The organism is Paenibacillus sp. IITD108 (assembly GCF_036541265.1).
In the GTDB taxonomy this organism is placed as follows: domain Bacteria; phylum Bacillota; class Bacilli; order Paenibacillales; family Paenibacillaceae; genus Pristimantibacillus.
Genome location: NZ_JAZHCT010000030.1, coordinates 1 through 57,671, shown reverse-complemented (window position 1 = coordinate 57,671; position 57,671 = coordinate 1). Strand labels below are relative to the sequence as shown.

Genomic DNA, 57,671 nt, shown 5'->3' with positions numbered 1-57,671 from the left:
TGCAGCGGATGGAGCGAATGGCGGCAGGTGCGCCATACCTCGCCGTATTGTTTATCCATCCATTCCCGCCATACAAGGAGTTTATCGCTCTCCTCAGGTCTGCCGTCCCCAAAACCAATGAATGGGGCCTGTATAGCTTGATCCGAAATATCTCGATTAACAGAAATAGCCGCACTGGCCTTAGTCAAGCCCAGCAAACGAAAATAGGCTTGCTCAGCTGCCTTATGACCGCCTGCCTGCTCTGCAACAGCTTGAAAAAATACGGCGGCGATATGCTTGCACGTACCTTTAAAAGGACATGAGCAGCTGCTGTAGCGCAGCTCATCTAAATCAATAACAACTGCATATATGTCTGTACCTTCCGCATAAGCTGTTATCGTTTCATGTACGGTCAGCTCCATACGTTTAATTCGTTTTGATGTATAGTAAGACCATCCGCGCTTAATAATCACTTGGACCAAGCTGCTTTTCAAAAAGTTTTCTATCTTTTTCTGCTGCTCATCGGCGAGATATAACAAATCATTTCACCTGCCTTATCTGTATCCCTCTATTTTAACAAAAAAACACCAAACCGCGAAATAACTTTCCAACGGTTGATGTTTGATTGCTTTAAATCTGCCCTATTAAAACTTATATTGGGAGCTTTACTGTGAAAATCAAATAGTTTTCCGCGGCAGCCGCCGCGTTTACTTCACCCCGGTAGCGATCTACAATCCCTTTAACGATAGACAGACCTATGCCTTGATGATGGTCATGCTTGGTGGAATAGCCGCTTTTAAATAGCGGCGAAGCTGCAACTGCTTCCGCATCCAAGCATATATTTCCAACCTCAATGTCAATATGGCCGGCTTTTTGGCTGTAAATGAGATGCACCTGACGCTCGCTTTCCTCATACTTCATCACTTCATCAAAGGCGTTATCTATCAAATTGCCAAGAATACGGTTCACATCAAGCGTTTTGGCGCCCATCTCGGACATATTCAAATCATTGAAGGTGCAGGCAAATTGAATGCGATACGTCTCGGCTTGTGAAATTTTGGAACGAATAAGAGCAGCAATAGCAGGATTGCCGATATTAATAATATCGTTCATCACCCTTATTTCATCAGTAAGCTCCTTCGTATAGGCAAGAAGCTCTTTATGCTTGCTGAGACTGGCTAAGGAATGAATCGTCTGCACATGATTGAGAAAATCATGGCGCTGCGCTCTAATGGCAAGAAACAGTCCATTAATCTCTTCGACATATGTCTCCTGGGCTACACGAACAGCCTTGTCCTGTGATTGCTTGATCTGTCTCATCGCTGCAATTGCAATGAGGAAGCTTAAAGCAGTCAGCAATATAATAACGACGCCAAGATTGAAAAATTGCTTATTCAGCGCAAGATTGATCATATTGTAATCAGACACAATGGACAACACGTACTGATCCATCGGTGTGCCATTCGGATCCGTAATGCTGATCCCCTTGTCCTTCACCGAAACAGGAATAAACATTTTGTAGACATGACCGTACTTGCTTTTTTTCTCAATCGTTACAATTTCATTATTATAATAAGCCGACTGTACGGCTTGAATATCTTCATCAAGCTGAACCGTATATTGACCGTATATAATCGGCCGCTGGACGATATGATCCTTGTACTGTCCGTCATCCTGCTCGGTTTGAATGCCGTCAGGGAAAGTTAGCGGATTGACGGCCATAATTTCAATAAGCGACTGCTGAGCTTCCACCAAATCATCGAGCAGGCGTTCTACGCCTGTTATTTCATTAAATTCATTCAGCGTTTCATAGTGAACATAGGGATCAATAATATAATTGGTCGAGCCATCATAATAGTAGCCCCATTTGTAAATATTTTGCACATCGGTTGAAGATACTTCAAATGGACCGCTCCAAAAATGATTCAGCGTTTGACCCAGCCACTCGCCCTTAACATTATAGTTATCAAATAATTGATTAAAATAGCTAAACCACGGCACCCATGTTTTCGTGCTTTTGCCAATCTGGGTATCGTCGCTTGATCGATAGAGCACTATATCGTCTTGTATACGTTTAAGCAGGCTGATATGCTTAATATCCAGCTTCTGGCTGAGCTCCTTCAGCTGCTCATTTGTAACATTGTCAACGTCCGGATCCAATGCATACTGTGCTGCTATTGCGGAAGCCCGCAGTTCGCGGCCTATTTGCTCTTCGAATTTCTCAGAGCCCAGCCTTGTCTGCTCGATGGTGAGCTCAATTTGCTTGCCTAACGAGAGGAGCTCATGCTTTAATGCTTCTTCTAATGTTTTTTTAGTCATAAAGTAATACACAGTGTTGTTAATTAGAATAAGAATAATAATGATGCCAATTGCCATAAACCATACTTTGCGCTGCATTCTTCACATCTTGCCTCTCTTACTATCAATTTCCAGTTAAATTACATTAGCTTCTGTTACATCATAGCACAAAGTTAATCTAAGAGAACTATATTTATCTATTTTCAAGGTACTTCGTGTCCTGTATTAAAAGATTTGATCGATCGTTCGCGGGCTGGAATAACAATTTGAACGGTAGTGCCTATTCCTATTCGACTAATGATCGTAACACCATACCGCTCGCCATACTGCAGCTTTATGCGCTGATCGATATTGCGGATGCCATGCCCCGTCTCGCTGTCATTGCTTAAATCAAAAATTTCAGCTATACGCTGCGGGGACATGCCAATGCCGTCATCTATTATTTTATATTGGATACAATCCTTAACCTTATGGGCACAAATGCGCATATAAATGCGGTCTCCGCACCAAGCATGCTTGAGCACGTTTTCAATAAACGGCTGCAAAATAAGCTTAATCGTTTCATACGGCCAAATGGATACAGCGATATCAAATTCGACCTCCATACGCTTGCCGTACTTGACCTTCTGTATATCAAGATAAGCGTTGGATTGTTCAATTTCAGCGTACACAGGTATTAAGGTTTTTCCGGAATTAAGCGTCAGGCGATAAAACTTGGCAAGCTGGACGACCATGCGCTGCAGCTTGTCATTCTCGCCAAATTTAGCGAGCTGATTAATAGATGACAGCGTATTATACAAAAAATGCGGATTAATTTGCAATTGCAGCATTTCAAGCTCGGCTTCTTTTTTTTGCAGCTGCGTCAAATACACTTTGCGGATAAGCGCCTCTACATCCTCCCCCATGCCATTGAGCGCCGTTGCAATTTGTGAAAACTCGTCCTTGCCTCTGTAGGTAATCCGCTTGTGCAGATCGCCATGCCGAAAAGCATTGAGGATCGCTACGAATTTCGTAATCCTTTTTGCAAAATAACGTGATATAAAAACACCAGCAAAGGTGAACAAAATAAAGCAAAGCACACAAATGCCTATAATAAAGGACTTTATTTTTTGTGCTTCTTTATCGAGCAGCGTGAGCGGCACATTGGCGACGATCGTCCAATTCTGATCGGCCATTTGTTCTTCGATCGTTAAAAACTTAGTATCCTGTATTTCCTCATTATTTTCAAAACCTGAAGCAAATAAACGTTCTCCATTACTGTCATAAACAGCAATGTTGCTGCCTTCCCCCAAAACTGAATAATCGACGCTTTCAAATAAATCAGCTAAGCGGACGCTAAAGCGCATAATACCGATTTCACTTAAGCGCACCGGATTGCTCGTATCGATCATGCGGCGGATTAAAGAGATGCGGCTCTGCTGCTTTTCATCTTCAATTTGTTTCCATATAAAGGTTTCACCATAAATTTCATCTGGCAGCTCCTTATACCAGCTGCTATCCTTAATGCGCTTTAAATGATAAATATCATAGGTTTGTTGTTCTGGAGTCGCATCTGCCCCATCTGCCCGGAATTGATATACTTCGCGTATCGTTTCATTGCCGAAATAAATAAACAGACGCTGGCTAAATCCAATCGCCTTCACAACACTTTCCAGCTTTGGAATAACTACCTGCTCCATGCGCAAATACTGCTCGCCAAGCGACAAATTTTCTGCCTTTACATTTTGTACGAGAAAATAATCATTGTAAATAATAGAAGAGATCCGCATCAAGTCGCTCGTTTTATAATTAACATTGTCCCGAACCTGCTGCAAGGTTCCCTGCACGTTCATCTTGGTTTGCTTGCGTATAGAAGAATCATAGATAACATGGGATACATACCCGTTGATGGTAACCAGAACAATTATAAAAATCATATAGGACAGCATTAATTTATAGGCAATTGGAATATATGTAGTTTTTCTTTTTTGCTTATTTATTTGAATTTGAGCCATAGCTGCCCTGCTCCCTTGCACTAAGTCATCTTTTTGCGGTATTCAAGCGGCGTTACCCCGAATCTGTCTTTAAATTGCCTGCTAAAATAAGGCAAATAGCGATATCCAACTTGATCTGCGATTTCATAGATTTTTAATCCCGGCTCCTTGAGCAGCTCGCAAGCGCGTTCCATTCGCATATTAACCAGAAGCTCATTGAAGGTGCAGCCAGATTTCTCTTTAATTAAAAAACCTAAATAACTTGGCGAAAAGGAAAACACTTGTGCAATATCTTTCAAAGTAATATTTTCATGCATTTTTTGTTTAATGACTGATCGTACATTGCGGATAAATCTGCTGCTCTGGTTGTTATTTTTGGCGTTGAGCTGCTCCGATATTTCATAAATACGGTGCATCAGCCAAATTCGAATTTCCTGAACGGTTTCGAATTGCAGCAAAATATCCATTTGCTTGATGTCCATATTAATCAGATCAAATAAATCCTCTCCGAGAGAATTCAAATGCTGCTCCAGCTTTCCTATAAAATGATTGGTCAAATGGTGAACGGTAAATCTGGAACGCATCGTGCTTATTAATTGAAACAGCTTTTCAAGCTCATCATAGATTTCGACCAGGCGGTATTCTGTCATGGCTGTCAGCAGCGATGCAATACCAGCCTCCATCTTCCTGACATCGAGCATTTCGGGCTCACTGCTTACTTCCTCGAATTTGATGACAGCGCCCCTGCCCAAAAACATTTTGCTTTCAATGGCTTCAATTGCCTGCTGATAAGACTCCGGCATAAGCTCAAGCTGCATGACAGGCTGGCCCAGCCCAATCGTAATCGATGTGTTTACCGGCTCTTGAAGCAGTGTATAAAGCTGCTTTACCGTATTATCCAAGTCCCGCTCCTCAAGCAAGACAGCTACCCTCTGCGCATTAAGCTTGCAGTAAAAATGATGGCCGCACAGCTTCATCGCTTCAGTCGCCTGCTGCAAAAATACGCGCCGCTGCTTTTGCTGAGTAATCGGCAGCTCATGCTCCGTACGTTCTTTTCTTGACCATGCCAAGCTATCCATTTCGAGTACAGCCGCCCTCAGCGGCCAGCGGAGCTTATGAAAATCCTGACTGTCTGTGAACTGAGAGAGAGCCTCGTAATCCCCATTCATATCGCCTTCCAGCAAGCTGGTAAGCATTTCATTTTTGGCAATCGGAATTAAGCTTTGATAAGCCTCTTCCACTTCCTTCTGCTTAATTTCTTCATCCAAGTCCTGCTTAATTTTCAATAAAGATGTGATCAGTTCATTATCATCCATAGGCTTTAGCACGTAGCTGTAAGCTTTGAGGGAAAGTGCTTGCTGTACATAACTGAATTCCTGATAGCCGCTTACAAAAATAATTCTTATATTAGGCGAACGCTCTTGAGCGATTTTGGCTAGCTCTAAGCCGGACATATAGGGCATATTAATATCGCTGACCAATATATCTATCGATTCATTTTTTATAATATCGCAGGCAGACAAAGCATTATTAACCGTACCTTTCACAACCATGCCCAGCTTAGACCAAGGAATAAATTGATGCATCCCTCTTAAGTCCAGCTCTTCATCATCCACCAACAATACGTTGTACATGTTAATCTTCCTTTCATCAAAGCTTATTCTATTGCTCTGAATTCAGCAGCGTAACATTTTCATGCCATCTTTTTGTAATATAATCCAAGTACAGCTGAAAGCCAGCGTCCATAGAATCCTTATGCGCTTGGTCCAAAATATTCAGCACCTCTTGATCCGTTGTTCCAAACATCGCTCTCGCTCTTGCTTTTAACCAAATATTTTTAACCTTGCGGTAAATATCGCCTACCTCTGTATCCGGCATCGGATACAAATTAATAAAAGGTGTTGCATCCCCCTGAGATTTCCACGTTATTTTACTTTGCCAGTAGCTGGCCCAATTTCGCTTTTCCTCTGGCAAGGTCGCTTCAAATTCACTTTTCGTTTTATCAATAAAATACGTATTGCCCACCCAAATCATATCTCCAGAAATGGCTTGAATTTGTGCCAGCCCTTCAGGATCCTCACTATATTTTTCTGTAAAAATAGGAGTAATGCCATCCTCCTTAAAGCCATTCCAATAGCCGTCCTCTCCAGGCGGCCCCCACATTTGAATACTGGACCCTTCCGGTCCCGTCATCCAATCTAGCATGGCAAATATTGCTTCCGGGTCCTTGGCGCTTTTCGTAATTGTTGCTACATTCCAGCCGAGCAGATTGTAAGTTCCTGGGTATATTTTGCCCTTATCTAAGCCTTCCTTGTAAATCGGCGGAATAAAAAAATACCCATCCTCCGGATTTCGTGAAGCAAGCTCTGCTTGCGCAGGCATAACCATCTTCATAGGATCTGCGCTGGCATATACAGCGACAGCTCCATTCATCAGCTTCTCGCTAAGCTGATCCTCTGTTTGCGTAAGCGCATCGATCGTCATCAGCCCTTCCCGCATAAGCTTTGCAACAAATAGGGCAGATTCTCTGAAGCCCTCGTCTTCGTAAATGGATACCATTCTGTCTTCCTTCGTAACTGCGAAAATACGGGTAAAGCTATAATTGCTCTCTTTGAATGAAGAAAAAATTTGATCAATCCCGTGCCCTTCTTTCGCTAAGCCCGTTTCAAATGGAACAATATTCGGGTAAGCGGCTTTAACCATTTTTAAATATTTGTACAAATCATCGGTTGTTTCCAGCTTTGGCTCGCCCAGCTCGCGGTATATCTTTTTATTCACCACATAGCCGGCATTGCCGTTAGGCTCTCGAGTATAGTAATTCGGAAAATAATAAATATGTCCGTCAGAGGAACGAAGCAGATTCAACACTTTTTCGTCTGCCCATCGCTTTAAGTTCGGATATCTCTCTATGTAATCGTCAAGCGGCACTAACAATTTAGCTTCTCGTAGTCTCTCCAAATCAGCATCCCGATCTCCCCAAATAATATCTGGAAGCTGTTTGCTGGCGATCATATTTTGCAAGGTCATTGGCCCGTTTCCACCAGAGCTAATCGGCTTAACATGAATGTTCAAATTATCGCGTATCCATCTGGAAGACGGGTCTGCTCCCCAATTCGGCATGGAATAATAACCGTAATGAGCATAAAAAGTTACGTTAAGCGGCTCGGAGCCAAGCCTATATAACCCGTCAACCGTGTATGTCTGCTGCTGTATGCCTTCATCATCCATTTCCTTGCCCTTCGACAAATCTAGTTCGATTCCCTCCTGCTTTTTCTTTACAGAATCAACAGGTAGTATAGGTGAAACCTTCGTTGCAGAACAACTGGTGAGTACAGCTCCAAAAATCGTAAACGCTGTCATTCCAAACAGCCATGTTTTTATAAAACTCACAAACCGGTTCCTCCTTTTACCGAATATTATATAAATTAGGAAATACGTTCTATATTCTCACATTATATAACAAACGGCTTAAAAGCAAGCAGACTAGACGGATTTATCCCAAGCGATTTCAATCATCGCTTGGGATATCCACTAGCAGTATTCGTTACCTGACTCCAAGTATTTTCTTATTCTCATTCATGATCTGAGTACGCCATTCAAGCAGATCATCATACCCTAGCTTTTTAGCGTCTGCTTCAGCTTTGTCTAGGATTTTGTCAACTTCTTCATCGCTCTTGGCTGTTGAGGAATCTGCCAGCACCTGCATAAACAAGTCTAGCATCGATTGTCTAATATCTCCAAGAGTGCTGTCAGCCTCAGGATTCATTCTATTATTGAATACCGTAATATCGTTGGCGGACGGCCATGTAATTTCATTTTGATAACGAGCCTGCCAGTTTTGCTTCTCTACCGGCTGAGAATTTTCAAATTTCATTTTGGCCGGGTCAATATAATCGACGTTGCCTGCGATCGTAACGACATCATTTTTTGCTTGAATATCCGCTACATCCGCAATATCATATGCATCTGTAAAGTTAGGATAGCCGTTTTCATCAAAGCCGTTCCAATACTTGCCTTCTTCTCCAAAGAATTGAACGGTCATTCCTTCCGGACTCGTGCAATAATCAAGGAATGCAAAAATTTTCTCAGGGTCCTTGGCACTCGTCGTAATAACACTTACATTCCAGCCAAGCGTGTCATAACCGCCCGGATGAATTTTATTTTTGTCCAAACCTTCTTTACGGATCGGCCAAATCATAAAGTAGCCTGAATTTGGATCATCCTTCAGCAATTCATAATGAGCTTGTGATGCGTAAGCAGTAGGTGAGCTTCCTGCATAAACGGCTACACGGCCTGTCAAGAGCTTCTCCAGTACCATTCCTCTGTCTTGAGTGAACATTTCTTGAGAGATCAGCTTCTCGCGATAAAGCTTGGATACAAACTTCTGCGATTCGCGGAATGGCTCCGAAGTAAACAAGGAGGTCAGCTTATCTTCATCTACAACGCCAAGCACATCAGCGCTTAAAGATTTGTACATGAGATCTTCACCAAAAGCGGTATACAATACACCGATTCCTTGAGCATCCTGCGTGCGGTCCGGCTCGAAAGGCACTACTTCTGAACCATACTTTTCTTTTACTTTTACCAAATAGTTGTAAAGATCATCCGTCGTCTCCAATTTAGGTGAGCCCAGCTCTTCATATATTTTCTTATTCACAACATAACCTGCATTGCCAGTCGGTTTAGTGCTGTACCAGTTAGGGAATTTATAAAGCTTTCCGTCTGGAGAACGCAGAAGCTCCATATCTTGTGCATTCATCCACTTTTTCAAGTTAGGGTATTTGTCCAAATAATCGTCGAATGCTACGAGCTTCCCAGCATTATACATACGATCGAAGTCCGGATGATAACGGTCCATATAGATCAGATCCGGCAAAGTATTTGAACCCATCATCGTAGTCATTAGCTGAGCATGATTGCCTTGAGCTTGTATCGTTTTAATATTTACATTTTTATTTGCTTTCAAATACTTCCAAAAAGGGACCTCATCCATTTCCAGAGGGAAATCCAGCCAGCCGTAATGGGCATAGGCGGAAAACTCTAGCATCTCGGAGCCGAATACCCATGGCTCATCTTCCTTATTTTGATCCGTATTGCCAGGAGTTGCGGTATTTGTGCTTGTCGGTGGCGGTGAAGAAGTGTTGTTGCCGCCTTCCCCTTTTTTCCCGCTGCAGCCTGACAGCACTGTGGCCAGAACAAATACCGCCATAATGAACACAACAAGCGGCTTTCTTTTGTTTTGCATACTGTAATTACCCCTCTCACTCAATATATGTTCAATGCGCTGTGCGCTTCAAACCAGAATCATATTGCCTTTGCTATTCTTTTAAAGAGCCAACCATTACGCCCTTTACAAAAAAACGCTGAACAAACGGATAGACCATAATAATTGGCAATGTCACAACCATAATCGTTGCATTAATCAATGACTTTGATGTAATACTTTTCTTGGCCATTTTTTCAATCGTCATCGCATCCAGACTGCCCATCTGCTCCGTTATTAAATTTGCATTCAATATGCGGCGAAGCACCGTTTGAACCGGCCACAAATCGTAATTTGTAATATAAATGGAAGGCATAAACCAGTCATTCCAATGCGCTACTGCTGTAAACAAGCCAAGCGTTGCCAGAACCGGTCCAGACAGCGGCAATACGATGCGGAAGAATGTCCCCCAATTGCTGCAGCCATCAATCTGTGCCGACTCTTCAAGCCCAGCAGGCAGCCCCTTAAAGAACGTGCGCATAACAATCATGTTCCAAACACTTATTAACGATGGAATAATGAAAACAAGGAAGTTGTTCATCAGTCCTAACGACTTTACCAGCAAAAATGTCGGTACGAGTCCGCCGCCAAAATACATCGTGAATACAAAAATAAATGTATACAGTTTGCGCCCCATCAAGTTGGACTTCGTCATCCCATATGCTAACAGGGCAGTCATAAACAAGGCTGTAACCGTACCGACAATCGTCCTGCTAACGGAGATAAAAAAGGCATTGCCCAGTTTCTTATCCTCAAACACAATTTGATAGTTCTCAAAAGTGAATATTCTCGGCCAAAAGGTTACTCCCCCCTTGGCTGTATCCAAGCCTTCATTCAGCGAAACAACCAGCCCGTTCCAAAAAGGGTATAAGGCCGAAAATGAAAGCAGAGTAAGAAAGATATATATACAGACAACCATGACTTTGTCACTGGCACCCAAATGTTTAATTTTCAAGCTGTATTCACCTCTTTTGTATGTCGCTGCTTTACCATAAGCTGTTGCCCGATCTTCTCGCGATATAGTTGGCTGTAGTGAGAAGCCCTATACTGACAATCGCTTTGAATAAACCTACCGCGACTGCGTAGGAGTACTTCTGATTTTGCAGGCCGACGCGGTATACATAAGTATCGATAACATCAGACACCGGCCGGAGGAGCGGATTTTGTGCCAATATCAAAATATCCTCAAAGCCCGCATTCAGGAGACTGCCCATAGCTAGTATCATAAAAATGCTTATAACCGGCATAATTGTCGGAATCGTTATTAAATAAATTTGCTTGAATTTCGATGCGCCATCGATGTCTGCCGCCTCATACAAATGCGGGTCGACGCCTGCTATAGCAGCCAGGTAAATAATGGAGGAAAAACCAATTTCCTTCCATATATTGGTCGTAATAAGAATGGACCAGAAGTACTCCTTTATAGACATGAAATTGATAGGCTCATCAATCGTACCGGTCTTCTCGAGCAATATATTAATGCTCCCATTTTCGGTTGATAGAAGTGACATCACTAGCCCGCCTACAATGACCCAAGACATAAAATGCGGCAAATAGGTAATCGTTTGAACAATTCTCTTGAAAGCCATATGGCGTACTTCGTTCAGCATGAGAGCTAATATAATAGGAGCAGGAAATCCAATAACAAATTTCAATAAACTGATCACGATTGTATTTCGCAAAATGATATTAAAATCTGGAGCATTAAAAAATGCTTCAAAATGCTTAAATCCAACCCATGGATTCACAAAAATATTAGTTCCTGTAAAGAGGTTATAATCCATAAATGCCGTGATTACGCCATACATGGGGATATAGGAAAATACAAATACTAGCAGCAGCCCCGGCCATACCATTAACTGAATGTCAAGCTGCTTTATTAATCGTTTGAAATTGCTTTTTTTTACCGGCTTTTTCGGTATTGGAGCTGCCGTCTGCGAATGTTCCGTAGTTGCTTGCGACATGCTTATCCTCCCTATCTTCGTGCTAGCTTTCTCCTTTTTCTTGTACCGGACGTCTCACGGTCTAAACACATTAGCATGCTGCTTTGTTATAACTTCATTCTAGACGCTCCAACCCGTTATAACGATATAACAATCAATCGATTTTTTATACAATGGCATGGAGTTGTGAAACATGGAAAAGTGTAAAAAATCCGGAATAAGTATAAAAAATTGGCTGCTCTCCGTTCGTTGCCGGCTCTAACGAAGCTGAGACGCGCTATTTGCTCGAAAATAGCTGTTTCGAAAATGTAACGCATCCTGACGGCGCTATGTGTGAACAAACCATCGTTTTGGGCATCGAATTAAGCTAATAAGGCATCTGATCTTCGTTACAATTTGAAAAGGTGCTTTTTTCGCACAATAAGACAATAGGGATTCGTTACAGCGAGGTATTTGGCGATGTAGCTTACTGAGGAGCATTAATTTTGTGGTACGTTGGCGTAGTAGCTTACGGAGCAATAATTTTGTGGTACGTTGGCATAGTAGCTTACTGAGGAGCATTTAAGTTGTGGTACTTTGGTGCTTTTTTTCGTACAACAAGGACATATGGAAGGGGAACGAGGAGCATGATTGGGAATGGAGAAACGGTAGCGTCCGCCATAGTAGGCCGATTTTATCCATTACAGGGGTTATTTCATCTAAAAAATTGGACTACAACAGCGGTCGGAATCCCAAACTTGATCGCAGTAGCATCCCTTTCTACTGCTTATTGCCCTATCCACAATTCACCCATTCCAGTATTGCTAATATAATGTACTTTGATATATTGCATTTAACTTACTACGATTGCTTTTGAGCTAATAACTGTATACGCAAACGCCCAATTTGAATGGAGGCAGCACCATTATTATCACAGTTTCATATTATATTTTGACTGTATCCCTTAACCTTGTTGAAACTATAAATACCCGTGCAAGGAGGGGTGAAACAAATTGAGGGGAAACGACCATAAAAGCAAGTTCTTGTTAACTAACCGCGAGCGTGAAGTATTTGAACTCCTGGTTCAAGATAAAACGACTCGCGACATTGCGCAGCAGCTTTTTATAAGTGAAAAAACCGTTCGTAACCACATCTCGAATGTCATGCAGAAACTTAATGTTAAGGGTCGTTCACAAGCGGTTGTTGAGTTAATTAGGCTTGGGGAATTGCATATCTGATTCATCAGGTAATTTCTCTTAGCAATTGCTATATAAATGATGCGACATTAAAGGGCCTTTCAGCAGCATGGCTGCATGAAAAGCCCTTCCTTATTTATTCTGAAATTTTGGCATGCACGATTAAGCGATGAGTTGGATTTACGACAGGATCGCAAGTAATCAGCGTCAGCAGCTTATCAATTTTGTTGTAATTAAGTACGGAAACATCCGTTGGCTCCACGATCGATACCTTATATACCGTGTAATCAAACGTTTTGCCGCCTGCCGTTATTTTAATGCTGTCGCCTTCAGCTACTTCATTAAGGCGATTAAATAGCCTGCCTTTTGTTTTCATGCGGTGAGCAGCAATAGCAGCATTGCCGATTTGACCGAATTTTCCTGTTTCTGTAAGGTGAGCAGCTGCATACTTCATATTTTTTTGTGTTGCTCCCTCTAGGACAGGCAAGCTTAAATTAATGCTTGGAATTTTAATAGTTGCAATCGGATCAGGCAGAGCTTCTTTTTCCGGCTCTTTCGATGGTTCCGGATCTGGCTCTGGCGAAGTTTCTACTGCCGCTTCCACCTCTGAATTGCCGGGCTCCGAATCAAATAAAGCAGTAAGCGTATTAAATTGGTCCTGTGCCGTCAGCTCCGCGCTTTCCTCCAGCAGCTCCTGCTCCCACTCCTCGAGCATCTTTTCCTGAATACGATTATCATACCACTGAGCGCCTACCGGATAAACAACGATGAGCAAACCAACGACGATCAAAACATAGGCAATCCACTTCTTCATGCTTTTCCCTCTCCTTCCTCTGCAATTGGCTGTTTAATAAACACCCAGCGCTTATTGCCGTAAAAGTTAATAAAAAGCACTGATAGTGTAACGCCAATTTTGGCAATAGCCGCGTTCATATGAAGCCATTCAATAGCGATGGCCATTAGTACAACCGATAACAGCAGCATACTTAAATTCCAAATGATAAAACGAATACGGCGTGCGCCTTTATGCAGACTCGTCAAATGCTGGCTCTGCTGCTTGAACGTAAAGCGGCTATTAAGCAGATAGCTGTTAAGCATCCCTGCCATATAGCCGATAGCCTGAGCTGCGCTGGCATGAACGGAAAAAGCGAGCAGAAGTGAGAAAACGGCAACATCAATCGCTGTATTCAGAAGACCGACCATATTAAACAAAACGAATTGCAGCCCCGTCTTTCTCCATGCAGCCGGCTCGCTACTCATTGCGAAGCTTCTCCAGTTCCGCAGCAGGCTGCTGCTCTTGAGTTATGCTGCCATCAGCATGTCTAATAATATATAGCGGCCTGTTTTTGGATTCATCATAAATACGGCCGATATATTCCCCAATCACACCAAGAATCATTAAAATAATCCCATTGAATATAAGATTGATAGCAATGATGGATGCCCAGCCTGATTCGGTCGTCTCCGTAAACAGCCTTTGCCAGATGACAACCAGCAAATATATAAATCCGCCTAAAGAAAGCGCAAAGCCAACATAGCTGGCAATTTTGAGCGGCTTATAGGAAAACGAGGTAATGCCGTCAAGCGCAAACTTGATCATTTTTTTTAGCGGGTATTTTGTCTCGCCCGCAAAGCGCTCCTCACGCACGTATTCAACGCTTGTTTGTCTAAAGCCAATCCAGCTGATCAAGCCTCTGACGAACCGGTTTTTCTCCTTCAAGCCGCGCAATACATCGCATACCTTGCGATCAATCAAACGGAAATCGCCCGTATCAACAGGGATTTCCACATTGGTCATACTGCGCAGCAACCGATAAAACATCATCGCCGTCCATTTTTTAAACAGCGTCTCACCCTTGCGCTTTTGGCGTTTGCCGTATACAACCTCATAGCCTTCCTTCCACTTTTCGATCATCCGCAAAATGACTTCCGGCGGATCCTGCAGATCGGCATCAATAACGATGATCGCCTGCCCTTGCGCATAATCCATGCCTGCAGTTATCGCAATTTGATGACCGAAATTACGCGAGAAATCGATCAATCGGACGGTGGAATCATTTCGTTTAATTTTTTCTATAATTTGTACCGTTCTATCCTTGCTGCCATCATTCACAAAAATGAGCTCAAAGCCCGCTTTCGTTTGTTTCATCACTTCGCTAAGGCGAAGGTAAGTATGCTCAATTACTTCTTCTTCGTTATACATAGGTACAATTACGCTGTATGTTACAGCTGTAGAATTCATTGCTTTTCCTCCTGCAATTAGATTAGAATACCCAGCTTGGGAACCAGCGCAGTATATAATCCACATACCATTTAGGTACAGTCAGTCCCGATAAAGCTGGATAAAAGAGCAGGAATAGTCCGATTGCTGCTGCCAAATAAATATTGCGTATTGTAACAAACCTCGGATAACGCTCTTCTACTAGTTTAAACAAATAAACAATGCTTATGATCATAAAAGGCACCATCGCAAAATAATGGTACAAAAATGTTTCGCGGGTGACAAGCATCCAAGGTATGTATTGCGAGAAATACGCGACCCATACCGTATACATCGCTTTATCGCGGCGCTTTACACTTAACCATACTGTAGCAAGTATGGCAAATAAACCAGTCCACCATAGAATCGGATTTCCAAGCGCAACAATAGTTGCTTTCATGCCTTCGCCTAAATTATTGCCCGAGAAATACCAAACCGGCCGCTTCATAAAGGGCCATTCCCACCAAGAGGAGCTGAAGGGATGCGAGGAAACGAGATTGCTATGGTAGTTGAACATATTTTTTTGATATTCAATAAATGCTTTGAGCGTATAGCCGCCGTCCATTACTTTCAATACAGGGATGTACGACAACATATAGATAGCTAGCGGAACAGCAACATAAAAGATGAGACAAACCGCTAGTGTCGAGAAGAGATAACGCGGAAACTTCTTCTCGATTTGAGCAAGCTCAGCCAATTTCCATTGCTTTTCTTGCGCAGCAGCATCTGCTATATCCGCATCCTCTGATTTATCAGCAGTGTCTTTGCGCAAATATCGTTTAGCCGCAGCATATTCCTTATAGCGATCGATTAGCGACAGCGCCAGCATAACGGCAAGTCCCGCTCCGCCGTATACAGCAATCCACTTGGCTGCCACGCCCAAGCCGAACATAAGTCCCGCAAGACCAAGCGGGAGCAAGGTGCGCAAAAACCTGTCCTGATAAAAATTCATCTGCACATAGCGGTGCATAAAATAAAACATGAGTATAATAAAAAACACGCCATACACATCTATCGTTGCAATTCTCGTCTGCGAGAAATGCATAAAATCTACGGCAAATAAGGCAGCAGCCAGCGCTGCGTATATCGTTCTGCCAAAAATGCGATGTGCAAACAAATAAATGATAGGCAGCATAGCAATGCCCAGCACCGTACCCGCGATACGCCAGCCGAATGGATTAAGGCCGAACAGCTTGATTCCGATCGCCAAAATAAGCTTGCCTAACGGCGGATGAGTGCTCTCATAAGCAACGATGCCTTCAATATTTTCATAAGCGGTTCTCGCATGATAAATTTCATCAAAATAACTGCCATAATAGAAATGATTCGTTTTGATCATCAGCTGCTGCTCGTCAAACAGCTGCGAAACATTGCCTCTGCGCGCGTCTTGCGCGTCTGCATCTACTATTGACGCAATTGGCAGCGGCTTGGTTGCACCTGTTTCATAGATGCCCAGCTCATGCATAGAGAAGCCTGACCCCGTTACCGTCAGCTTCACATATCTTGCTTCTGTGTTGACTTCAACGCTATTCCAGGCGAAAACAGAAACATGCGTGCTTTCTACATCGATCTTATTGGTCCACTGATCCGGTTCAAGCGCAAACTCCAAGGCATACTTGCCCGAGCCTAAGCCGCCAAAGCTTGTTACACGCTCCAGCTGCTTCGTCTCGCCCAAATCAACATAGAAGCTTTGTCCGCTGCTCTTCGGCTGCCAAACAGTGACTGGTCCTTTTGTCGAGCCTAAATTAATAAGCGCTACAGCTGCATAAATCGCAGTAATAGCCAGCATAATGATTCGGTCCTTACGCAGGAATTTCGCTTTATCGGTCCCATTTAACGAGCCTTTGCCACTGCCTATAGCATCCAAAGTATTTTTGTCCTGCATTCCCTGATCTATCAATTGGCAGCTTTTTCGATTCCCGCGCACATACAGATCAAAGCCTGCATAAAGCATGTACAGAAGCAGAGCTATATTGACAATCGAGCATAAAACAGCTATGCCCTCAATCGGAATTTGTGCTGTCTGTTTGCTGTAAGCAAGCACAATGCTGGCATTAATAAAATTCGTCATGGAAAAGCCGAAAAATATGTGCAGCATTCTGCGGTCAAGCGATTGAATATATGCAAAAACAGACAACAAAACGATAGGGAACATATATCGCTCGTGCATTTTGGTTACAAAAATAAACACTACCGCAATGAGTATCATTGCTAAATAGTAGGAACGAGTAACTCTTTCGTCCTCTAAAGCCGCCGTTATTTTACCGGATTGCTTAGCTGTTACGGAATAATAAACGGCTAAAAGGACAGCTGCAAAAACCCCTAATAATCCCCATGCCGAATAGGGTATAAGTAAAAATTTTTCAGATAATCCGGCCCAGTTGCCGCCGGTTAAAATGTACACGTTAAATGAATTCAACGTTGCATATGGATAGGAAGATAGAGTCTCCTTGTACAAATCAATTAAAGCTTTTATTCCGCCATGTCCAGCGAAAAATGGCATTGCTAACAGCAAAAATGTAACAAAGCCGGCAAACGCACTCGTCAACAATTCCTTCCATTTCTTGCGATGCAGCAGCATAAGCAGCAGTACAGGCATAAATATAAAAGCCTGAGGCTTCACCAGCGCTGCCACAGCAAACCAGATTGAAGCTTTGACGATTCTTCGCTCGGCCATGCCCTGTACGGACAAAACCAAAAGCAGCGTAAAGATCGAATCAACCTGACCCCAAGCAGCTGAATCCGTTACAATAAGCGGATTAAAGGCGTATAGCAGAGCAAGCAGCAAAGAGCCTTTCTCGCTTAATTTGGCACGTGCTGTACGATAAATTAAATATACAGCAGCGCAGTCTGCCAGTATGGCTGGCAGCTTAATCAACAGAAGCGACAGCGCTGAATTATAATCGATCGACAGCCATTGATGAAGCTTGCCAACTAGAAATAAAACATACATATAGCCCGGCGGGTAATCTATAAAAATTTCGGTACTGTAAAATCCAAATATGCCGTTGTTGACCGCATGCTGTGCCCAATATTTAAATAAGGCAACGTCATTCGGATAACCATGATACATAACGGCAATAATAACCCGAATCGCCAGCGCCGCTAAAAGTAAGGCAGCTAATAAATTTAGTTTGCTTGTCTTTTCCGGCTTAAGCTGAACGCTTGCTTGATCCATTCTACGAATGGCAAATCCGTAAAAAAACAAGGAGAATACAGCTGCGATCAGCATAATCGGCCACATTGAAATCGGCCTAACCGCCTGCTCCGATGAGTCGGAAGCATTATTATTAACGCTGGGCTCAGCCGAGAACACTTCCACCCCGGTCGGCGCCTTGCTGACCTGCTGAATTTCGATTTGATCGAACCAGGCTTTCCCTGCATTTAAACGGCCATAACCGCCAGCGCTAAGCCCGATCGTAATCTCTTTCTGCTTCTTGCCTGTCTTCACATAAATTTCGAGCTGCTGCCATTGTCCGGCAGTATCGAGCAAGTGAGGATAAAAAAGCGCCGCATCCTCAATTTGAATATGTGCGCCAGCTGAGTCGCTTCTAAAGCCTTCAGCTTTTATAAATGCAGAAATTCGATAAGTCGTGCTGCTTTTCACTGGGACGGTTTGAGTAAACCGCGCATGGTTTTCAAGCTGGTTATGTATAAATAAACTGGAATGACCTTCGTAGCTTTCGGTCTGGTCGACCGTATAAATCGTTGTATCTGCGCCTTGATCCCAGGCTGCATGGCTCCAGCCGTCCGCCACGCCGTTTGTAACCTGTTCGATATTGCCATTGCGCAGCGCAATGGTGCTGTCCGCGGCAACCGGCATGACAAAATTCAGCATTAGTATTAAGCCGATAATCGTAAAAGAAAAAAATCGTTTAATAGGTCACTCACCTCGTTATTGTAAAATCGCCATACAATTACTTTATCCAATCCGGTCGGGCTGGTCAATGATTGTTAATAAATAGAAAATTACTTTTAACAAGGATATACGGCTCCGCCTTCCTTTGAAAGACGCTTTTACCGATAAATGATAAGAACTTATAGAAAAAACTTTTAGATTTTTATCATTCAAAATAAATTGTCCCAAAAGCTGCACGTCAGGCTTCTGGGACAATTTTTTCCTGCGCTATTCTAAAATACGGCCGCCTTTATTAGAAAAACCACGATTATTGCTGGCATCCGTACCTGATACTGCCGGAAACACACGGTCAACCATTGCGTTGAATTCAGTGATAAAGCCTTGAATTGGATGGCCTAATGAAACATCCGTCATATATCCTTTCATACGGCCTACAAAATCCGGATTAGCAGAAACGTATACGTGATCTGTTTGAGGGCTCATTTGCTTCACTGTATCCGCTACTTTATTTTTAATGTCACCCGTCAGTTTTTCATCACCTGTAGCCATTGTATTCATTTTTTTATGCATATCGACCGCTTGATTGCCCATCTGGCTTAGATTTGTGCGGCTCATCATTTTATTATTTTGCTGTGGAAGATTTTCATCCTCAAACGATACGGCAACATAAGCATTGTTGTTCGTAAGCATAACATAAGAAGATTTAATGCCTTCAATTTTTAATAAACGATCAGATATTTCCTTGCTCATTTCCATACGATAATTTTTATGATTGCCAATCAAATTGTTGCCATTTTGCTGAACGCCATTAATATGGTTCATTTCATTTTTCTGATCATCTGCGAATCGCTTATCTTTAATAATGGTTGTTCCATCGATAGTCATATCTCTTTGCCTGATTCCATCATTTTTAGTTGTCATTGCGCAACCGCCAAGAATAGCAACCATCATCACCGCAGAAGTAATAAGCAATAATAATTTACGCATTGTAAGCCTCCTGTATTTGTTGTAGTTATTGTTCGCACACGTTTAGACTGAGCTTTTATGATGCGATATATGCGCTATGTTTGATGCATCATATATGGGTGTAAGGGATACAATTGACAGGAAAGGCAGTTTGCATTTATATTGGTACTAGGTACTAATACCAGATACTAAGCGTTTGTTAAAGGAGGTTTTATTTATGTCAGCCACTCATTTGAAGTCGATCCAATCACATGCACGAATAACCGCTATCGGCACCTATGTGCCAAGCCGCATTCTCAGCAACGCTGATTTGGAACAACTGGTTGATACAAGCGACGAATGGATCGTGCAGCGAACAGGAATTCGGGAAAGACGAATAGCAGCTCCTGATGAATTTACAAGCGATATCATATTTGCTGCAGTTAGAAATATACTGGATCGTTTTCCAGTTACTTTATCGGATGTTGATTACATTATTGTAGCGACCAGTACGCCTGATACTTTTTTCCCAAGCATGGCAGCAAGGGTACAGGGCGAGTTCAAAATCGGCAGCTGTGGAACCGTTGATATAAGCGCAGCTTGTGCGGGCTTTACCGCTGGCATACAGCTTGGCAACAGCTTGCTGCTTACCGGCTTGTACCGTAAGGTGCTAGTTATTGGCGCCGACGCCATATCTAAAATAACCGATTATACCGATCGTACGACCTGTATTTTATTTGGAGACGGTGCAGGCGCTATAATTATGGAGAATACGGGAAATGAGAAGGGCTGTTTATTAGCTGCTTATTCCCATACAGACGGCGCATCCGGCCATCATGTTTATCGAAGCAGTCTGAGCTCATCCATTAATCAATTCGATATTGTGACAAACGGCATGCTCGTTCAAAATGGCAAGGAAGTATATCGCTGGGCAGTCACCCAAGTGTCAAAAGGCATCCAACGCATCCTGCAGGATTATGGGTTCTCAGCAGAAGACATCGATTGGTTCGTTCCGCATAGCGCGAATATGAGAATAGTCGAAGCTATTCAACAAAGAACGGGCATTGCGCCAGAAAAAACCTTAACCAGCATGGAGTACTATGGAAATACGTCAGCGGCCTCCATTCCGCTCGCTATAGATGAAGCGTTCAAAAAGGGTCATGTGCAGCCTAATCAAAAGCTGCTGCTGTATGGCTTTGGAGGAGGCTTGACGGAAGCTGCTGTCATTATTCGCTGGGAACTAACAGAGCCCTAATCAAACAAACAGGCTGTACAGCTTTTAGTAAGTAGCTGTACAGCCTGTTTGTGATTTATATGGCAGCTCTAGTAAATCTTGCTGGATGAAAGGGCGATATGCTGCTGCTCAAATAATTGTCTAACAAATCAGCTGCTATTAGCGCCGTAACAGGACTAAGCAAAATCCCATTGCGATAATGTCCTGCTGCTATTATGATGCGGCCCGTACGGTCTATCGGACCTATTAATGGCAACCCGTCCTTCGTCGCCGGGCGCAAGCCAGCCCAGCTGCTGAACAGCTTCTGCCTCTTTAGTGCCGGAAGCCAGTTTTCGCTTGCACGAACGAGCCGGCCAATACCTTGCTCCGTTGTTTCTGTATTATAACCGGCTACATCCTCCGATGCTCCGCATATTAATCTGCCGTCCGTTTTCATTACCCAATAGGCGTGAGCGCTGAATATTAAATGAGCCGGTGTTACTGCGTTGTTTTTATATGCACATATTTGTCCGCGAATAGGATGAACGGGAAGTGCAAGGTTAAAGGAGCTTTCATACAAAGAGGTCCACGCACCGGAGCAAACGATTAACCGCTCTGCACGAATACTCTTTAATTCAGCTGCATACTTCACAGTAATACCAGCATCAGTCTGCTCAACCGCTTCAATCGCGCCTGCTTGCTCAATGAGCCTTACCCTCAGCATTTGACAGCAGGCTATAAGAGCTCGGACAAGTTGCGGCGCGTCTACATGGCTTTCAGCCGGGCTGTATAGGCCAGCAACAATATCTTTGCTTAGCTGCGGCTCCAGCTGAAGCAGCTCCTCCCGCTCCAGCTGCTCCATACCTGCCTGCCACTCGTTTTGCCAAAGCAGCCTTGTCAGAAGCGGCTGTATATCCGCTTCATGCTTGCATACATATAAGCTGCCGCAATTTATTAAGCCTACGGAACGCTTGGACAGCTGCTCTATCTCCTGCGTCCACCGCTCATACATCAGCAAGCTTTGACGGCAAAGCTGAAAAAATGCATCCGGCTGCTCCAGCTGCTCAGAATATGGCGCAAGCATGCCTGCTGCTGCACCTGAGGCTTGCCCGCCAAGCAAGCCGGGCTCAATAAGCGTTACCTTGTAGTTTCTTTTTGCAGCCTCATATGCACAAGAAAGCCCTATAATGCCTCCGCCTAATATAATGACAGATTGACTCATAGCTTGAGGCCTGTCCTTTCCTGCATGAAGACGATATCGCCTTCTCTTCCTTGATCAAACAAGCTGCCTTCCAGCGAGCTGCTGGCAGAAGCGTACCGCTTGCGTTCAATTCTTCCAGCCGACCTTGCCAGCACCCCGGCTTCTATTGCCAGCCGGAATGCGCGTGCCATCGCTTCCGGGTCTTGCGCCTTTGCTATTGCAGTATTGATCAGCACGCCAGCTGCTCCCAGCTCCATTGCCGCAAGCGCATCTCTTGGAGAACCAATGCCGGCATCTACTATAATAGGCACCTTGGCGTCCTCTATTATTAATCCTATATTGTAAGGATTCAAAATACCGAGCCCTGTGCCGATAGGTGAGCCGCCAGGCATAACTGCCGCTGCTCCGGCTTCCTCAAGCCTGCGGCAAAGCATAGGATCATCCGTTGTGTAAGGCAGTACAACAAAATCTGATTGCACGAGCATTTCCGTTGCTTTCAAAGTTTCAACCGGATCAGGCAGCAAGGTTCGCGGATGTGCGCTTATTTCAACCTTCACCCAATCCCCTAATCCTGCGCTGCGAGAAAGCTGCGCTATTCTGACCGCTTCCTCCGCATTTCGCGCGCCCGATGTATTGGGCAAAAATTGAAGAGGGCGATCAATAATATGCTGCATAATCGAATCATCCTCAACAGCTTCCAAATCCATTCTGCGCACTGCAAAAGTTATAATCTCAGCTTCTGATGCCGTAAGAGCATCCTGCAGTACAGCTGGACTTGGAAACCTGCCGGTTCCAAACATTAATCGGGAGCGAAATGTTTTGCCCCCTATTTCAAGAGCTGCCATTTTACCGTTCATCACGTCTAGCCACCTCCCACGAATTGGATAAGCTCCACATGCGAATTGTTTTTCAACAGCCGCTCATTCCATGCAGTTCTCGGCAGTAGACAGCCGTCAAGCTCAACGATAAGATGCTTAATCTTATGCTGCTGCCCAAGCTGGTCAAGCAGCTCGCTCACAGAGGCAGCATATGTCTCTTTCAGCTTTCCGTTTAATAATATATTTATTGGAAAACTATTGATCTCTCGCAACTTTCTACTGGCATGGATCAGCTCGCAAAGTCGCCTGCAAGCCTGCTCCGGCTCAGCGCTGTCTGTTATTGCCCGTACTGCACATAGCCTTGCAGCCCCTGCTGCCAGCACCTCCGCGGCATTAGCCAGCGTAATCCCCCCGATTGCAACGAATGGAATTCTTATACTTGAAGCCACTTCCTCTATTAAACGAGTGGATACTGCCGGCCTCCCCGGCTTGGTAGGCGTTTCAAACACCGGGCCGACGCCTATATAATCTGCCCCCGCCTGCTCCGCAGCTAGCGCCTGCTGCAGCGAATGGGTGGAAATGCCGACTATAGCATCGCTTCCAAGCAGAACGCGTGCCTGATCAATTGGCATATCCTCCTGCCCGAGATGCACCCCATCGGCTTCAGCCAGCTTTGCCATATGAGGGTCATCGTTGACGATAAAAGGCACACGATACGATCTGGTCAGTGTCCGAAGCGCTTTCGCTTGCTGCAGGATCAGCTCTTTATCGCCGCTTTTATTCCGCAGCTGAACAATATCAGCACCTCCCTTGATCGCCTGCTCCATCACCTGCAGCATCGTTCTGCCGTCCTTGTGAGCTTCACCTGAGGTAATCGCATAAAGCTTAAAATCCAGTTTATCTTTATTCATAAGTGTCCGCTCCTTTCCGTATTGCCTATTACGTACTCCAAGCATAGCGAAATCGCTCTTTCCACCTTATCCGTTCCGTGAACCAGTACTCTTCCGTCCGCAAACAGCACCAGCTTTTCTTTATCTGGCAGCACCGCTTTTACTAAGTAACGGTTGCTTGTCACTTCACATCCCGCAGCATTCAGCCTGCGCTGCATTTGCCCTAGCTCCAGCTCAGCAGTCAGCGTCAGCTGAATCGTATCCCTTCCGCAAAGCAAGGCAGACTGCTCCCTGTCAATTGACAACGGCCTCGTCCGCTTGCCTGCCCCACTTCTCTCCAAAGCTTTGTCGGCATGGTGAGAAGTGCTGGCATGCTGTATGTTCCCGCAATAGAAGCAGTTTTGGATCGCCGCTGGCAAACGTGAACGCCGAAGCTGCAAATGCCATATATCAATCGAAACCAGGCTGCCATGAAGGGTATCCTTATTATCCGTCAGCCATTTGATCGCCTCCGCTGCCTGTAAGGAAACGACCATCTCTACTGCCGGCGATAACACCCCGACCGAATCGCATGTATCTGCCGCCGCCAACGCTTCCTCGCCGCCGATCAAGCAGCGCAAGCATGGCGTGCTTCCCTTCATCAGCAGGGCGCTCATCCCTTTCGAGCCTGCTACGCCTCCAAACACATAGGGAATGCTGCGCTCGAAGCAGCGATCGCTGAGCATCAGCCTTGCCGCTGCATTATCCGTTCCGTCCAGCACAAGCTGCATGCCATCCAACAGCCTGTCTATGTTACCTGAATGAGCATTTGCGACAATAGGCTCAACTGCAACCTGGCTATTTATTTTTTGCAATTTAGCAGCTGCAGCGATTGCCTTCGGCAAAGACTGCAGCGCATCCCGTTCATCAAATAGCGTTTGTCTTTGCAAATTGCTGGGCTCGACGTAATCGCGGTCGACGATGCGCAGCTCCTTTACGCCTGCTCTTGCCATATGCTGGGCCAGCGAGGCGCCGAGCGCACCGCAGCCGACAATGAGAACGGATGACTCGCTGAGCCGCTGCTGCCCGCCCGCACCGACCGGCGCAAACCGGATTTGCCTGGAATAGCGCTCCTCCCAAAGCTCGTGCCGGCTAACCATAAAGTTCATGCCCGGCCTTTCGAAATTGTCCCGCTTTCTCCTGCAAGCCCGCTTCGATCGCTTCTATTGAGTCAAGCCCTTTCTCTGCTGCATATTCTCTTATATCCTGGGTAATTCTCATGCTGCAAAATTTAGGGCCGCACATGGAGCAAAAATGAGCGGTTTTCGCCCCTTCCGCAGGCAAGGTTTCGTCGTGATACTCCATCGCGCGCAGAGGATCAAGGGACAAATGAAATTGATCCCGCCATCGAAACTCGAATCTTGCCTTGGACAGCGCATCGTCCCGCTGCTTCGCCCTTGGGTGTCCCTTTGCCAAATCCGCTGCATGCGCGGCAATTTTGTAAGTAATTACGCCTTCCTTCACATCCTCGCGATTTGGCAAGCCCAAGTGCTCTTTTGGCGTAACATAACAGAGCATCGCTGTGCCATACCAGCCGATCATCGCTGCCCCTATTGCGGAAGTGATATGGTCATAGCCTGGGGCGATATCCGTCGTCAGCGGGCCCAGCGTGTAAAATGGCGCTTCGTCGCACGCTGCGAGCTGACGGTCCATATTTTCCTTAATCAAATGGAGCGGTACATGGCCTGGCCCTTCTACCATGACCTGCACATCATGCTTCCAGGCAATTTTCGTCAGCTCGCCAAGCGTTTCCAGCTCCGCAAATTGCGCCTCGTCATTGGCATCTGCAATGGAGCCTGGACGAAGCCCATCCCCCAGCGAAAATGCTACATCATAGCTTTTCATTATTTCGCAAATTTCTTCGAAGTGCGTATACAAAAAATTTTCCTGATGATGCGCCAGACACCAGGCTGCCATAATCGAACCGCCACGGGACACGATCCCTGTCACTCGATTTGCTGTAAGCGGGATATACCGCAGCAGCACGCCAGCATGAATTGTAAAATAATCAACGCCTTGCTCAGCCTGCTCAATCAGCGTATCGCGAAACACTTCCCAGCTTAGGTCCTCCGCCTTGCCGTTTACCTTCTCCAAAGCCTGGTAAATCGGTACGGTGCCTACCGGCACTGGTGAATTGCGGATAATCCACTCGCGCGTCGTATGAATATTTTTACCTGTAGATAAATCCATAATCGTGTCCGCGCCCCAATACGCGGCCCATCTCATCTTCTCTACCTCCTCCTCAACCGAAGAGGCTACAGCAGAGTTCCCAATGTTCGCATTTATTTTTACATGAAAGCCCCGGCCAATAATCATAGGCTCGCTCTCAGGATGATTAATGTTTGCCGGTATGATCGCTCTGCCCGCCGCAACCTCGTCACGGACAAATTCCGGCTCCATGCCTTCTCGTATAGCAATAAACTCCATCTCGGGTGTTACTATGCCTTTGCGCGCATAATGGAGCTGAGTCACGTTTTTACCTGGCAGTGCGCGATAAGGCCGGGCATTAACTAGTGGAAATTGCTCGATTCCGCGCTTAAGCATCGAATCCTCGGAGGAAAAGCCATTATCCTCCGGCCTTATCGCTCTTGCCTCATAGCGCTCAACATCTCTGCGCTGCTCAATCCACTTTTTTCTCAATAGCGGCAAGCCTGCCCGGACATCCGCTATGTAGCTTTCATCCGTATAAGGCCCGCTGGAGTCATACACGCGAACCGGCTCGTTCGGATATTCGGTTCCGCTGCGATCAGTGCTGCTTGCCAATGCAATCTCTCTCATCGGGACCTGAATAGACGGATCACTTCCTGTAATAAACACTTTTTTGCTGCCTGGCAGCGGCTTATTGCTTGATGACATAACAAAAAACCTCCTGAATGGAATAGTTAAAATCCCACCTGGAGGCCAATACAGACATATGCGAAAGTTGAATGCATCATAAAGCGATCAATGCAGCCGACAACTCAACTTGCCTGCATGCACAAATAAACCTTATGAAGCTTTGGCAAAAGCAGCTTCCGCTACTTTTGACCTTCCACTTTCCTACGCTGGCATGACCCAGATCAGGTTCTAAGGGACAAAAGCATTCGCTTAATCTCAGCCTTGAAGGCGCCCCTAGTGGATTTCCTTATACGACTATAGCTCGTTTAAAAAGCTGCTGTCAACTCTTGCTATAGTTTTATTTTAGTTTGAAACAAGCCAGCCTGCCGTGCCGCCATATAAATAATGACGACTAGCGGTCCAAGAAATACGCCGACTACGCCGACCAGCTTAAAGCCGACATACAAGCTTATTAATGCCGATAGAGCGCCAATTCCTATCGAATCTCCCAATATTTTTGGCTCGACAATCCGGCGGAATACAGTAATGACCAGGAACAGCACCAGCAGCCCGATTCCCGTGTAATTGTCACCCGTCAGCAAAAGAAAAGCAGCCCATGGAACAAGTACAGAGCCGGTGCCAAGTATCGGCAAAATATCAACTACGATAATTAACAGCGCAATCGCCATTGGAAACTTAACGCCCAAAATCAGCAGTCCCACAAAAGAAATAATATAGGTCAAAGCGCTTAGTATAAATTGCGAGCGAATAAATCCGAATATCGATTTTTTCAAATTCGTTAAAACCTGATCCACCTGTGGACGGGATTTTTCTTCAAAAAAGGACAGAAACGATTGCTTCATCGTATTCAGACTAAAGCTGAACATGTATACTGCGACAAGAAATACGATAAAGAATATAAACATTCCTGGTAAAGTTGACGCAATCGATACTACAGATTTCGACAAGGAGCCGGCCATCTGTGTAATGGTTGACGTAAGGCTTGATACCCATTCCTCCAAAGCCGCTGCTGCGTCCGGAGGCAAGTTCTCATAGAGCAAATTTGCATTTTGCATGAGCTGGTCTACATAGGAACTGGCGTTATCGAAATAAAGCGGAACCTTTTGAAAAAATGCAATCAGCTCGGCAACAATTTTCACGCCCAGCAGCGCAATCGCTCCCAGCAGAATCAGCGTGAACAATGAGCTCGACAACGTAGCCGCGAACAGACGGTTCATCTTGAACTTTTGCATAAACAGCTTATTGAGCGGCTCTAGAAAAATCGCGATGACAAGCGCCAGTAAAAATGGAGCGCCTACTGTGAACATCAGGTATAACAAAAGCAATGCAACTGCAATCGACAGTATTGCTTTAACAGACAAGCCTTTTCACCCCTTTTTGTATGAATATACCTCGTCCTATTCATCTAAAATAGCGCTTCGCGTTAAAAAATCAACATCCTTATAGTACATATCCTTTACAAGCAAATTCGGTCCGCAGCAGGAGGCTGCAGGACAATGGCAGTTGACACCCGCTGCGAGCGGATGATCAAGCCAACGGCTGAACAGTTCATCCAGCTTTGAGTCAGCAATATTGCCAAACGCCGGCACATCAGCAAAATCAGTTACAAATACATCGCCTGTAAACAGGTTGACGTTAAGACGATTGCGCCCGTCTGGATCATTGCGGACGGTCACATTCGGCTCGGCTGCGAGCCTGTTCAGCAATGCCCGCTCTGCCTTCTGCTCACTGCAGGAATAAAAAGGAAGCGTGCCGAACAGCATCCATACGGAACGGTCCCGGCTGTCCAATAACCGTTCAATCGCTGCAAGCATTTGCTCGCGCGAGATCATCGGCAAATTTTTCGCAAAGGAGCTTGGATACATCGGATGCACTTCATGACGCTTGCAGCCCATTTCTACAATAAGCCGATGAATGTCTGCAATCTTGTCATGCGTGCGATAATTGATCATGGATTCCGCTGATACCAGCACATCGGTCTCGCTTAGCCTTTGCGCATTTTCAATCATACGCTCGTACATTTTGGCAGTTGCCTTGCTTGATACTTCATGGCCTGCATTGGCAAAGCCAATCTGATGGAAGTCCTCGGCAGACGTATAGTTAAACGAAATATGCATCACATCCAAATAAGGAGCCAGGATGTCGTATCTGCTGTATGGCAGCGTCACGTTGGAATTGATTTGTGAATGCAGCCCCCGATCACGCGCATACTTCAGCAAGGGCAGCATATATTCCTTTACTGTTTTTTCAGAAAAGGACGGCTCGCCGCCAGTAATGCTGATCGTCTCCAAAAATTGCGCTTCCTCGAGACGCTCCAGCATTTGTTTTAGCGGAAGCTTGTCCGGCTCGATATATACGAGCGTATCCCCTACTGCGCAATGCTCGCAGCGCATATTGCACAAATTCGTTACCGTCATTTCAACACTCGTTAGTCTATGAGAACCATATTGACGGATCGAACGAATTGGGTCCCACGGATCATAAGCTGGAGAAAGCTTCTGCTGGAATTTATGTTTGTCATTACCGGTTTGCACATCTACTATACTCATTATTTCAACACCTGACATCTAATATTATTATTCTATTGTAATATTCATGCTAGCTGGAAGCAAATACGGCTTTTCCGCTCCAGTGCAGCACTTAGACCGATACCAGCCTTATTATATATATATGAAAATGATAAGCTCATAGAATCTGAACAATAAGAAAAACGCCTGGCGGCGTCCTATGCGATCAAGTTTGGAATTTTTTAAAAAAGAGCCTCGCGGCTCCTTTCTATATACCTGACACCATCGATACATCTGGCTTGTGATCATTAACAGAGTCAATCATAACCGTCAGCTGCTTGGACAAATCAATTTCATAGGGAGATTTGAGCGCTTCGCCAGCCTCGTTGTAAAGTACTCTTACGATTGGCCGATGAGGATATGAATGATTTAAATCAACGACTACGCCGGTTTCACCCGTCTGCAAATGTACGGTTATACCGACTGGATAAATGGCTACCTTATCGCGGAATTGCTGGAGCATGCGCTGCTCATATAATGTGCCTGAACCTGCATACAAGCTTTCTACAGCAAGATGCGGCAGCATAGGAGCTCGATACACACGATTGGTCGTCATCGCATCATACGAATCGACAATACCGATCCACTTGGCAAATTCATGTATTTCATTTCCCTTAATGCCTCTTGGATAACCGCTTCCGTCAAGCCGCTCATGATGCTGAAATGCGCAATGCGCAACGATTAGCGGCAAATTCGGCTCGTCCTTGAGCAGCTCGAAACCAATGCTCGTATGCTGCTTCATAATTTCATACTCTTCAGCTGTCAGCTGATCGGGCTTTTTCAGCACATTCGTCGTAATCTGCGTCTTGCCGATATCATGCAATAACGCTCCCATGCCAAGCGTCATTGTCTTTTCCCGGTCATATCCGCTCGACAGGCCTAACAACGTCGTATATACACATACGTTGAGTGAATGCTGGAATAAATAATGATCTACAGAGCCCATATCCATCAGCATAATCATAGCATCCTTGTGGTTGGAAAGGTCATCTATAATCATGCTCATCATTTCTTTGAAGGGCTGAGCAATATAAGGATATGTAACGCCTTTTCTCTGCTTTGGACGATCCATCATACTTCGAAAATTAGTGCGAATTTCCTTTATTGCTACTCTAAACGTATCCTCGCTTATAAGTGTTGGCAACTGTATATCATCAGTTCGGGGATCTTCAATATATACATACTGAATTCCGCATTGCTCTAGGCGTGTAATCAGTCTGCTATTCAGCTCCATGTTCTCGCCAAGCAATACAATGCCTTCCTCTGAAAATATTTTTTTTGCCAGCTTCATACCAGGCACACACTTTGAAATCGGCAGCAAGCGCATACGATCGGTCCTTCCCACTAGTCTCCATTATGATGATTCTCATGATGTCTCCCTCCATAACCGGTCAAGCCTCAAGCTTGCCGCAGCTATGAAAAACAGAAAAATAGAACACATAAACGAACTGTCTTGTTATGCTTAAATGTACGTGAAAAAAGAAAAATTCGCAACCTTTTTCTATAAAATTCGACATTTCTCCACTAAATTCTTTCTTTTTGCCGCATCACAAAAAGTTTAACTTATCAATTATTATAATGTGAAGCAGCTGTCCAATGCTGCTTCTTACAGCTGCGCAGCGACTGCGGGCAGCCTAGCTCTTTTTCAATCACATTACGGATAAACTCCGGCATAAAAAACTGAAAGGAAGCAGCGTTGGCAATCGTCTCATAGCCTACCCTAAAGCTGAACATGTCGATTGTGCCTACTTTATAGCAGCGCGATTCCTGCAAAGGCTCGCCGTTAATGTCGATCTGCACAATTTGGCTGCCGGGTGCACGGCTTGCATCATATAGGATATGAATTCCCGCCACCGCAAGCGTTCCAAGACGTTCTCCGCGAAAGCCAAAGCCTTTAATCGGCTTATATATAAACTCCTCCTGCAAGGCCTGCTCCAGCGCAGTACGCAGATCCTTGCCTTCCAGCACAGCAAGGCAAGGATTAATAGGCGACGGACAAAGCGCATGCAGTTCGCCCGCCGTTACTTCTCCTATAGCTAACCCGCCCAGCAGCTGTCCTGTATTTACTAGACCAATCTCCGCATCAGTCCAATTCTTCAGCCCTATTGCAAGCAAATTTGGCAGCTCGGACTCCCGCTCCAGTCGTGCGCCGAGCGCTTCATCCAAATGGATAATCGTTCTGCTCAGCGTCTTTCTTGCATCTGCTTTATATTGTTCAATTATTTCTGCGGCTGTCTCCTTCTCTTCGAATGCGCTGGTAGGAACACAGCTTGCCTCGAACATCGGCTTCCTGGCGCTGCTGTCCCAGCTTATCGCAACACGGCCAACATAATCGCCAAATTTGCCCGCAGCACAAATGGTTGTCTCATTCATAACGAGCGCTTCCTCCAACAGATGATGTGTATGCGCGCCTAAAATAAGATCAATGCCATGAATTTCTTCCGCCATTTTTTTATCCAGCGGCAAGCCGAGATGAGATATGACAATGACGATATCGGCATAAGGCCGAAGCAACTCCACCTGTTCCCTGATCGCTTCCAGCGGCTCTGTCGTTTTCCAGCCCAGCAGCGCATATACTTCGGAATAATTAGCTGTTGCTGCGGTCAGTCCAATTTTCAACCCGTTTTTTTGAATAATAAGCTGCTTCTGCAGCCATTCCGGCTGTATGCCATCTTCTATTTGAAGCATATTTGCACATATAATTGGAAATTTGGTCTTGTTGTAATAAGTATCATGCAGCGTATCTCTGGAAAAGGTAAGTCCTTCATTATTGCCAATCGTTGCAGCCTCATACCCTGCTTCATTCAATAGGGCGACATTGACCCCGCCATCGCTTCCCTCGGTTTCCTGCCTCATCCGATCCATATGATCGCCGCAATCGACAGCAAGCACCCGTTCGCTTCCAAGCAGACGTCTTTCCTGTGCTATTGCTGATGCAATCCTGGCGGCATTTTCCAAACGGCTATGAATATCATTGCTATGATATAGTACAATTTTTGCATCTGCTTTATCGTTCAAAGAAAGTACGCCTCCTTATTGCTGCAGCTTCAACATTGCCTATAGCTCTACTTATATATGTACTATTGTCCACTAGTTATATATATCCAATCCGTTTTACGTAAATACGCATGACAAACGTTCATTATACTCATTTATTATAATATTGTTGTCTGTGCTTGTATACAAACGAGCCTCGCTTGCATAGCTATGACACACTTTCATTGAAAACGCATCTTCCGACAAATATACTCAAGAACATTTTAACAGTGCAGTCTAATTAACTTATTAAATTAAAATCAAGGTCTTATTTTGCTGAAAATTTAGGTATTATGTCTTATTTTTCAATTCCTCTTATTGCCATCCTATCAAATGCTTGTTACCATTATGTTTATAAGCTTAAAATAGCGCATATTCATTAATGTTGACTGAGGTGTCTTAATGAGAGTACATATTACGGACTTAATTGATGGAGATAAGCTTAAGAACGATGTGTTTAACCATTATGGCTTACACGTGCTTTCAAAAGGTACAACCCTGAACAAACAAGAAATCTCGCGATTGCTGCAGCATCAAATTGATTTTGTGGAAATCGAAGACCGAGCTGCTGTACCAAATGCAAGCCGTACTCTCGAATCAACTGTCAGTCCAAAATGGCTTCCAAATGTAAAGCCAATCTATGAACATACTATCCGCAGTATTGAAACATTTTTTGAGAAGGCTTTAAATGAAGGCAAGATTGATGATGACGAGGTTTCCAAAGCCATCGATCCGCTATTAAATAATTTGCAGCTTGAACGCGATGTCGTTTCTATGCTGCTGCTGCTCAATACTACCGATAACTATACATATCAGCACTCCGTACAGGTTGGCATGCTTTCCTATTATCTTGCTACCTGGATGGGCTACTCACCTCAGGACGCCTCCCTTATCGGTAAGGCTGGTTTTTTGCATGACATTGGCAAGAGCAAAATCGACTACGAAATACTTAACAGGCCGGATAAGCTGACGGCTGAAGAATTCGAAAACGTTAAGCTGCACACGATTTACGGCTACGAGATTATTAACAACTCAATGCCAGACTCTATTATCGCACTTGGCGCTTTGCAGCATCACGAGCGGGTAAATGGCAGCGGATACCCCCATGGACTAAAGGGAGAGGCCATTCATCCCATCGCCAAAATCATCGCTGTTGTCGACATTTACAGCGCCATGATCTCGGCAAGGGTATACCAAAAGGAACGAGATCTGCTCTTCGTACTCAGAGAGCTGCATCGGCTAAGCTTCGAGGAGCTTGATCCGACGACAACACATATGTTTATCCGCCATATGATACCTAATTTTATCGGCAAAAAAGTAAAGCTCAACAATGATAAGTACGGTATTATTGTAATGACTCATCCTACTGAATTTTTCAGACCGCTTGTCAGAATAGACGATGAATTTATTGATCTGACGTTAGAACGCCAATACGAAATTGTTCACGTGTACCTATAATTTTAATCGCTTTCATAGTAAAAGAGAACAAACAGGCCGAAGAGACACACCGTCCCTATCGGCCTGTTTTTTATTTAATCGTTGCCGCTTAATCCTGCCCGATCCAATATGACCGCTATTTGTGCTCTAGTAAGCGGCTGATCAGGAGCAAAGCGGGTTGTGCTTACGCCATTCATTAATCCGCTTCTGATTGCCTTCACAATGCTATCCTGAGCCCAGTGGCCAGCAATGTCCTCAAATCCTTCAATCGTTTCGCCTGGATTTTCCGGCTCTACTGGTTCTTCCGGTTTGCCTGGTCCTTCAGGCTGACCAGGCTCCCCCGTTTCTCCAGGCTTAGTTCCAGGAGGCGTATATGGATGGCTGACGTATAAGCAATAAGCTTTTACCGCTGCTTCCGCATAGCTTTCCCAATTTTTTTGCAATCTCACTGCATCTTCTTTATTCGTTAAAAACCCATATTCAGTAATTACTGTTTCAACAGAACCCGTTAAACGTTGCATATAAAAATAATCCTGACCATTGGACTGCGCCTTGGAATAAGTCGGCGTCGGCCTTAAAACCTGACCGGCATTTTTAAGCTGCTCAGCAATAAGCTTCGCCCATCTTCCATTGGAATGAATGCTGTGAATTATTTCGGCTCCCAATGCGGTTGATGCGGATGCTGCATTAATATGATTTGAGAGACAATGCTTGGCGCCGCTATTTTTCACCTTGGTTGTTCTTGGACTGGGATCAAGCGTCGTGTCGCTGTTTCTTGTCAGAGCGACCCTTATCCCCAGCTCCTGGAATCGTTTGTATTGATATAACGATATATCCAAGGTAAGTTTCTTCTCAGTGATGCCATTGCCAACAGCCCCGCTGTCCGTCCCGCCATGGCCAGGATCTATGATCAGCTGAGGCGTACCTGCATAGCTTTCTGTACTCATCCTAATCAGCTCCCTTTCGCGTAATGCTTGTTTTAGATGAAACAGCGTTACATAGCCTTCACCTATATATATGACAAGCATGAAGCCTTTGATTGGATGACTGTCACCATTCTGAACAAATTCTAACCTAGCGCAAACGCAAATGCATTATTTATTCCGTTCAGTATGATTTGCCTGATTCAGGAGAAAATACCTCATATCTAACCATTTCGATGATATGGAGGTTTTCGCATGATTAAACTGCAAACTGGCCTTGAGGGCAAACGGGCTTACTTTGGCAATATTCAAAGCGATCTTGAAAAGCACGGCTATTGCTTGGGCGGAAATTGGGATTATAAACAAGGCTTTTTTGATTCTATTTTATGGAGGGAAGCCGGGGAAACTATTTATTTGAGATTGCCTTTCACTGTTTTGGAAGGAGAACTGGATAACCCGGATGCCTATATTATGTTCCAAACGCCATATGTCGTAAAACATGTTGTTAATATAGGGCTAGACACAGATGCCAATTCACTTGCAAGTGCTGTCGGCTTAAATCAATTCCAGGACCCGCTCGATACAGACGGGCAAATTGCTAACAAAACCAAATGGGAGGATGTTGGCGAGCAGGCCGTCAGCCAGGTTTTCAACTATGTAATGTGATCGAACAATCCCCGCCGTTCTTTGGACAGGCGCGTTTGCCGATGAAATATAAGAACAGATATAAGGTTACAAAAACTTATACTTTCTTATATTTAAAAAAACCTGCCAAGCTCTATGCTATGTCCGAGTTCAACCACGGATTATGCAGCATATTACTTGGCAGGAATTATTTGTTAACCGATAGAGCCTTCCATCTCGAACTTGATAAGACGATTCATCTCAACGGCATATTCCATTGGCAATTCTTTTGTAAACGGCTCGATAAAGCCCATTACGATCATCTGAGTAGCCTCGTCTTCACTTAGGCCGCGGCTCATCAGATAGAACAATTGATCCTCGGATACATTGGACACTGTCGCTTCATGCTCTAGTGTAATGTTATCGTTGAAGATTTCGTTATACGGAATTGTATCAGAAGTAGATTCATTGTCAAGAATTAGCGTATCGCACTTCACGTTAGACTTCGCGCCATCGGAATTGCGTCCGAAGGATGCTAGGCCGCGATAAGTTACTTTACCGCCATGCTTACTGATCGACTTGGATACAATTGTAGAGCTTGTATCTGGCGCTAGATGCGTCATTTTGGCACCGGAATCCTGGTGCTGGCCTTTGCCCGCAACCGCAATCGACAGAACCATACCTTTTGCACCGCGTCCCCGCAATACAACCGCTGGATATTTCATCGTCAGCTTGGAGCCGATGTTGCCATCGATCCATTCCATCGTTGCATTCTCATCGGCAACAGCACGCTTCGTAACAAGGTTATAAATGTTAGGCGCCCAGTTCTGAATCGTTGTGTAACGAACGCGAGCGTTCTTTTTGCACAAAATTTCAACAACAGCGCTATGAAGCGAGTTCGTGCTGTACACTGGAGCAGTACAACCCTCTACGTAGTGAACAGAGCTGTCCTCATCCGCAATAATAAGCGTACGTTCAAATTGACCCATATTTTCCGAGTTAATACGGAAATAAGCTTGAAGAGGAATTTCGCACTTAACACCTTTTGGTACGTAAATAAAGCTGCCGCCGGACCAAACCGCGCTATTAAGCGCTGCAAATTTATTGTCGTTTGGAGGAATAATTGTACCAAAATATTCTTTAAGCAGTTCAGGATGCTCGCGAAGGGCAGTATCTGTATCTGTAAAGATAACCCCTTGCTTCTCCAAATCCTCCTGCATGCTGTGATATACAACCTCAGATTCGTACTGGGCGGATACCCCTGCAAGGAACTTTTGCTCCGCTTCCGGAATTCCCAGCTTATCGAAGGTTTCTTTAATTTCTGAAGGAACTTCTTCCCACGTTTTCCCTTGCTTCTCAGATGGCTTTACATAATATTGAATGTCATCAAAATCAAGCCCGTCAAGGTCGCCGCCCCAACGCGGCATCGGCATTTTGTTGAACTGCTCCAATGATTTCAAACGGAACTCAAGCATCCACTCAGGCTCATTTTTCATTTCGGAAATTGTACGTACGATTTCTTCCGTCAAGCCTTTTCCTGATTGGAAAATAGATTTATGCTCATCGCGGAAACCATACTTGTACTCTTCCATTTCCGGCATTGTCTTTGCCATTTGAATCACACTCCTCTTTTATAGTAACTACCTGGCCGAACGATTAGCGGATTATCCCTGCTAGCCCTTCTCTTCGATTCCTTTGCGAAGTGCATTCCATGCCAGTGTCGCGCATTTAATTCTTGCAGGAAATTTATTAACGCCAGACAAAGCTTCAAGATCTTCGTTTTCCTCGAACTCTACAGCTTCGCCTTTCATCAAGGATGAGAAGCGGTTAGCCATGTCCAATGCTTGCTCGCAGGACCTGCCCTTGATCGCTTCTGTCATCATCGATGCAGAGCTCATACTGATCGAGCAGCCCTCGCCAGTAAACTTCGCATTTGTTACGATTCCGTCCTCTACTTGCAGCTGAAGAGAAATTCTATCGCCGCATGTAGGATTATTCAGATTAATCGTGACGACCTCTTCATTCATTTCGCCGCGATTCCGTGGGTTTTTGTAATGGTCCATTATAACTCTGCGATATAAATCATCCAATTGCATGACCGAAGAACTCCTTTGTTTGAATTAAAGCGTCGGCTAACCGATCAATCTCCTCTTCGGTATTGTACAAATAAAAGCTTGCTCTCGCAGTGGAGGAAACATTGAAAAATCGCATTAACGGCTGGCAGCAATGATGTCCAGCTCGAATTGCAATACCTTTGGAATCAAGCACAGTCGCTACGTCATGGGGATGAACATCGTCCAGATTAAACGTAACAAGCCCCACTCGATTTTGTTTCGGTCCATAGATTTCAAGGCCATCTATTGCAGATAGCTTATCATAAGCATATTGAGCTAATTTTGTAACATGCCGATCAATTTCGTCCAGACCAATGCTTTCAAGAAAATCAACAGCTGCTCCAAGACCGACAGCTCCTGCTATTATAGGCGTTCCGCCTTCAAAGCGGTAAGGAATATCCTTCCAGGTTGATTCATACAGATCGACAAAGTCGATCATTTCGCCGCCGAATTCAATCGGCTCCATGTTTGAAAGCAATGATTTTTTGCCGTACAAAGCGCCTATGCCGGTAGGCCCGCACATTTTATGCCCGGATAAAGCATAAAAATCAACATCAAGCTCTCTGACATCCACCCTCATATGTGGGGAGCTTTGCGCGCCGTCAACTACAATTACCGCACCTTTGCGATGTGCCATTTCCGCTAATTTTTTTATCGGATTAATCGTGCCAAGCACGTTGGACATATATGCAATCGCAACAACTTTGGTGCGATCTGTAATCGTTTGTTCTGCATCCTCCAGCGTGAACGTGCCGTCTGGCTGAAGCGGAATATATTTAAGCACTGCACCGGTTGCTTTCGCGGCCTGCTGCCATGGAATTAGATTGCTATGGTGCTCGACTGCCGTGAGCACGATCTCATCGCCTTCCTTACAGTTTGCCCTGGCATAGCTGGAAGCAACCAAATTAAGCGCCGTTGTCGTGCCGCGAGTAAAAATAATTTCCTCTGGCTCGCTCGCATTTAGAAAAGCAGCTACCTTCGCTCGCGCCCCTTCATAAGCGTCAGTCGCTCGAGAACCTAGGGTATGAACGCCGCGATGAACGTTCGCATGATCCTGCTCGTAGTATCGTCTAACCGCATCAATGACGGAACGCGGCTTCTGAGAAGACGCCGCGCTATCCAAGTAGACGAGCGGGTGCCCGTTTACCTCTTGATGCAATATCGGAAATTGTTCCCGTATCGCATTTATGTTCATCTTTCTAGCTTCCTTTCGAGCAAGCGCACAAGCTGCTGACGAACTGCTTCTACAGCGATCTCGGCTACTTCTGGAGCAAGGAAGCCGTTAATGATAAGCTTCTCAGCCTGCTGTTTGGAAATACCGCGAGACATGAGGTAGTATACCTGCTCAGGATTTACCTGGCCTGCGCTTGCCGCATGGCCTGCAGTAACGTCATCCTCATCAATAAGCAGAATCGGATTGGCGTCTCCGCGGGCTTTCGGGCTTAGCATAAGCACACGCTCTGTTTGAACGCCGTTCGCTTTTGTAGCGCCATGTTCAATTTTGGTGATGCCGTTAATAATCGCTGAAGCGGAATCCTTCATAACGGCTCTGATAATCATATTGCTGTCGGAATGTTTTCCGAAATGTACGGCATGAGCTGTAATGCTCATCTTCTGCGAATCTTTCCCGATGCTGATCACTTTCGTATCAGAAGTCGATCCGCGGCCTTTCATAATCGTTTTGGTCTCCGACAAAGTGTTGCCGTCATTCAAATCACCGATTATCCATTCTACGCGCGCGTCGTCTTCTGCGATTGCACGGCGATAGCTTAGATCTACACCGGCAGCTCCCATGGAACGAATGGATGAGAAACGGACAAGCGAGCCTGGTTTCGCATAAATTTCAACGATAGACGGGTGTACGAATGCCGACTCGTTTGCCGCACCTTCTGACAAAACAGTGTCAACATAAGTTACACGGCTGTTCGCTTCTGCCACTACAATAATATGAGGGGCAAATGCAGCTTCGGCGTTATCGTTATATAGCACCGCTTGAAGCGGCACCTCTACTTCAACATTGCGTGGCACGTATAGGAATACGCCGCCGTTCCAGGTTGCAGCCTGCAATGCTGTAAATTTATTCTCATCCTTGGCAACTGCTTGGAACAAATATGGCTTCACAAGATCGCCATGCTCCTTCACTGCAGTTTCCAAATCCGTAAAAATTACACCCTTATTGGCAAGGTCAGCTGACAATTCCTTAAATACATTGGTGGAATTGCGCTGAACGATAACATTTTTATTTTTCTCCGAAATCATGCCGCGAATTTGCTCTGGCAAAGCAGAAACAGCAGAAACAGCCTCAGATGTTTGATAGCTGCCAACTGCAGACAGCTCCCAACGCTCTATATTCATCTTCTCCGGCTTTGGCCAAGCAAGCGTGCTGATAAGCTCAGCCGCGTCTCCGCGCAGTTGTACCAGCCAGTCCGGCTCCTTATTGCCGCGAGCCAGCGCCTCTGCCGATTGGCGATTAATCGGAGCAGATAGTTGTGTACTCATTCGAATTGCCTCCTTCTCCGATTTATTCTTTACCTACTGTCTCATCTACAATCCCAAGCTCTTCCTTCACCCAGTCGTAGCCGTCCTTTTCAAGACGATGAGCAAGCTCAGGACCGCCGGATTTAACGATGCGGCCTTGCATCATTACGTGAACAAAGTCAGGAGTAATGTAGTCAAGCAAACGCTGGTAGTGCGTAATAATAAGGAAGCCGCGATCCTCAGAGCGCATTTCGTTCACGCCGCTTGCTACGATACGAAGCGCATCGATATCAAGACCGGAGTCGATTTCATCCAAAATTGCGATTTTTGGATCAAGCATTTTCATTTGCAAGATTTCGTTGCGTTTCTTCTCGCCTCCGGAGAAGCCTTCGTTCAAATAGCGATGCGCAAATTCAGGGTTCATTTCAAGGCCCTTCATTTCACCTTCAAGCTGGCGGATAAATTTGATCAAGGAAATTTCATTTCCTTCACCGCGGCGAGCGTTAATAGCGCTGCGCAAGAAATCAGAGTTCGTAACGCCCGAAATTTCACTTGGATACTGCATAGCAAGGAACATGCCTGCAAGCGCGCGCTCGTCAACGCCCATCTCCAGTACATCTTCGCCGTTCAGCAAAGCAGTTCCAGCCGTTACTTCGTATTTTGGGTGTCCCATCAATGCGGAAGCCAGCGTACTTTTACCAGTTCCGTTAGGGCCCATGATCGCGTGAATTTCTCCACCTTTTATTTCAAGGTTAATGCCCTTCAAAATTTCTTTTCCTTCGATTTCAGCTTTTAGCCCATCGATGACAAAATGCGTTGCCATAATATACTGATCCCTCCATGGTTGGTATTATTCAAATTCCAGAGTTAATCATGAAATATTTGATCCTCTAAGAATTGATAGTCGGGTGATTCTCACTGATTCTCAATAATCATTCTAATATAGTTTAGAATAATTATCAATGGAGCTATCCCTTTTGCTGTATCCCCTTGACGAATACAAGCGAATTTTGCATCATTCAAATGCAGCTGGCTAAGCTATTCCATGTACAAACAACAGTCCTATCCTTTATACTAATAAATATAATTCCGACACGTTTGTCGTCTTATTGATATTTAGAAAGGAAGATTATGAAATATGTCACAAAAGCAAGAAGCTTTACAATCACTCATCTGGAAAAGTGATCATTTACAACTGTTAGATCAGCGTCTGCTGCCTGAAGATATCGTTTATTTGCCGCTTACCACGCCTGTGGAGGTATGGGAAGCGATTCGTCATCTTAAAGTAAGGGGAGCGCCTGCGATTGGAATCGCGGCGGCTTATGGCGTCGTTTTCGGCAGCCGCAATGCTGCCACACTCGAAGAGTGGCTGGAGTCCGTCATTCGCGAGGCCGAATATCTTGCAACGTCGCGTCCAACTGCGGTTAATCTGTTCTGGGCGCTGGATCGCATGAAAGCTGCGGCCAAATCTTTTGCTGAACAAGGTGTTGCACTTGAACAGGCCAAGGATAAGCTGGAACAAGAAGCAATCGCCATTCATAAGGAAGATGAAGAGACGAACCGTTCGATCGGAGAGCATGCCCTTTCGCTGTTCAAGGACGGCATGGGAGTGCTTACCCACTGCAACGCAGGCGGATTGGCAACCGCCAAATACGGCACTGCGCTGGCGCCTTTTTATTTGGCGCTGGAGCAAGGCATTACACTTCGCGTTTACGCTGACGAGACGCGTCCGGTACTGCAGGGTGCAAGACTGACAGCGTTTGAGCTGCAGCAAGCTGGCGTTGACGTTACATTGATTTGCGACAATATGGCTGGCATGGTCATGTCCAAAGGCTGGGTTGATGCGGTTATCGTCGGTACGGACCGTGTAGCGGCCAATGGCGACGTAGCCAACAAAATTGGCACGTACAGCGTAGCTGTTCTGGCCAAAGCTCATGGCATACCTTTTTATGTTGCATGTCCAATGTCCACCATTGATCTGGAAACTCCGACAGGAGCGGAAATTCCAATCGAGGAGCGCAATGACGAGGAAATTACAGAAGGCTTCGGCAAGCGGACTGCGCCTAAAGACATTAAAGTTTACAACCCTGCCTTTGACGTTACACCTCATGAGTATGTAACAGCGATTATTACCGAAAAAGGCATTGTGCAAGCTCCTTATGATCAAAATTTGCGCAAGCTTTTTGAATAAGGATAAACGGTAATTATTGGTGAAATAAGTGAAGCCCCGCAAGAACATCTGCTTGTAAGCATGTCTTCCGGGGCTTTGCTATCCGCTTTGGGAGACAGCGAAGCTGTTTAATGTTGACTACAGCATCAGCTTTAATGCTTCATAGCCCTTCATACCCGTTACAATGCCTAACTGCTCTGCTGCATAAGTAACAGATTCCAGGGGCGCGTCAAGCAGCTGCTCCAAGGTGCGGACACCAACAGCGCGGCCTGCAACGATTCCCCTTTCCCTCAATTTTTCATTAAGCAGCGCCACATCAAGCGCCCCGCACATAATATATCCTCGATCCGTTGAGATTGAAAGCAAAGTAGTTCGCGGCAGAAGCACCTCAACACCTATAACCGTTTGACCGTCTGACAGAGATAAAGGTACAATTCGTACCATCGCTTTTGCACCTCCTTTGACAGCACCATTGAATTTTTTTCGTACTATTATTATATGCGCCGTCTTTTTGAAGCGATTAGACAATTGTATATATAGGTATAAAGAACCAATGATCTTCAAAACCAGCCATAGGTATATAAGATTATTTAAAAAAATGTTATAGTACTAAGGGCAGTTAATTTTTATGATTGTGAGGGGAATTTCTATATGAATTCGCAGCAAACAGCTCAAGAGAAATCGTCGTTTATCTTCAATCTTGAAGTATTAATTGAAGATGTTCATCATGCCGCTGCTTTAGAGAAGCTTATACATGGAATGAACCAGGGGGAATTTTTGGACTACCGCATTTTATCCGGTGTTCAATTAGGTAAGCTTATAGACCAGAAGAAATCTATTCCGGCCACGATTCATGCTGTTCCTGTACAACCTGCTGATCCGGCTTCATCATTACCTGACATTAACTCTGCTCCAGCGGAACCGGTTTCCCCAGCCGCAGCAGACCCGCAAATCCCGAATGACGTTTTACAAAAGGTCCAGCTGTTTATGAGCAATAATACTCTTGTTCGGCTTTTCATAAATAAAGGTCTTGGCATTAAAAAAAGCATTCCTTGCCGCATTATTAGAATGGACCAGGAGCAGCAGCTGATTACTGTTTATCATGTTGATGAAAAGCAGGTTTACACCTTCCACCATTACGAAATTGAAGATATTGTTTAGCGAAAATAGCTAAGGATAAACGGCTCCGCCATCCTTTGGACGAGCGCGTTTACCAATGAAATTTTAGAACAAGTATAAGATAAAAAAACTTATACTTTCGTATATTTTCAAAAAAAAAATGGGCGCAGCTCTATAGCCTTCGCCCATTCCGTTATTTAAAAATACTGCTCAAGTATTATGCTATCAACAATTGCTCCATTCTGTCGCTATTAATTGGCGGACTCCAGAAAAAGCCTTGAATCTCATCGCAATTATGCTTCTTTAAAAATTCGATTTGCTCTTGCGTCTCTACGCCTTCAGCAATAACTTGAATATTCAAATTATGAGCCATTGCTATAATGGCGGCTACGATTTCTGCATCGCTAGGATCTTGTTTAATATCCCTTACAAAAGAACGATCAATCTTCAAACGATCAATCGGAAAGTTTTTGAGATAGTGGAATGAGCTGTAGCCTGTACCAAAGTCATCCACGCTGATGCCAACGCCAAGGCTAGTAATTGCAAGCAGGCATCGGGTAATATGACCAACATCGGTCGTCATCGACTCTGTAATTTCCAAGTTCAAGTACTTCGGTGAAAGTCCCGTTTCCTTCAACACATTAGCAATGCTATTGGCTAAATCATCTTGCGCAAACTGTCTGATAGACAAATTGACGGATATAGGCACCTTGGCCAAGCCTTGATCCTGCCAAAGCTTGTTTTGGCGGCAGGCCTCGTATAACACCCAATTTCCAATTGGAATGATCATACCGCTCTCTTCTGCAAACGGAATAAATAATCCAGGGGACAGCAGACCGCGCTCTGGATGGTTCCAGCGAATAAGCGCCTCAATTCCGACAATATTGCCGCTCGTTAGATCATACTGGGGCTGATAATGAAGAACAAATTCTTCGCGCTGAATGGCATGATACAGCTCATGCTGCAGGGTCAAATGCTCTAATGAGGAATTGTTCCAGCCTTCTGAATAGAGCATACAGCCGTTCTTGCCGCTTTCCTTCACCTTGGCAAGCGCCATGTCTGCCTTTTTGAACAGCGAATATCCGTCATCCTCATTCATACTGCTTGAAACAACGCCGATGCTTGCCGTTATATGGAGCGGAAAGCCTTTGAGATCGTAGGGGCTCTCAATCACCTTAAGCAGCTCGCGCGACCTTTCCAGCAGCTGCAGCTCCGAATCTATCTGCGTAAAAATAATAGCAAACTCATCGCCTTCCATGCGCGCGACAAAATGCTGATCCTGCAAGTCGCGATGCAGTCTTTCTGCTACTTGAAGCAGCAGCATATCGCCAAATTCCCGTCCAAACGACGCGTTAACGAGCTTAAATCGATCCAAATCCAAGTAGCAGATGCCCAGCATGCTTTCTTCCTCGCGTGCTGCCGCCAGCAGCTCAGCCAGCCTGATCTGGAACAAGGTGCGATTAGGCAAGCCGGTCATATCGTCATAGTAGGCCATATACCGGATTCGCTCAACATTCCGCTTACGGTCGCTCATATCATGCATAACGATAATAACGCCTGAATGCGCTTCCTCCTTCAGCACCGGAGAGCATACGATTTGCAGCTCGAGAGGAAAGCCGGTACGATGCGTAATCGTCATATTTTGCTTGGTTGCCTCTCCGCTTTGCAGCGCTTGATCTACGAGCTGTTGAAAGGCAGCCTTGCTGCCTGCATCGACCCGATTAAAGAAATAGCTTCCAATATTTTCTTCATGCGGAAATCCTAACACATAATCTGCAGATTCGTTCGTCTCCACAATCGTAAAGCTTTGATCAAGTATAACTAGCGGAACAGCCTCGGACCGAATCATTGCGGCCACAACAGCTGCCTGATCGTTCTTATAATCGCTGTGCTTGGAGGCTTTCGTAAATACGATAGCAGCGGCAATTAATAAAATAATTGCTGTGCCTATCATTACCACTTTATACAATGTGCTTGAAACCAGCATAATCGTTATAACTGCCCAAACAACAGCCAACATGGCTACAATCAATTTGGCTAGCCAGCTTTCATTAATGGGCAGTTGCTGCAGACGTCGTAGCCTGGTAATCAAATAATGCTTCCAATTGTTCGTCACACAGTAACTCCCTCCCACCATCGATTTTGATGTCCTAAAATTAAGAGCAGTCAGACTTATTATAGCCTAAATCGACATTTGGGCATAGAAAAATTTACTAGTTGAGACGGTGTTTACAGTACTTATACAGAAAATTGTTCGTATTTGTCGAAACTTTATTGCTATTTACTGCTTTTTATTTTTATTTGCTGCTGCTGCAGCAATACAAATCCAGCCTGCTATCATAGCAACCCCGCCGATTGGCGTAATCATGCCCAGCTTGGAAAATCCGGTTGTGGATAGAATATACAAGCTGCCGCTGAATATAATCATACCAATAAACACGAATCTGAAGCCGTTGACAATCGCTTTGCTTCTGCCGATCGCCTGGCTAAGCAAACCGATCAGCATAAGTCCCAGTGAGCTATACATATGGTAACGGACTCCGGTTTCAAATACAGCCAAATAATGGTCTGATAGCTTATCTTCCAGTCCATGTGCGCCAAAAGCGCCTAAAGCTATCGCAAGTGCGGCACTAATCGCGCCTATTGTTAAATATTTACTGTTCATTTGTTTTCTTTCCTTCCATTTATGTGTATAATCAACAGAGATTAATTACGAGGGAGATGTGCAAGAATGACGGATCAGCAGTCGAATGGATCAAATAACAACAATCAGCCTTCAGACGGTACAGGGTATGACAATCAGCAGCCTTCTTATGGCCAGCAAAATAATACCTACCAGCAGCAGCCTGGATACGGCGGGCACAATCCATCCTACCAGCAGCAGCCTGGCGGGTTCTCAGATTTGCCGCCTGTGGATAAAACACAATTTCCGCATTCTAAGCTAGGCATCGCTTCGTTTATTATTTCGATACTAGCAATTATTGGCATAATCATCACCATTATACTTGGAGCAGCCGTTGTCTCTGATATTGTGTCTGACGAGCAGCTTATGAACGAGCTGAAGTTCTACTCAGAGAATCCAGAAGCTTATGTGAATAACGAGTTAATGGAATCAAAACTTGGTGAAGCGATGATGTCTATTATCGGCGCATTTGTAGTAACGATTGGCTCGATTGTCCTTTCCTTTATCGGTGTCATACTAGGCATTATCGCGCTTTCTTCCAAAAACAAGAAGAAAACGTTTGGATTGCTAGGCGTTATATTCAATGGCCTTGTATTAGTTGGAACAGTAGGACTCTTTATTCTTGGCCTTGTTTTAGGCGCTGCCGGAATTTAGCTGCTTTCGCATCTCATGAAGCAAAAGGAAGCGAAAGGAAGCGAACACGATCAGCACTTGGGTCGTTTTTACGACGGGCGGACTGTAACGGTTGTAGGAAGCGTTAAATACTCAAAAACAGCCGTTTTTAAATTTTAACGGTTGTCATCAGCCTTATCTGTGGACATTTTACTCATTTCGCTTGATTTTAAGTAATTAAGCTCTCCTGGAACCGTTAGAGTTATAAATCGTTTTTTAAGGCGGATTAGCGACTTTGGCAACCGTTAGAGTTTGTAAATCAGTTTTTAAAGCGAATGAGCAACTCTGGCAACTGTTGAGCCGGGTGGATATATTCGCCACAGGCCTGAAGCGTTCATCTGGTACTGACCAGCGGAATGCTTCAGGCTTTTTTCGTTCATCTGGTACTGACCAGCGAAATGCTTCAGGCTTTTTTCGTTCATCTGGTACTGACCAGCGGAATGCTTCAGGCTTTTTTGTTCATCTGGTACTGGCCAGCGGAATGCTTCAGGCTTTTTTCGTTCATCTGGTACTGGCCAGCGGAATGCTTCAGGCTTTTTTTCGTTCATCTGGTACTGACCAGCGGAATGCTTCAGGCTTTTTTCGTTAATCTGGTACTGGCCAGCGGAATGCTTCAGGCTTTTTTCGTTCATCTGGTACTGACCAGCGGAATGCTTCAGGCTTTTTTCGTTCATCTGGTACTGACCCAGCGGAATGCTTCAGGCTTTTTTCGTAAATTATGCTTGCTTTCACTGCATGTTCTGCATGTTCTGCATGTTCTGCATTTTCTTCCTGTTCTGCATTTTCTTCCTGTTCTGCTTAAATTCTATGAATACTGCTAAAGTTCCTCTTACATTTTTAACAATACCTTAGTTCTGCTGTATCCCTCTCTTGTTTTAAAAACCTCAATACAGGCCGGGAATGCTTCTTTAACCTCCTGCACATGAGAGATTACCCCGATCATTCTGCCTGCTTTCTGCAAATCTACCAAAGCGCCTATCGCTTTATGCAGCGCTTCTTCATCCAATGATCCGAAGCCCTCGTCAATAAGCATCATCTCAATCGTTATGCCGCCTTTATTAGCTTGGATAACATCGGCCATGCCCAATGCCAGGCATAAGGAGGCGTTAAACTTCTCACCGCCGGACATCGATTTAACGTCGCGGTTTTGACCGGTATAGGCGTCATACACATCAAGTCCAAGACCGCTTTGCTTGCCTCTTGTTTCCAGCCTGTCGCTGCGCTGCAGCTCAAATTGCCCGTTCGAGAGCTTCTTCAGCCGCTCGTTGGCGAGCATTAATATTTGCTCAAGAAACTCAATAAGAATATAGCGCTCAAATGAAATTTTCAGAGCATTATCGCCTTTAAGCATTGCATAAATATCTGCTACTTCCTCCAGCTCCTGCTCCTGCTGCTTCATTTTCTGCTGCATGTCCGCTATCGTATTTGACAGCCTTTCCGCTTCTCTCGCATACAGCGCTGCCGACTGCTCCTGTTCGATCAAAGCTTCATATTTTGCATGCAGCCCGCGTATTTGCTCATCCAGCTCAGCAAGCTCAATTCTAGGCTTGCCCTCCAGCTCAGCCTTAAGCATAGTCAGCTGTTCTTTAATGACCGCTATAGAAGATTTATACTGCTCCAAATCGGCCTGTGCTGCTTGCAGCGCATCCGCAGGCATTAGCGCGCTTAAGTAATGCTCCTCGCTTTGAAAGCCTGCTTGCAGCAGCTCCTGCAGCATGCGGTCCATTGCCTCCGCCGCCTGCTGCTGCGCTTCCTTGCGCTCACGCTCCGCCTGCTCTGCATATGCCGTTGCCGCAGCAAGCTTGGTAGCGGCAGCCTGCTTCGCCTCCTGCGCCTGTCTCCAGCGCTGCTGCTGAGACTCAACCAGGCGCGATTGCTCAGCCAGCCGCCGCTCAAGCTGCCCATACTCCCGCAAGTGAGCGGGTATGCGCTCCAGCTCCTTATTAAGCAGCGCTTCCTGAGCCGCACGCTTCACCGACTTTTCCTTCAGCTGCTCCTGCTGCAGCTGCTTGCTCGCGTCCAATTGCTGCAGCTGCTGTTCAAGCTGCTCAGCTAGCCTGCGCTGCTGCTTCCATTGCTCCGCCAATGCCGCCAGACGATCATGCTCTTCCTTGCAAGCTTTCCATTGCTGTCGCAGCATTAGCTGCCGCTCGGCGAATTGCTGCTGTGTCTGTCCCAGCAGGTCCGGACTGTGCAAGAGCGCCGTATCAAGCTTTAATTCTGCTGCCGCAGCGACTCCAGCCGCTGCATCAGCCTCCAGCTCCGATTCAATAAGCTCCTGCTCATAGGCTTGGCTCGCCGCAAACGCCGCTTCTGCTTTAGCTCGAGCTGCCTCCACTTGCCGCTCCAGCGCTGACAGCTGCTCCTTGGCACTCTGCAGCTGCTCTCGCGAAGGTATATCTTGCCCGGCTTCGGTTTTGGCAGGGTGAGTGCTGCTTCCGCATACCGGGCACGGGCTTCCGTCATGCAAATGCGCGGCAAGCAGCCCCGCCTGCCCTTCGATCCAGCGCTGCTCCAGCTGAGCGCAGCTCATACGAGCCTGCTCAAGGCTGACAGCGAGCTCTTGTGCTTGGCTGCTAACAGCACTGATCTCCTGCAAATGCTCGAGCAGCTTCGAGATTTGCTTGCCCAGCCTAGTTACCTCATCAAGCCTCTGCTTAGCCGCAGGGGCTTGCTCGGCTGCGTGCTCCCCTGCTTGCAGCGCAGCACGCAGATTCTCACGCTGCTGCAGCAGCTCCGCTTGCTCGCTTACATGCTTTTGCAGCTGGCTGTCCAGAGCCTGCTCCTCGCGCAAGAGCTGCCTGATCGTCGCTTCCTGAACAGTCAGCGCCTTCACAGCAGGCGCCAGCTCCTCCAGCCGCTGCAGCTCACGCTCAGCTTCCTTGCGGCTGGCCTCATGCTGCAGCTCCTGCTCATAGACGCTCTCCGCGGCCGCAGCTTCCTTACCCGCAGCCGCCAGGCTTGCCTGCCGCTCTTGCAGCCGCTCATTACTTAGCGCCGCTGCCTGCTTAGCACGCAGCCTTTGCTCAGCATATGGAGCGATCGCGCTTGCTTTGCGAGCCTGCTCTAGCTTCTCCTCGAGCTCCTGAAATTGCGGCTGCTTTGCCAGCAGCTGTTCCTGCAGCTCCGTTTTGGCCAAATAATCATCATGCTTTTTATTTAACTGCTCGGCCATGCTGCGCTCCCCGCGCTTCTGCTCCAGCTTGCCAGCCTGCTCTTGCTTTTGCTGTGCTGCTATCGTCGCAGAGCTGTAATAATGTGCCGCCTCTTGCTGCAGTGCACCCGCAAATTGTGCAGCTGAGATTTGCTCCTGCTGCGCAAGCTTGGCAAACTCGCTTTCCTCTCTGCACGGCATCGCTTCCTGCGCCTGCTTCATTAGTGCATTCATGCTGGCGCGATATTCACGCAGCTCCTCCAGCAGCTGCCGATGCTGCTGCTGGAATTTGCCCTCCAAGCGGTCGTACAGCTCCGTTTGAAAAATTTTACGCAAAATTTCTTCCTTATTATCTGTATCCGAGGTCAGCAGCTTGCGAAATTCCCCCTGAGGCAGCATAACAATCTGAATAAATTGCTCTCTTGTTAATCCGATTATTTGCTGCAGCTTTGCATTAACCTCGGTTGCCATAAACCGGTCAACAGCCGGCACGGCATCGCCATCCTGCAGCTCATACAGCTCATTCTTATCGCCTGTCTCGCTCTTGTTTGCCCCCTTGCGGTGCTTCATCTGGCGGAGCACACGGTAGCTTTTTGCACCAATCGCAAAATCCAGCTCTATAGCCGTATGCGTATCCTCGTCTGCGAATTGGCTGCGCAGCATGCGAAAATCCGCACGGTCTTCTCCGCTGGCCGCACCATAGAGCGCAAAGCAAATCGCATCAAATATCGTCGTTTTGCCAGCCCCTGTATTACCTGATATAACAAACAAGCGGTGCTCATTCATCAGCTCGAAATCAATCGTCTCGGATGCGCGGTAAGGGCCAAATGCGGTCATCGTTAAACGAAGCGGTCTCATCGCTCACTCTCCTCTCTTAAAAGCGATTGAAAGGCAGCGGCGAATCTTTGCAGTTTGCTCTCCGACAGCGGCATTCCTTTTACCTCATTATAAAAAGCAGAAAAAAGCTGAACAGGGTCGGCTGCTCTCCTCACAGAAGGGTGCCCGTCCAATCCGATTGCTCCATCCGCTCCTTTAACAGCTTCGGTCGCATTTCTGCGCTCCACATGCATCGCATTGGGGAAAATTGCCCGCACCTTTTCCATTGGGAACAAAATAGGATTATCACTTAGCAGCGTTGCAAAAACATAGTCGTCACTGCGCTCCAACTGCTCAAGCTCTTCAATAGGAACTACGACACTGCGCATATCCCGCAAAGGGCGCAGCTCACGCTTTTCTGCCTTGCAGCTGCCGTCGGCATCCATTTCCACGATATAATAGCCTTTGTTATGCCGCTCCTCCGAAATCGAATATTTTAAGGGAGATCCCGCATAACGAATATTTTCTGATCGGACAAAATGTGCTTTATGCAAATGCCCAAGCGCTGTATAGTCAAAAATATCAAAATAAGAAGCGTTCACATACTCTGCTCCGCCAATCGCCAGCGGACGCTCGGAATCGCTTGTATTGCTTTCTTTATCTCCTGCCGGAGTAACAAAGGCATGGGCGACAGCGATATGCCTTGCCCCTTTATCCATTGTCCTGCCAATCCGCTCTGTAATAGCGCGCATAGCATCATCGTAGCTTCTAATAGAATCATCTTCATATTGAAGTCTAACCTGCGCCGGATCAGCAAACGGTATAAGATGGACGTGCACCTCGCCGAATTCATCCTTCAGTTTAACAGGCTCCCGATCTGCTCTTAATTGGCCCGCAAGATACATTCCCTGCTGCTCCATCAGCCGCGTTCCAAAGTTCAGCCGGTCCGGGCTGTCATGATTGCCGCTAATTGCAAGCAGCGGTGTTTGAAGGCGTATGACAACATGCTCGATCCATTCATCCAGCAGCTCTACCGCTTCTGTAGGCGGCACGGCCCGATCGTACAAGTCGCCAGCAATAATGACTGCATCAGGACGCTCCTCTTCAATGGCCTGCAAAAGTTGGCTCAGCACATACCGCTGGTCCTCCGTCATATACACGCCCTGCACAAGCTTACCCAGATGCCAGTCCGCTGTATGAAAAAACTTCATGGCTTCACATCCTACTATGTATTTGCATACTGTCTACTATTTTACCACTCGATCCTACCATTCGACCATAAGCTCATAGAATCGACAACTACCTATTGCACAATATAACAATAGAATATATTGTAAAAGCTATCAAATAAAAAGCATCAGGTAAATTATTGAAAGTAAAATGATTTTCAATCAAATCAGAGGACGTAAGGAGGTTCGGCAGCTTGTCTAATTTAACAAAAACGAAATGGACAAAAAATTATATATTACTGCTTGCAGCAGTATTTGGCGGTTTCTTAATATTTGGTTTTTCCGAAAATATTAAAGGGCCTGCCTTGCCGCGCATGCAGGCAGATTTACACCTGGATGAAATGCAGATTGGACTGCTGCTCGCCTTTAATTCGCTCGGCTATTTGCTTGCCTGCAGCTTTGCCGGCTGGCTGGATCGCCGGATTGGAATAAAGCCGACACTAATGCTCTCATTTGGTTCAATGGCATTGTCCGGAATATTTATATATTTGGCAGCTAACTATACTTCGTTGTCTGCCGCTTATTTTTTATTATATGTTGGCAATGGACTGTTGGAAATTGCGCTGGCTTTGCTGGCTGCCCGCATTTTTGTGAAAAATACCGGCATGATGATGAATCTCGCTCATTTCTTTTATGGCTTTAGCTCGCTGTTCGCTCCTCTTATTGCTGCCTCCTTGATGGGAGTCACAATGTTTGATCATATTCTAGGCTGGAGAGGCATGTATGCTATTATGCTGGCTATATCCGTACTGCCGATGCTGCCTGCCCTATTGGCAAATATGCCGGCTGACAGCCATGACGAGGAAAGCCGTATTCCTCTTTCTGCTTATATTAAAGATCCGATCGCCTGGCTTATAGTCATGCTGTTATCCTTCGGCGTCATCAGCGAATTAGCCGTAGGCGGCTGGCTGGTCAACTATTTGGAAAAGGTTTATAGCTGGAGCACGGAAGCCGCTTCAAGCATGCTGTCCGCCTTTTTCTTCTGCTTTATGCTTGCGCGTCTGCTGCTGGGTGCTGTAACTGATAAAATCGGCTATACTTTATCCCTTATTTTATTTGCTGTCAGCTCAGGCATTTGTACAATTGCCGCAATTGTCATTGGCGAGTCTGGAGCTTTTCTTTTCGCTTTGGCAGGAATCGGCATAGCTCCTATCTATCCTACTGTCATGGCGTTGCTGGCGAAGCGCTATGCAGCAAGCAGCGCAACTGCCATTACCTTTACCGTTACGATGATGGGGATTTGGAGCGTCGTTGGCAATTTGTTAATCGGCTTTATTACAAACTTGGCCAAGCAATTGGCTGGAAGCAATGACGATGCTCATGCAGGCCTTGTTCTCGGTTTGCAAGCCGGTTATTTATTTATCGGCCTTTGCGCTATTTTATGCTCGGTGACCGCATTTCTGTTGTTCATTAAGTTAAAGCGGCGCAATGAGTTAATATAATCGACTGCCCGTACAAATACCGCTCTCCTATATTTCTTTCACATAAGCTTAATTAAGCTGAATATATTGAATAATAGCAGTCAAATACTATTCACTTTGCTATGTTCTAATGCGTAGACCGCCAGGCAATGCTGAAGGAAATGGAGGGACTTACGATATGACAGCTAATAACAATGGGACATTCATTGTTTCCCAGGAAGATTGGTCGTTGCACCGCAAAGGATATCAGGATCAGGCACGTCATCAGCAAAAAGTCAGAGAAGCCATCAAGCAAAACTTGCCGGATCTTGTATCAGAAGAAAACATCGTGATGTCCGATGGCAAGCAAATCATTAAAGTGCCGATTCGCAGTTTGGATGAATACCGTTTTATATATAACTTCAATAAAAACAAGCATGTAGGGCAAGGCGACGGAGAGTCCCAGGTTGGCGACGTTCTTGGCGTAGATCCGCAAGCGAGCAAAAAGGGCGGTAAAGGAGAAGGGGCGGGCGATCAGCCGGGCGAGGATGTTTTAGAAGCCGAAATATCACTGGCTGAGCTGGAAAACATGCTCTTCGAAGAGCTCGAGCTGCCGTTTTTGAAGCAAAAGGACAAAGAAGAAATTGAAACGACAGATATAAGGTTCAACGATATTCGTAAAAAAGGGATTATGTCCAATATTGATAAAAAAAGAACGATTATCGAAAATATGCGGCGCAATGCCAGAGCAGGACAGCCTGGCATTCATCGTATTTCACCTGATGATTTACGTTATAAAACGTGGGAGGAAATCGTCAAGCCTCATTCCAACGCTGTCATTATCGCCATGATGGATACATCAGGATCCATGGGCTCATTTGAAAAGTATGTTGCGCGCAGCTTCTTTTTTTGGATGACCCGATTTTTGCGCAAGCAGTACGAGAAAGTTGAAATTGTATTTATCGCGCATCATACTGAGGCAAAAGAGGTTACAGAAGATGAGTTTTTCAACCGCGGAGAAAGCGGCGGAACGATATGCTCCTCAGCCTATATTAGAGCGCTCGACATCATTGACAAACGCTACCCGCCTTCCTCCTATAACATTTATCCGTTTCACTTCTCTGATGGAGACAATTTAACGAGCGACAATGAGCGCTGCGTTAAGCTGATCGGCGAGCTGCTGGCACGATCGAATATGTTCGGCTACGGTGAAGTGAACCAATACAACCGCTCAAGCACGCTTATGTCCGCCTACAAGCATATTCAGCATGACCGCTTTCTTTATCATATTATTAAAGAAAAAAATGAGGTTTATCAGGCGCTCAAGTCATTTTTTAAAAAAAGAGATCCTGTTACATGAGCAAAAAAACCATTAGTCTCCTAAAGTGTGCCCTTCCGTCATTCAACGGCCTGCGGCACTATAGGAAAACTAATGGTTTTACTTATTATTCAGTCGGCTCCACTTTGTCGCGCGACATTAAATCGTCCAAGCTTTTAAACTCATAGCCTTGCTTGCGAGCCTCATCGATAATTCCGCCGAGTGCTGCGGCATTGTCAGAAGACACTGCATGCAGCAGCATAATTGCGCCCGGATGAAGCTGCTTAATGACTTGATCATGTGCATATTGAGCCCCTCTTTGCGCATTCACATCCCAATCCTTATACGCAATTGACCAGAATACATTCGTATATCCAAGCTGCTTGGACGTTGCCAGTACATGATCATTAAATATGCCGCGCGGAGGCCGTAAATATTTCATTTGCTGATTGCCGATCAGCGGCTGCGACTGTTCCTGAACCTTTTGCAGCTCGGTATTAATTTGTCCTGCAGAAAGCTGCGTCATATCGGGATGCGTCCAAGAATGATTGCCTACAATATGACCCTCATCAGCCATTCTTTTTACCAAATCAGCATGCTGCTTCACATAGTGCCCTGTTATAAAAAAGGCTGCCGGAACGCTTTTCTCCTTAAGCACATCTAGGATTTTACTCGTATAACCATTTTCATACCCATTATCAAAGGTTAAAAATAGCTCCTTTTTGTTCGTATCTCCGACAAATAAAGCACCGTGCTTGTTAATAATCGGCTCAAAGCCTTCTTCCCTGATAGATGGTATACTGCCGTTCACGCTTTTCTTAAAGCCAAAATGAAAGACGTTGGGCGCTGCTCCTGCCCCGTCGGTGAGCTGTATTCCACCGCTCCATAAGCTTGCGATTGCAATCGTTATCGCAATGGCAATTAAAAAATTGCGCTTCATTATGCATGTGCTCCTTCCTTAAGCAAACCAAATTGCAAGATCTAGTTTACTATTTCCTAAAGGGAGCTTTTACATGCTATTTTTTAAAATTTTGTATGAAGCTTTATTTTTATGCAAACCTACTGATCGTAGGGCGCATCCTGATAATAATAGTTGGGGCTCATTTCATTATCGTTGTAGGAAGAATGAAAAATATGCGTAGTAGCCGGCGATAATGGCGGAATCAGCCATGACCAGCGCCCTGTTACATCTCTGCCTTTGCTGGCTTCCTTTTTTTCAAATTGCATAAACTGCGCCGCTGCAGTATGATGGTCGACAATCGTGACGCCTGCCAGCTTAAACGAATCCAGTACCGCTGCATTCAACTCCACCAAAGCCCGATCCTTCCACAAGGAGGAGGCATGCTTGCAATCGAGTCCCATAGCATCTGCAACTTGGCCAAGCATATTATAGCGTGATGTATCAGCCAAATTTCTAGAGCCTATTTCTGTCCCCATATACCAGCCGTTAAAAGGAGCTGCCGTGTAATCAATGCCTCCTATAGTAAGACGCATATCAGACACGATCGGAACGGCATACCACTTCATATTCAGCTCATTTATCTCAGGAAAATCTGCATGCTCAATATATACCTCTTTTACTGCTTGCTTAGGGATATTAAACCATTTCGGCTTTTCATTATTTATTTGAATGACAAGCGGCAGCAAATCATAGGCTGTGCCTTCGCCTTTCCAGCCAAGCTCCAAGCAAGCGTTTGTGAAAGCTGCAGATGCCGGATCGCCCACTACGCCTTCCTCTGTTTCGTAGCCAGCGTAACGAAGCAGCTGATGATTCCATATTCTAATTTCATTCCTATGCTCTTCGTTTATAGAGCTTGTTGCAGCTGAAGCTCCTTCTGCGTGACTTTGATAATCAAAATACTTATTGCTCGCTGCTGCAAAAATCGAAATAGCCGGTCTTATCCTGCCTTCATTTGTAGCATACTCAATATGTGCAATAAGCGCTGCTGCAATTTCCTCTTCCGTATTAAGCTCGCGTTGATCAAAGATATGCAGAGTTTCCCAAAACAACCTGCCGATACAGCGATTACTGTTGCGCCATGCAGCTTTTGCGCCATACTCCAGCTCTTCCTTCGTGTGTCTATAGCTGCCTGTTGCATGAATTTCCGCTGTTACAGCTTGAATACGCTGCTCTATTTCCTGTTCACACTTCTCAAGCTCACTATAGCAAGCTTTAATAAACAAGGCGGCTTCTCTAATCAACTCTTGCCTCATAAGGATATACTCCTTCATTTTTAGCAACCATCCATTCATCGTAATGATTAAATTATAGCCCACACCAATTTACAAATATCATTACCGTTATGAACGATCATTGAACAAATTGAAACATCTTTGAGGCGGCTGACAACTATGCCTTCACAATTTCTTCAAATTAGCAGCAGCCGTTCATCTATCGCCGACCTAACTTTGCCCTCATCATGTGTAAAGAGCAAACGAGGCGTCGCTATTTGCAATGCGGTCATCCATGACCGTTAGAACTAAAAAATCTGTCTTTTTGTTGCATAGGCGGACACTTATGACCATTAGAAGAATATTCCGTCGGATTTCTAGCCTTTTTTCCCGCTAACGGACATTTCTGTCCGCTAGAAAGTGAAAGTTGGCAAAAATGAGCGCTAACGGTCATCATTGTCCGCAAAAACAAAAAAACCGTTACATTGACTTGTGTCAATATAACAGTTGAATCGTTGTACTGGTCGGGATGACACGATTTGAACATGCGACCCCCTGGTCCCAAACCAGGTGCTCTACCAAGCTGAGCTACATCCCGAAACATATGGAGCGGAAGACGGGAATCGAACCCGCGACCCTCGCCTTGGCAAGGCGATGCTCTACCGCTGAGCCACTTCCGCAAATGGTGCCGTCGAGAGGACTTGAACCCCCAACCTACTGATTACAAGTCAGTTGCTCTACCAGTTGAGCTACAACGGCGTATAAAATAATTTGGTTGCGGGAACAGGATTTGAACCTGTGACCTTCGGGTTATGAGCCCGACGAGCTACCGTGCTGCTCCATCCCGCGTTAATAAAAGAATGGTGACCCGTAGGGGATTCGAACCCCTGTTACCTCCGTGAAAGGGAGGTGTCTTAACCCCTTGACCAACGGGCCGTTACGAACGATCTTACTTGCCATATGTATATAATGGCGGAGAGAGAGGGATTCGAACCCTCGCACCACTTACGCAGTCTAACCCCTTAGCAGAGGGTCCCCTTGAGCCACTTGGGTATCTCTCCATGG

General features: G+C 45.4%; 45 protein-coding genes, 6 tRNA genes and 1 riboswitch (1 of these 52 running past the window's edge). Of the genes, 9 read left to right on the top strand and 42 right to left on the bottom strand.

Annotated elements, in window-relative coordinates; translation table 11 throughout:
• From V1L65_RS21890 to V1L65_RS21855, 8 genes are all read right to left on the bottom strand, one after another.
• On the bottom strand, positions 1 to 473 hold the beginning of the coding sequence (locus V1L65_RS21890; RefSeq protein WP_331701381.1) for an SWIM zinc finger family protein. The gene continues 1,096 nt to the left of window position 1, outside the view; the window shows 473 of its 1,569 coding nt (coding positions 1–473); it begins with the start codon at positions 471 to 473; the stop codon falls past the left edge of the window.
• Positions 474 to 630: 157 nt separating this feature from the next.
• A complete protein-coding gene (locus V1L65_RS21885; protein WP_331701380.1) occupies positions 631 to 2,376 on the bottom strand; it encodes a sensor histidine kinase in 1,746 nt (581 codons plus the stop codon).
• A gap of 104 nt (positions 2,377 to 2,480) precedes the next feature.
• Positions 2,481 to 4,271, bottom strand: coding sequence for a sensor histidine kinase (locus V1L65_RS21880; protein ID WP_331701379.1), 1,791 nt, complete (start codon positions 4,269 to 4,271; stop codon positions 2,481 to 2,483).
• 20 nt (positions 4,272 to 4,291) lie between these two features.
• Positions 4,292 to 5,884 (bottom strand): response regulator, encoded by a 1,593-nt coding sequence (locus V1L65_RS21875; RefSeq protein WP_331701378.1) that lies wholly within the window; start codon positions 5,882 to 5,884, stop codon positions 4,292 to 4,294.
• Positions 5,885 to 5,912: 28 nt separating this feature from the next.
• A complete protein-coding gene (locus tag V1L65_RS21870; RefSeq protein WP_331701377.1) occupies positions 5,913 to 7,640 on the bottom strand; it encodes an extracellular solute-binding protein in 1,728 nt (575 codons plus the stop codon).
• 154 nt (positions 7,641 to 7,794) lie between these two features.
• Positions 7,795 to 9,495 carry an extracellular solute-binding protein gene (locus V1L65_RS21865; RefSeq protein WP_331701376.1) on the bottom strand — a complete coding sequence of 567 codons (1,701 nt, stop codon included), beginning with the start codon at positions 9,493 to 9,495 and terminating at the stop codon, positions 7,795 to 7,797.
• Between the two features lie 73 nt (positions 9,496 to 9,568).
• Positions 9,569 to 10,432, bottom strand: coding sequence for a carbohydrate ABC transporter permease (locus V1L65_RS21860; RefSeq protein WP_432502599.1), 864 nt, complete (start codon positions 10,430 to 10,432; stop codon positions 9,569 to 9,571).
• Positions 10,433 to 10,499: 67 nt separating this feature from the next.
• Positions 10,500 to 11,477, bottom strand: coding sequence for an ABC transporter permease (locus V1L65_RS21855; protein ID WP_331701375.1), 978 nt, complete (start codon positions 11,475 to 11,477; stop codon positions 10,500 to 10,502).
• Between the two features lie 971 nt (positions 11,478 to 12,448).
• Here V1L65_RS21855 and V1L65_RS21850 point away from each other — a divergent pair.
• A complete protein-coding gene (locus V1L65_RS21850; RefSeq protein ID WP_331701374.1) occupies positions 12,449 to 12,673 on the top strand; it encodes a helix-turn-helix domain-containing protein in 225 nt (74 codons plus the stop codon).
• Positions 12,674 to 12,767: 94 nt separating this feature from the next.
• On the opposite strand, the gene V1L65_RS21845 is transcribed toward V1L65_RS21850, so the two are convergent.
• The 5 genes from V1L65_RS21845 to V1L65_RS21825 form a co-directional block, all read right to left on the bottom strand.
• The gene (locus V1L65_RS21845; protein ID WP_331701373.1) at positions 12,768 to 13,445 is read right to left on the bottom strand and encodes a sortase; all 678 of its coding nucleotides are present in this window, start codon (positions 13,443 to 13,445) and stop codon (positions 12,768 to 12,770) included.
• Positions 13,442 to 13,891, bottom strand: a complete 450-nt coding sequence (locus tag V1L65_RS21840) for a GtrA family protein (RefSeq protein WP_331701372.1) — start codon at positions 13,889 to 13,891, stop codon at positions 13,442 to 13,444. The genes V1L65_RS21845 and V1L65_RS21840 overlap by 4 nt, the downstream gene beginning before the upstream one ends.
• The gene (locus tag V1L65_RS21835; RefSeq protein WP_331701371.1) at positions 13,884 to 14,873 is read right to left on the bottom strand and encodes a glycosyltransferase family 2 protein; all 990 of its coding nucleotides are present in this window, start codon (positions 14,871 to 14,873) and stop codon (positions 13,884 to 13,886) included. The genes V1L65_RS21840 and V1L65_RS21835 overlap by 8 nt, the downstream gene beginning before the upstream one ends.
• 22 nt (positions 14,874 to 14,895) lie before the next feature.
• Positions 14,896 to 18,729, bottom strand: a complete 3,834-nt coding sequence (locus V1L65_RS21830) for a glycosyltransferase family 39 protein (RefSeq protein ID WP_331701370.1) — start codon at positions 18,727 to 18,729, stop codon at positions 14,896 to 14,898.
• Between the two features lie 288 nt (positions 18,730 to 19,017).
• A complete protein-coding gene (locus V1L65_RS21825; RefSeq protein WP_331701369.1) occupies positions 19,018 to 19,737 on the bottom strand; it encodes a YhcN/YlaJ family sporulation lipoprotein in 720 nt (239 codons plus the stop codon).
• Between the two features lie 196 nt (positions 19,738 to 19,933).
• Between V1L65_RS21825 and V1L65_RS21820 the strand changes: the two genes are divergently transcribed.
• Positions 19,934 to 20,950, top strand: coding sequence for a ketoacyl-ACP synthase III (locus tag V1L65_RS21820; RefSeq protein WP_331701368.1), 1,017 nt, complete (start codon positions 19,934 to 19,936; stop codon positions 20,948 to 20,950).
• Positions 20,951 to 21,005: 55 nt separating this feature from the next.
• Here the strand turns inward: V1L65_RS21820 and thiO are convergent, their stop codons facing one another.
• The 9 genes from thiO to V1L65_RS21775 all read right to left on the bottom strand — a co-directional run bounded on the left by thiO (position 21,006) and on the right by V1L65_RS21775 (position 32,279).
• Positions 21,006 to 22,130, bottom strand: coding sequence for a glycine oxidase ThiO (gene thiO / locus V1L65_RS21815; RefSeq protein WP_331701367.1), 1,125 nt, complete (start codon positions 22,128 to 22,130; stop codon positions 21,006 to 21,008).
• Positions 22,127 to 22,966, bottom strand: a complete 840-nt coding sequence (locus tag V1L65_RS21810) for a thiazole synthase (RefSeq protein WP_331701391.1) — start codon at positions 22,964 to 22,966, stop codon at positions 22,127 to 22,129. Before V1L65_RS21810 ends, thiO begins: the two co-directional genes overlap by 4 nt.
• 5 nt (positions 22,967 to 22,971) lie before the next feature.
• Positions 22,972 to 23,838: a thiamine phosphate synthase gene (gene thiE / locus V1L65_RS21805; protein ID WP_331701366.1), complete on the bottom strand. Its 867-nt coding sequence runs from the start codon at positions 23,836 to 23,838 to the stop codon at positions 22,972 to 22,974.
• Complete coding sequence (locus V1L65_RS21800; protein ID WP_331701365.1) at positions 23,835 to 24,965, bottom strand: ThiF family adenylyltransferase; 1,131 nt, start codon at positions 24,963 to 24,965, stop codon at positions 23,835 to 23,837. Before V1L65_RS21800 ends, thiE begins: the two co-directional genes overlap by 4 nt.
• Positions 24,949 to 26,712 carry a phosphomethylpyrimidine synthase ThiC gene (gene thiC, locus V1L65_RS21795; RefSeq protein WP_331701364.1) on the bottom strand — a complete coding sequence of 588 codons (1,764 nt, stop codon included), beginning with the start codon at positions 26,710 to 26,712 and terminating at the stop codon, positions 24,949 to 24,951. The genes V1L65_RS21800 and thiC overlap by 17 nt, the downstream gene beginning before the upstream one ends.
• A gap of 163 nt (positions 26,713 to 26,875) precedes the next feature.
• A riboswitch (TPP riboswitch) is annotated at positions 26,876 to 26,979 on the bottom strand.
• Positions 26,980 to 27,023: 44 nt separating this feature from the next.
• On the bottom strand, positions 27,024 to 28,055 hold the full coding sequence (gene ytvI, locus V1L65_RS21790; protein ID WP_331701363.1) for a sporulation integral membrane protein YtvI: 1,032 nt from the start codon (positions 28,053 to 28,055) through the stop codon (positions 27,024 to 27,026).
• Positions 28,056 to 28,091: 36 nt separating this feature from the next.
• On the bottom strand, positions 28,092 to 29,243 hold the full coding sequence (gene yfkAB / locus V1L65_RS21785) for a radical SAM/CxCxxxxC motif protein YfkAB (RefSeq protein WP_331701362.1): 1,152 nt from the start codon (positions 29,241 to 29,243) through the stop codon (positions 28,092 to 28,094).
• A gap of 226 nt (positions 29,244 to 29,469) precedes the next feature.
• Entirely contained in the window at positions 29,470 to 30,588 is a 1,119-nt protein-coding gene (locus V1L65_RS21780) for an HD-GYP domain-containing protein (protein WP_331701390.1), read from the bottom strand.
• Positions 30,589 to 30,827: 239 nt separating this feature from the next.
• Positions 30,828 to 32,279, bottom strand: coding sequence for a bifunctional metallophosphatase/5'-nucleotidase (locus V1L65_RS21775; RefSeq protein WP_331701361.1), 1,452 nt, complete (start codon positions 32,277 to 32,279; stop codon positions 30,828 to 30,830).
• 420 nt (positions 32,280 to 32,699) lie between these two features.
• Here V1L65_RS21775 and V1L65_RS21770 point away from each other — a divergent pair, with 420 nt between their 5' ends.
• On the top strand, positions 32,700 to 33,755 hold the full coding sequence (locus V1L65_RS21770) for an HD-GYP domain-containing protein (RefSeq protein ID WP_331701360.1): 1,056 nt from the start codon (positions 32,700 to 32,702) through the stop codon (positions 33,753 to 33,755).
• Positions 33,756 to 33,829: 74 nt separating this feature from the next.
• Here the strand turns inward: V1L65_RS21770 and V1L65_RS21765 are convergent, their stop codons facing one another.
• Positions 33,830 to 34,681 (bottom strand): N-acetylmuramoyl-L-alanine amidase, encoded by an 852-nt coding sequence (locus V1L65_RS21765; protein WP_331701359.1) that lies wholly within the window; start codon positions 34,679 to 34,681, stop codon positions 33,830 to 33,832.
• Positions 34,682 to 34,912: 231 nt separating this feature from the next.
• Between V1L65_RS21765 and V1L65_RS21760 the strand changes: the two genes are divergently transcribed.
• The gene (locus V1L65_RS21760; RefSeq protein ID WP_331701358.1) at positions 34,913 to 35,323 is read left to right on the top strand and encodes a YugN family protein; all 411 of its coding nucleotides are present in this window, start codon (positions 34,913 to 34,915) and stop codon (positions 35,321 to 35,323) included.
• Positions 35,324 to 35,496: 173 nt separating this feature from the next.
• On the opposite strand, the gene sufB is transcribed toward V1L65_RS21760, so the two are convergent.
• The 5 genes from sufB to sufC are packed head-to-tail and all read right to left on the bottom strand — an operon-like array spanning position 35,497 to position 40,696.
• Entirely contained in the window at positions 35,497 to 36,894 is a 1,398-nt protein-coding gene (gene sufB, locus V1L65_RS21755) for a Fe-S cluster assembly protein SufB (protein WP_331701357.1), read from the bottom strand.
• 60 nt (positions 36,895 to 36,954) lie between these two features.
• Positions 36,955 to 37,377 carry a Fe-S cluster assembly sulfur transfer protein SufU gene (gene sufU, locus V1L65_RS21750; protein ID WP_331701356.1) on the bottom strand — a complete coding sequence of 141 codons (423 nt, stop codon included), beginning with the start codon at positions 37,375 to 37,377 and terminating at the stop codon, positions 36,955 to 36,957.
• Positions 37,364 to 38,590, bottom strand: a complete 1,227-nt coding sequence (locus V1L65_RS21745; protein WP_331701355.1) for a cysteine desulfurase — start codon at positions 38,588 to 38,590, stop codon at positions 37,364 to 37,366. The genes sufU and V1L65_RS21745 overlap by 14 nt, the downstream gene beginning before the upstream one ends.
• On the bottom strand, positions 38,587 to 39,894 hold the full coding sequence (sufD, locus tag V1L65_RS21740) for a Fe-S cluster assembly protein SufD (protein ID WP_331701354.1): 1,308 nt from the start codon (positions 39,892 to 39,894) through the stop codon (positions 38,587 to 38,589). The genes V1L65_RS21745 and sufD overlap by 4 nt, the downstream gene beginning before the upstream one ends.
• Positions 39,895 to 39,916: 22 nt before the next feature.
• Positions 39,917 to 40,696 carry a Fe-S cluster assembly ATPase SufC gene (gene sufC, locus V1L65_RS21735; RefSeq protein WP_331701353.1) on the bottom strand — a complete coding sequence of 260 codons (780 nt, stop codon included), beginning with the start codon at positions 40,694 to 40,696 and terminating at the stop codon, positions 39,917 to 39,919.
• Positions 40,697 to 41,011: 315 nt separating this feature from the next.
• Here sufC and mtnA point away from each other — a divergent pair, with 315 nt between their 5' ends.
• On the top strand, positions 41,012 to 42,064 hold the full coding sequence (gene mtnA / locus V1L65_RS21730) for an S-methyl-5-thioribose-1-phosphate isomerase (RefSeq protein WP_331701352.1): 1,053 nt from the start codon (positions 41,012 to 41,014) through the stop codon (positions 42,062 to 42,064).
• A 117-nt stretch (positions 42,065 to 42,181) separates the two neighbouring features.
• Here the strand turns inward: mtnA and V1L65_RS21725 are convergent, their stop codons facing one another.
• Positions 42,182 to 42,487: a YunC family protein gene (locus V1L65_RS21725; protein WP_331701351.1), complete on the bottom strand. Its 306-nt coding sequence runs from the start codon at positions 42,485 to 42,487 to the stop codon at positions 42,182 to 42,184.
• A gap of 207 nt (positions 42,488 to 42,694) precedes the next feature.
• Here V1L65_RS21725 and V1L65_RS21720 point away from each other — a divergent pair, with 207 nt between their 5' ends.
• Positions 42,695 to 43,204, top strand: coding sequence for a hypothetical protein (locus V1L65_RS21720; protein WP_331701350.1), 510 nt, complete (start codon positions 42,695 to 42,697; stop codon positions 43,202 to 43,204).
• Positions 43,205 to 43,379: 175 nt separating this feature from the next.
• On the opposite strand, the gene V1L65_RS21715 is transcribed toward V1L65_RS21720, so the two are convergent.
• Positions 43,380 to 45,278, bottom strand: coding sequence for a putative bifunctional diguanylate cyclase/phosphodiesterase (locus V1L65_RS21715; RefSeq protein WP_331701349.1), 1,899 nt, complete (start codon positions 45,276 to 45,278; stop codon positions 43,380 to 43,382).
• 165 nt (positions 45,279 to 45,443) lie between these two features.
• The gene (locus tag V1L65_RS21710) at positions 45,444 to 45,827 is read right to left on the bottom strand and encodes a DUF423 domain-containing protein (RefSeq protein WP_331701348.1); all 384 of its coding nucleotides are present in this window, start codon (positions 45,825 to 45,827) and stop codon (positions 45,444 to 45,446) included.
• 66 nt (positions 45,828 to 45,893) lie between these two features.
• On the opposite strand from V1L65_RS21710, the gene V1L65_RS21705 reads away from it, so the two are divergent.
• A complete protein-coding gene (locus V1L65_RS21705; RefSeq protein WP_331701347.1) occupies positions 45,894 to 46,499 on the top strand; it encodes a hypothetical protein in 606 nt (201 codons plus the stop codon).
• Between the two features lie 284 nt (positions 46,500 to 46,783).
• On the opposite strand, the gene V1L65_RS21700 is transcribed toward V1L65_RS21705, so the two are convergent.
• The 3 genes from V1L65_RS21700 to V1L65_RS21690 form a co-directional block, all read right to left on the bottom strand.
• Positions 46,784 to 47,191: a hypothetical protein gene (locus V1L65_RS21700; protein WP_331701346.1), complete on the bottom strand. Its 408-nt coding sequence runs from the start codon at positions 47,189 to 47,191 to the stop codon at positions 46,784 to 46,786.
• A gap of 155 nt (positions 47,192 to 47,346) precedes the next feature.
• The gene (locus V1L65_RS21695; protein WP_331701345.1) at positions 47,347 to 50,529 is read right to left on the bottom strand and encodes an SMC family ATPase; all 3,183 of its coding nucleotides are present in this window, start codon (positions 50,527 to 50,529) and stop codon (positions 47,347 to 47,349) included.
• Positions 50,526 to 51,698 (bottom strand): exonuclease SbcCD subunit D, encoded by a 1,173-nt coding sequence (locus tag V1L65_RS21690; protein ID WP_331701344.1) that lies wholly within the window; start codon positions 51,696 to 51,698, stop codon positions 50,526 to 50,528. Before V1L65_RS21690 ends, V1L65_RS21695 begins: the two co-directional genes overlap by 4 nt.
• A gap of 212 nt (positions 51,699 to 51,910) precedes the next feature.
• On the opposite strand from V1L65_RS21690, the gene V1L65_RS21685 reads away from it, so the two are divergent.
• Positions 51,911 to 53,158: an MFS transporter gene (locus V1L65_RS21685; protein ID WP_331701343.1), complete on the top strand. Its 1,248-nt coding sequence runs from the start codon at positions 51,911 to 51,913 to the stop codon at positions 53,156 to 53,158.
• Positions 53,159 to 53,315: 157 nt separating this feature from the next.
• The gene (gene yhbH, locus V1L65_RS21680) at positions 53,316 to 54,476 is read left to right on the top strand and encodes a sporulation protein YhbH (protein WP_331701389.1); all 1,161 of its coding nucleotides are present in this window, start codon (positions 53,316 to 53,318) and stop codon (positions 54,474 to 54,476) included.
• A gap of 85 nt (positions 54,477 to 54,561) precedes the next feature.
• Here yhbH and pdaA read toward each other — a convergent pair whose 3' ends face one another.
• The 8 genes from pdaA to V1L65_RS21640 all read right to left on the bottom strand — a co-directional run bounded on the left by pdaA (position 54,562) and on the right by V1L65_RS21640 (position 57,667).
• Positions 54,562 to 55,374, bottom strand: coding sequence for a delta-lactam-biosynthetic de-N-acetylase (gene pdaA / locus V1L65_RS21675; protein WP_331701342.1), 813 nt, complete (start codon positions 55,372 to 55,374; stop codon positions 54,562 to 54,564).
• Between the two features lie 119 nt (positions 55,375 to 55,493).
• The gene (locus V1L65_RS21670) at positions 55,494 to 56,648 is read right to left on the bottom strand and encodes a nitric oxide synthase oxygenase (protein ID WP_331701341.1); all 1,155 of its coding nucleotides are present in this window, start codon (positions 56,646 to 56,648) and stop codon (positions 55,494 to 55,496) included.
• A 479-nt stretch (positions 56,649 to 57,127) separates the two neighbouring features.
• Positions 57,128 to 57,204: transfer RNA gene (locus V1L65_RS21665), tRNA-Pro, on the bottom strand.
• A gap of 7 nt (positions 57,205 to 57,211) precedes the next feature.
• A tRNA-Gly gene (locus V1L65_RS21660) sits at positions 57,212 to 57,286 on the bottom strand.
• Positions 57,287 to 57,289: 3 nt separating this feature from the next.
• Positions 57,290 to 57,365: transfer RNA gene (locus tag V1L65_RS21655), tRNA-Thr, on the bottom strand.
• Positions 57,366 to 57,378: 13 nt separating this feature from the next.
• Positions 57,379 to 57,455: transfer RNA gene (locus tag V1L65_RS21650), tRNA-Met, on the bottom strand.
• Between the two features lie 12 nt (positions 57,456 to 57,467).
• Positions 57,468 to 57,542: transfer RNA gene (locus tag V1L65_RS21645), tRNA-Glu, on the bottom strand.
• A 34-nt stretch (positions 57,543 to 57,576) separates the two neighbouring features.
• Positions 57,577 to 57,667 (bottom strand) — tRNA-Ser (locus V1L65_RS21640).
• Positions 57,668 to 57,671: the final 4 nt, after the last annotated feature.

What these genes read in the sequence shown, in the direction of transcription:
- V1L65_RS21885 (WP_331701380.1), bottom strand. Translation starts at nt 2,376, where the DNA reads ATGCAGCGCAAAGTATGGTTTATGGCAATTGGCATCATTATTATTCTT.
- V1L65_RS21880 (WP_331701379.1), bottom strand. Translation starts at nt 4,271, where the DNA reads ATGGCTCAAATTCAAATAAATAAGCAAAAAAGAAAAACTACATATATT.
- V1L65_RS21875 (WP_331701378.1), bottom strand. Translation starts at nt 5,884, where the DNA reads ATGTACAACGTATTGTTGGTGGATGATGAAGAGCTGGACTTAAGAGGG.
- V1L65_RS21865 (WP_331701376.1), bottom strand. Translation starts at nt 9,495, where the DNA reads ATGCAAAACAAAAGAAAGCCGCTTGTTGTGTTCATTATGGCGGTATTT.
- V1L65_RS21860 (WP_432502599.1), bottom strand. Translation starts at nt 10,432, where the DNA reads ATGGTTGTCTGTATATATATCTTTCTTACTCTGCTTTCATTTTCGGCC.
- V1L65_RS21855 (WP_331701375.1), bottom strand. Translation starts at nt 11,477, where the DNA reads ATGTCGCAAGCAACTACGGAACATTCGCAGACGGCAGCTCCAATACCG.
- V1L65_RS21845 (WP_331701373.1), bottom strand. Translation starts at nt 13,445, where the DNA reads ATGAAGAAGTGGATTGCCTATGTTTTGATCGTCGTTGGTTTGCTCATC.
- V1L65_RS21840 (WP_331701372.1), bottom strand. Translation starts at nt 13,891, where the DNA reads ATGAGTAGCGAGCCGGCTGCATGGAGAAAGACGGGGCTGCAATTCGTT.
- V1L65_RS21835 (WP_331701371.1), bottom strand. Translation starts at nt 14,873, where the DNA reads ATGAATTCTACAGCTGTAACATACAGCGTAATTGTACCTATGTATAAC.
- V1L65_RS21830 (WP_331701370.1), bottom strand. Translation starts at nt 18,729, where the DNA reads ATGCTGAATTTTGTCATGCCGGTTGCCGCGGACAGCACCATTGCGCTG.
- V1L65_RS21825 (WP_331701369.1), bottom strand. Translation starts at nt 19,737, where the DNA reads ATGCGTAAATTATTATTGCTTATTACTTCTGCGGTGATGATGGTTGCT.
- V1L65_RS21820 (WP_331701368.1), top strand. Translation starts at nt 19,934, where the DNA reads ATGTCAGCCACTCATTTGAAGTCGATCCAATCACATGCACGAATAACC.
- thiO (WP_331701367.1), bottom strand. Translation starts at nt 22,130, where the DNA reads ATGAGTCAATCTGTCATTATATTAGGCGGAGGCATTATAGGGCTTTCT.
- V1L65_RS21810 (WP_331701391.1), bottom strand. Translation starts at nt 22,966, where the DNA reads ATGAACGGTAAAATGGCAGCTCTTGAAATAGGGGGCAAAACATTTCGC.
- thiE (WP_331701366.1), bottom strand. Translation starts at nt 23,838, where the DNA reads ATGAATAAAGATAAACTGGATTTTAAGCTTTATGCGATTACCTCAGGT.
- V1L65_RS21800 (WP_331701365.1), bottom strand. Translation starts at nt 24,965, where the DNA reads ATGAACTTTATGGTTAGCCGGCACGAGCTTTGGGAGGAGCGCTATTCC.
- thiC (WP_331701364.1), bottom strand. Translation starts at nt 26,712, where the DNA reads ATGTCATCAAGCAATAAGCCGCTGCCAGGCAGCAAAAAAGTGTTTATT.
- yfkAB (WP_331701362.1), bottom strand. Translation starts at nt 29,243, where the DNA reads ATGAGTATAGTAGATGTGCAAACCGGTAATGACAAACATAAATTCCAG.
- V1L65_RS21780 (WP_331701390.1), bottom strand. Translation starts at nt 30,588, where the DNA reads ATGCGCTTGCTGCCGATTTCAAAGTGTGTGCCTGGTATGAAGCTGGCA.
- V1L65_RS21770 (WP_331701360.1), top strand. Translation starts at nt 32,700, where the DNA reads ATGAGAGTACATATTACGGACTTAATTGATGGAGATAAGCTTAAGAAC.
- V1L65_RS21765 (WP_331701359.1), bottom strand. Translation starts at nt 34,681, where the DNA reads ATGAGTACAGAAAGCTATGCAGGTACGCCTCAGCTGATCATAGATCCT.
- V1L65_RS21760 (WP_331701358.1), top strand. Translation starts at nt 34,913, where the DNA reads ATGATTAAACTGCAAACTGGCCTTGAGGGCAAACGGGCTTACTTTGGC.
- sufB (WP_331701357.1), bottom strand. Translation starts at nt 36,894, where the DNA reads ATGGCAAAGACAATGCCGGAAATGGAAGAGTACAAGTATGGTTTCCGC.
- sufU (WP_331701356.1), bottom strand. Translation starts at nt 37,377, where the DNA reads ATGCAATTGGATGATTTATATCGCAGAGTTATAATGGACCATTACAAA.
- V1L65_RS21745 (WP_331701355.1), bottom strand. Translation starts at nt 38,590, where the DNA reads ATGAACATAAATGCGATACGGGAACAATTTCCGATATTGCATCAAGAG.
- sufD (WP_331701354.1), bottom strand. Translation starts at nt 39,894, where the DNA reads ATGAGTACACAACTATCTGCTCCGATTAATCGCCAATCGGCAGAGGCG.
- sufC (WP_331701353.1), bottom strand. Translation starts at nt 40,696, where the DNA reads ATGGCAACGCATTTTGTCATCGATGGGCTAAAAGCTGAAATCGAAGGA.
- mtnA (WP_331701352.1), top strand. Translation starts at nt 41,012, where the DNA reads ATGTCACAAAAGCAAGAAGCTTTACAATCACTCATCTGGAAAAGTGAT.
- V1L65_RS21725 (WP_331701351.1), bottom strand. Translation starts at nt 42,487, where the DNA reads ATGGTACGAATTGTACCTTTATCTCTGTCAGACGGTCAAACGGTTATA.
- V1L65_RS21720 (WP_331701350.1), top strand. Translation starts at nt 42,695, where the DNA reads ATGAATTCGCAGCAAACAGCTCAAGAGAAATCGTCGTTTATCTTCAAT.
- V1L65_RS21710 (WP_331701348.1), bottom strand. Translation starts at nt 45,827, where the DNA reads ATGAACAGTAAATATTTAACAATAGGCGCGATTAGTGCCGCACTTGCG.
- V1L65_RS21705 (WP_331701347.1), top strand. Translation starts at nt 45,894, where the DNA reads ATGACGGATCAGCAGTCGAATGGATCAAATAACAACAATCAGCCTTCA.
- V1L65_RS21700 (WP_331701346.1), bottom strand. Translation starts at nt 47,191, where the DNA reads ATGAACGAAAAAAGCCTGAAGCATTCCGCTGGTCAGTACCAGATGAAC.
- V1L65_RS21695 (WP_331701345.1), bottom strand. Translation starts at nt 50,529, where the DNA reads ATGAGACCGCTTCGTTTAACGATGACCGCATTTGGCCCTTACCGCGCA.
- V1L65_RS21690 (WP_331701344.1), bottom strand. Translation starts at nt 51,698, where the DNA reads ATGAAGTTTTTTCATACAGCGGACTGGCATCTGGGTAAGCTTGTGCAG.
- yhbH (WP_331701389.1), top strand. Translation starts at nt 53,316, where the DNA reads ATGACAGCTAATAACAATGGGACATTCATTGTTTCCCAGGAAGATTGG.
- pdaA (WP_331701342.1), bottom strand. Translation starts at nt 55,374, where the DNA reads ATGAAGCGCAATTTTTTAATTGCCATTGCGATAACGATTGCAATCGCA.
- V1L65_RS21670 (WP_331701341.1), bottom strand. Translation starts at nt 56,648, where the DNA reads ATGAGGCAAGAGTTGATTAGAGAAGCCGCCTTGTTTATTAAAGCTTGC.